Raw genomic sequence first — 55,632 nt, forward strand, 5'->3', positions numbered from 1 at the left:
CGCGTAAGCGGACCATTGGCCTGATCGCGGGTAGTTCGGTCGCCCTCGCGTCGGCGGTGACCTTCGTTGGGCAGTGGGAGGGGCTTCGTACGGAAGCTTACCGCGACATCGTGGGTGTCTGGACGGTCTGCTACGGCGAGACCAAGGGCGTGCGGCCCGGAGACAGCTACAGCCTGGCCGATTGCGATGCGATACTGGCCCGCGAGATCGTCGCCTATGAGGCGCACCTCGACCGCTGCCTCTCCGCTGACATGCCGGTGGGCATGAAGATCGCGCTGGTCAGCTGGACCTACAATGTCGGGCCCGGAGCGGCCTGCCGGTCGACGCTGGTGCGCAAGGCAAACGCTGGAGATCTGCGCGGCGCCTGCAATGAGCTGCCGCGCTGGAACCGGGCAGGGGGGCGCGTGATCCGCGGCCTGACCAACCGGCGACTGTCAGAGCGATTGATGTGCCTGCAAGCACTGGATGCAGAGGTGTGAGAGGGGCGGTCGTTCTGCTCGCCCTCGCGGCTTTGGCGGCTGCTGTCGGCGTTGGCTACCGCCAAGGCGCCGCGGACTGCCGGGTCGATCACCAGGCGCGCGAACTGGCGCGGATCGAGGCATTCCAAAAGCTGGAGGCTGCCCGTATCGAGGCGCTGCGCGCTCGCGATGAATTCTCACGCCAATTGGAGGAGAAGGCCCATGCGGATCCTGTTGCTGTGCCTCGCTGTATCGGCCCTGGCCGGGTGCGCCGGCTCAATGCGCTACGCTGAGGCTGTGGACCCGTGCGCGGCGCCGGTGCGTATCCCCGAGGGCTGGGTCAGTGATCAGCAGGTGGAGCTCCTGTGGTCCCGGGACCGGCGCGCGTTGCTGGATTGCGGCGATAGGGTCGAGGCGCTGTCGGGACGAAAGCCCGGCCCGTGAACAGGGAGCCTTATTCTATTGCCGGATTCGTGGATGTCAGCGGGCGATGGTCATTGGAATCTCGCCTGTTCCACTCAACCGAGTTGATCTCCCTATAGTAGCGTTTTCAGCGCGTCCTCACAAGACATGTCTGCGGATACTGCCTTCAAAGTAGGGGATCGATCTCTGACCGTTCAGAATGGAAACTCTATTTGTCTAGGTCACAATTTGGTGCATTTTTAAACGGTTAGCTCTCAGATCGGAAAGTTTGGATATATTTCTTTCCCGTCAATCTGCTCTTAACGGCTGCCGGAATAGGAAGTGTGCAAACCACTTGCGCCTTTCCGGCAAATCTCAATTAGAAAGAGCAAAACATGGCCACATCCCCCTCCCTTACCGACATCGTGTCCGAATTCCGGGTCAACACCGAAACGAATTCCGCTCAGTACGAGCCAAGCGTGGCTCCACTCTCCGGCGGTGGTTTTGTCGTAACCTGGACGTCATATGGACAGGATGGGGGCTACCACGGCGTCTATGCCCAGATGTACGACAGCGATGGCGTCAAACAGGGGGGCGAATTCAGGGTCAATACGGAAACATCCGACACGCAGGATGAGCCGGTTGTCAGCCCTCTTGCGGATGGCGGTTTTGTCATTTCCTGGACAAGCAACTGGCAGGACGGCTCTAGTGCCGGGGTTTTCGGACAGCGCTATGACAGCGATGGAACACCCGCGGGTGATGAGTTTCGAGTGAATACAACAACCACTGGCACGCAGGACGAACCTCAAATCACAGTTTTGGTCGGCGGCGATTTCGTTGTGACTTGGACCTCCTACGACCAAGATGGTAGCGATGCTGGCATCTATGGTCAGATGTTTGCAGCCGATGGTTCGACCATCAACGGCGAGTTCCAGATCAATACTGAAACAGATGGCACCCAAGACGCTTCCGATGTTACACTTCTACTTGATGGTGGCTTCGTCGTTACGTGGCAGTCCTATCAACAGGATGGGAGTGGCTGGGGCATTTTCGCGCAGCGCTATGCCAGTGATGGTACGGAAGTTGGAAGTGAATTCCAGGTCAACGCCACTTCGACCGACTCTCAAAAATCCCCAACGGTCGCGCCGCTTGTCGATGGCGGTTTTGTTGTCGCCTGGGCATCGTACGGTCAAGATGGCTCCGACTTTGGTATCGTAGCGCAGCGCTATAACAGCGACGGGACAACAGCCGGGAGCGAAATCCTGGTGAATACGACCACAACCGGCGACCAAAATACCCCGCATGTTACCGGGCTCAATGATGGTGGATTTGTCGTTACCTGGGTTGACGAATCGGGGGCGGATGGCGGTGGCGACGGCACATTTGCCCAGCGATATGCCAGTGACGGCACCGCGGTGGGCGGAGAAGAGCAGATCAACAGCCACACGAGTGATGATCAGAAATCTCTCAAGGTCGCGCAATTGGCGGATGGATCCCTGGTCTTTACCTGGCAATCCTCCTATCAGGACGGTCACGGTGACGGGATCTATAGCAGGATTGCCGACTATAACGTGGCGCCGACAGGTGGTGTCACAATTGCTGGAACCGCGACCGAGGACCAGACCCTGACTGCCAGCAATACGCTGGCAGATGAGGACGATCTTGGCACCATCACCTACCAGTGGCATCGCGCCGGTGACGACATTGATGGCGCCACCGGCGACAGCTACACGCTGACGCAGGACGATGTCGGGGCCGAGATCACGGTCACTGCCAGCTACACTGATGGCGGTGGCATTGACGAAAGCGTTGTCAGCGCCGCAACGTCCGCTGTGGCCAACGTCAACGATGATCCCACCGGCAGCGTCACGATCTCTGGTACCGTGGCCGAGGATCAGACCCTGACCGCAAGCCACACGCTTGCCGATGAGGACGATCTTGGCACGATCAGCTACCAGTGGCATCGAGACGGTGACGACATCGATGGCGCCACCGGCGACAGCTACACGCTGACGCAGGGCGATGTCGGGGCCGAGATCACGGTCACTGCCAGCTACACTGATGGCGGTGGCATTGACGAAAGCGTTGTCAGCGCCGCAACGTCCGCTGTGGCCAACGTCAACGATGATCCCACCGGCAGCGTCACCATCTCTGGTACCGTGGCCGAGGATCAGACCCTGACTGCAAGCCACACGCTTGCCGATGAGGACGATCTTGGCACGATCAGCTACCAGTGGCATCGAGACGGTAATGACATTGATGGCGCCACCGGCGACAGCTACACGCTGACGCAGGGCGATGTCGGGGCCGAGATCACGGTCACTGCCAGCTACACCGATGGCGGTGGCTTTGACGAAAGTGTTGTCAGCGCCGCAACGTCCGCTGTGGCCAACGTCAACGATGATCCCACCGGCAGCGTCACCATCTCTGGTACCGTGGCCGAGGACCAGACCCTGACCGCAAGCCACACGCTTGCCGATGAGGACGATCTTAGCACGATCACCTACCAGTGGCATCGCGCCGGTGACGACATTGATGGCGCCACCGCCGACAGCTACACGCTGACGCAGGACGATGTCGGGGCCGAGATCACGGTCACTGCCAGCTACACTGATGGCGGTGGCATTGACGAAAGCGTTGTCAGCGCCGCAACGTCCGCTGTGGCCAACGTCAACGATGATCCCACCGGCAGCGTCACCATTTCCGGCACGGCGGCCGAGGACCAGACCCTGACCGCAAACCACACGCTTGCCGATGAAGACGGCCTGGGCTCGGTCACTTATCAGTGGCAGCGCGGCGGCGTCGATATCGCTGACGCCACCGGCAGCAGCTACACGCTGACGCAGGATGATGTTGGCGCAGCGATCACGGTGACCGCCAGCTACACCGATGACGAAGGCACCGCCGAAAGCGTTGTCAGCACCGCGACCACAGCCGTGGCCAACATCAATGACGATCCCACCGGCAGCGTCACCATCTCTGGTACCGCAAAACAGGGTCACTCTCTGACTGCTTCACACACGCTTTCGGATGAAGACGGGCTCGGAACAGTCGTCTATCAGTGGCAGCGGGACGGTATGGATATTGCCGGGGCCACCGGCGATACCTTCACGTTGACCTTGGATGATGTGGGTGCGGCAATCACCGCGGTCGCTAATTATGTTGATGAAGAGGGCATTGCTGAGAATGTTTCTAGTTTAGCTACCTCTGCAGTTCGCTACGGCGACCTTCACCAAATCGATACGACCAATAGCGACGAAATGCGCGGGCGCAATGGCGATGACGTCCTTGCTGGCCGCGACGGAGACGACAGCATCATCGGAGGTTTGGGGCACGACTCCCTTAAGGGCAACACCGGCTCGGACAGCCTACACGGTGGGCGAGGTAACGACCTTCTTTTCGGTGGGAGAGAGGATGACCATCTCCTAGGAGGGAAAGGCAATGACACTCTCAAGGGCGGACATGGCGAAGATCGGCTCTTCGGGCGTCGCGACCACGATGAAATCTCCGGTGGTCGCGGGCACGACACACTCAAGGGGGGCAAGGGAGATGACTTACTCACTGGTGGATTTGGTGCGGACACCTTCGTCTTCGGCCGCAGTCATGGTAATGACACGATCACAGACTTCGGTCGAGGGAACGATCTGATCGAAATCACCCTGGGTGCAAGCTCCTTGGAGGAAATCACGTTCTCGCAATCCGGTGATGATGTTCTGCTAACTTTCTCCTCTACTACAGTGCTGGTCGAGAACACGACTAACGCTGAATTGAATGACGCGGATAATTTCCTTTTCACCTAAGCGAAACCAATTTGCACGGACATAGTGGTTGACCCTGAAGCTGTTTTGTCTCCAAAACACCGCCCGTTGGAAATTTTGTCCTGCGGGCGGTGACAGGCCGATGGCGGCTATGCGCAGGAAGCGCCCTTTGCAGAATCCTGCAAAGCACACCTGGTTGTCGCCCTAAGCCTGGTCGAACGCTGCGGCGCAGCTTTCGCATTGCCGCCGTTCGTGCATCGCGCAGCATTTTCCGAAGTCGAACGACGGCACCGCGGACACAGCCGACGTTCTTCTAAAGGTTCCCAACGACCGCTCTTAACATTTCCAGGCACTCCCCTCCTAATATCCTAAGGGTTTTTCTGACTCCCAAACAGGTTCTGACATGTGGTGGTGAAGCGATCAGCGAGCAGGTTCTCTGGAGCTTTCAGATGTGAAGCGATGACAATTTGCATCGGCGGCGTTGCATCGGTGAGCTTGATCGGTACAGTCCGACCACCATCGTATGTCTTGTTGTCCGCAGGTTTCATTGACAAAAGCGAAACACCAAGCCCGTTCGCTACGTAACATCGCACCGTTTCAATCGACGATGACCGGAACGCAATCCGAGGTTTGATATCGAATTTACTGAACAGGTTGAAAAAATAGTCCCGGCTTTGTGGGGCGTCAAAAAGTACGAATTCCTCATCGTCTATTTCAGAGATAGAAACGGACACTGTTGTTGCCAGTCGGTGATCAGGGGGGACGATCAGATAGAGGTGTGCCGCGGCAAGGGGGCGTAATTTAAACCGGGTTTCATCAAGACCAAGATCATAAAGGATCGCCAAGTCGATTTCATTTCGGCCTAGAGCAAAGATCAATTCTTCTTGTAAAAGTTCGCGCACATCCAAAACGACACCCGGCATATGTTTTGAAAAGCCGCTGACGATCTTTGCCAGGTAAAACGGGGCAATCGACTGAAAGCACCCAATACGCAATCGGCCAACTCTATGCGCCGCAATGTCTGCTGCAGCTACGCCCATTTGCTCTGCATAGACCAACATCTGCTCCGCGTAGCGAAGGAATTCAACACCTTGTGCGGTTAATTCCATTCCGCGCGCGTGCAGGCGTCTAAACAGCACAAGGCCTGTTTGATCTTCTAACTTCGCAACGGCTTGGGCAACAGCGGGCTGCGAGATACCAACGACTTGCGCCGCCGATGCGATTCCGCCTGTCTGTGCCACTGCCCGGAAGTAGCGGCATTGTTTAAGTGTTATATCTGCCATAGCACTTGATAAAGTTTTTCCACCCTAAAAGCAACAAAAAACAGCTTTATTTGTTCTTTCCGCCCCTGTACCAAACTCGCAATAGCAATCTAGTCGCGGGAGATACTCATGGATCTGAGTGAAATTATCGACTTAAAAGCCTTTCCAATTGACGATGCGGAATTCCGTGCAGCCTGCAAGAAAGAATTCGAGGAAGCGGGTGTCTTCGTGATGCCAGGATTTGTCCAAAAGAACGCGATAGACACGGTTCGTGACGAGGGCATCGCCAACAAAGACAAGGTCTTCAAGTCGACAAAGCAACATAACGTCTATTTGACCCCAAAAGATGACAGGTTCGCCGATGACCATGCGCGCAACCGCCTTGTGACCTCATCCAAGGGATGCATCACCGATGATCTGATGCCGCAGTCATCGCCCTTGCGCCAACTTTATGACTCCCCGATTTTCCGGAGCTTCCTGTGTGATGTTCTTGGCGAAAATGAGATGCACGGATACGCAGACCCGCTATCTTCCATCAATCTGCATTTTGCCGAAAAGGGGGAGGAGCTTGGCTGGCACTTTGATAACTCGTCATTTGCCATTACCTTGATGGTGCAAGCCCCTGAAAAGGGAGGTGAATTTGAATATGTAAACGCCGTTCGCGATGCCGATTCAGGCGAAATGGGTTTCACACAGGTTGATGAAATTTTGGACGGAAAAGCACCTGTTGAAGTTGTCGAGGCTGACGCCGGTACACTGGTTTTCTTTCGGGGCCGCAACTCTATTCACCGTGTGTCACCGAATGAAGGCGACCTGACGCGTATTCTGGCTGTTCTTGCGTACAATGCCGAACCCGGCGTCGAGCTTTCGGAAGCCGCCAGGATGACTTTTTATGGGCGGCTGAATTAAAGAAACGCGAACGCTATCACTTGGCAATGAAATAGCTGTTCGCGACCCTAAAGCCGACATTCGTGTGGCGCGCAGCATCATGCTGTATGGGCTCACTGCAGCCATACGGCGCCGCGGCGGCAAAGGCACAGCGACGCAGAACCTAGCCAGGCCGCCAGATGACGCCAGCCAGCCCAAAGCGGACGCGCCCGCTACCGCCGTTCACCCTCTACAGCTCCCGCAGGTTGGGCGGGAAGAAGTCATTCGCTGCAGTTGCGAGCATGGATTGCCCCTCCGGGGTGAGCCGACATTCAGACAAACGTATACACGGGGTTTCTTTCCGCGGCACGGAAGGCGGCTGTGAGCCCGAAGCTGGCAATAATGCGGAGTGGATATCCCAGATAGTTGGCAACATTAAATCCGATTCAATATCGGCCTCATGCCGATCAGCCCGGTGATTGGGCCCGCGGCAAGAATTGCCAGCAAAAAGGGCCAACCCAAGGCCTGCGCGACAACGGGAGCATATTGCACGGTGAAAATGGTGAGAAAGAGAAGAGTTTTGATTGCGCGATGCTCGATCGGAACTTGAGCGGAGAGTATTCGGATGAGTTTGCCCTTGGGTTGGTGCAGCAGGGTGTGACTGTGATCCTTGCTACCGGGTATGGCTCGCCAGGTTCTGCGGCTGAGATTACCGCCGTATCAAAGCCATACGATCAACAGATGATCGAAGAAGCATTCCGAAAAAGCGGTCACTTAGCTTAGGCGCGCAGTGAGCGCCACCCCAGGTGTCACTAAGCTCAAGTTTTTCTGAAGCCTGATCCGGCTTATCGACTCTTTAGACACCAGTGTGGCGGGCGTCTGCATGACTGGGCGTCAGATTAGGTAGCCGTGGGTTTTGCTCTACCCGCCGCATCGTGTAAGATGCCTAAGAAGAGGTCTGGAGTGAGCAGCAAATGGATACCCCGGAAAGCATGCAGCAGCACCTCGCTGCGATCGTCGAGGGATCTGATGACGCAATCATCACGAAAGGCCTCGATAGCGTTATCCAGAGCTGGAACCCAGGTGCAGAACGGCTTTTTGGCTATACTTCTGAAGAGGCGATTGGACAGCCGATCACGATGCTGTTTCCAACCGGTCGCGAAGACGAAGAAGCAGACTTCATTGCACGTTTGCGCAAAGGCGAGAAGATCGCTCATTTCGAAACGATCCGAAAACGGAAAGATGGTACCCTTGTTCCGGTTTCGCTGACCGTTTCGCCTGTCCGTGACGCAGATGGCAACGTGGTCGCTGCTTCAAAGATTGCTCGCGACATCACACTTCGTCGCGCAGCCGAAGAGCGGCAAAAACAGCGGGCTCAAGAGGGCGAAGCTCTTCTTGCAGTGTCGCAGAAGCTTCTCGAAGACGTTTCCTTAGAGAACTTCATTCAGTTCTGTCTTGATACCGTGTGCGACGTAGCGCGTATGGATGCCGGGCATCTTCAAATGGTGCAGGGACATGGTGAGACTGCCCATTTGCGTCCTACTGGGATATGGCATTTGTCCAGCGCCCATTTCGAACCAATCACGGAAGAGACAGATCGAATTCAATTTACTCTTGGGAAAGGGTTGCCGGGTTTGGCCTGGGAGACCGAACGCCTTCAGTTTATTGAAGATGTCAGTTGTTCAGAGCGGTTTCTTCGGCGGCAGATCTTTGATCAGGTAGGATTGTTAAGAGCTGTTGCATTGCCTGTGTCACAAGGCGGAAAAGTCTCAGCAGTCATGGAATTCTTCGGTGCGTCCACTGCGAAGCTGGATGCAGATACACTTCGGATGCTGCAAACAGTCGGCAGCCAAATCGGTATCGCGATCCAGCGCAAACAGGAAGCGGAACATCGCGAAACACTGCGCCGTGAAATGAGCCACCGCGTAGGCAACAGCCTGTCCGTCCTTGCCTCTATTTACCGCAGCTGCTCTCGTGCGGCTCAGAGCAAAAGTGAACTCGATGAGGCTTTCCTTGGTCGTCTGATTGCGATCGGCCAAGCAAACCGACTTGCGATTGAAGATGCCACTCAAGGTTCCAGATTGCCTTCTTTAATACGCGAGTCGATCGATATCTTTCCCACGAAGGATCACGTAGAAATCAATGCGATAGATCTCCAAGTCGGCTGTGAAAGCGTCATGCCACTGGCGCTTATCTTGAATGAACTGGCTACGAATTCTCTAAAGCACAATGATCTGTCGACCGGCGGTCGGCTGTCTATAGACGCATGCTACAACGATGAGGCAGACCAGGTGCTTCTTAACTGGGCAGAGCTGCACGCTGTCCCATTGACGACTACTCCGCCAGAACCGACACGCGTCGGTTTTGGAACTCAACTTATGCGGTATATGATCGAAGGTAAGCTTGGAGGCAATTTTGAGAGACAGTTAGACCAAGCGGGCCTCCGGGTGGCCATTCGCGTTCCACGAGATCGAATAGAGGCGTAGACCGCTTCGTCCGCATCTTCCCAGTTCGTTGACGGCGCGGCGAATGACCGGAAGAAATCCGGGGGTCTTGTCAGCGACTCGACGACCGGTTTGGCGAAATTTGCCGCGACGCCGCAATCGCCACGCTGCATGTGCAGGAGTTGGGTGGGGCTCCAAGCTATCAGATTTGCTGCGCCCGCATCAGGCCGGTTGGTCCTGTGTGAATTCGCCTTCGGCTTCACCTTGCACCCGAAGCGAACGACCGGTTCGGTGAAGCTGCGCTGCGGCGCTGGGCTACTTTGGCAAGGTCTGGTCTGGGCCGGTCATGCCTGCTGCCGAATCTGAGAAAGCTCGACTTTGCAAAGGTCACTAACTGCGCTCCTCCGACATCCGTACCAAGCGCAGCATCGCCGTGGTCTTCTGAGCGATCCGGAGGTCCGCTCCTGGGAAAGCTTTGCATTTGCAGCATGACCTGTGCTGCGCCTGGCGCGAATGTCTAGTTTGGGCTGCGAACGGCCTTATGCACCTGCTGCTGGTAAGGGCTCCCGCCGCTGGATGGTCAATTACCGGCTGGCAAATCGATTGAGTGCCGCCTGAATGGCGAGCGGACGCATGACCGGCACGTGGGTGTTTGCTATGCCGATGGGGTTGATATTGGCGCAGCCTTCATTGACGCCGGTAACGCTCTGGATTGCCGTCGATACTCAGGTGGCCGATATCGCCGACTTGAGACGCCCGCCGCAAAATGTCGGATCCGGCGGGCGAGGTCCCGCCGGTAAATTCAGAAAAGGAGGCTGGGCAGGCTATCTCTTCTGCCTTCCGGCGCCCCACCAGTCTTGAGCATAGAATGGCCGACAGTTCCCGCGCATGTTGTCCGGTGAGACGCGATCTTCTGGGCAGTCTGCCGCTATGAATCCCAATGTTTTGGGTAACTCAGTGTCGGCTCCGGCCATCTCTACGAACCGCTCCCTTAAATAGCGCCCGTGGCGGCCGCAGTGGTTGCAGCAGATCTCTACTGTGGGGAGGGGGTAGTCTCGGGCTTTCACGGTCAGGGAAACTTCGAAATCGTGGGGTAATCGAGCTTCTAACCCATTGATTTATTTAGTGGTGAATTTTCTGCCCACGGGGTTGTTGTATGGTTTAAAATCAACAACTTAGCGGTTTTTCTGGTAGACCTAGCAGGAGAAAGTTCGAACCTGCTATGGAAGGAACTGTCGACGTGGCAGTACACCCTGAGTTTGGAGGACTTCCCTGCCGATAGAGCATAACTTAATGGCAATCTGGCCAGCTACGAAAACGCCTCCATCATGTCCCGTTCGAGGTCTGCGATCTCACGGCTGACACACTTGCGGAACAGTTGGTCCAGCTCTTCGGGTTTCATCAGGTCAAGTGTCGCGCGAGTCATTCTAGGCATCAACACGCCGATTTGCTGCTTCTTTTGCTCGTCATCAAAATTATCGAAGTCGGGGAAATAACCGGTGTGATCAGCATTGTAACGAATTTCGTGATATGCCTTTACGAACCGCTTCAATCTGTCCATGTCTCCGGCGGTCAAGTGTTTTTTTGCATTTGATTTTACAAAGGCATCCAACTGCTTCAGTTGTCCGGTGTTTTTTGATTGGGAAAAGAAAAACAGCCAGCCAATTTTCCTGCCTTGAAAATGGCAGCCTGAAATTCGCAAGTTGAGCTTCCAAATCAGTGGGCCTTTGTTCATGGCGTACTTCATGGCCGAAATGAGCTTCATAATGTTTAGAAACATTTTTTTAAATGAGGCTTCTCGTACTTCAATGTTTGAAAGGCAGAAGTGGTATCCAAGGTAATCGATGCCATCACCCAATGGGACGATGATGCTTTTACTTCCTTTCCCAACCTTATGGCACACGATCTTGCGTTTCGACTTCATTGTCGATGGAACCGACTGTCCGAGGTTTTGTACATCGAGTGTCGGGCCGATCATTAGAATGTCATCTACAAATCTAAAGTACTCAACGTTGGGCAACGCTCGCAATTGGGCATCGATGTCTGCCAAGTACAGAGATGACAGGAGGTTCGAGATGCTCAAGCCTTGCGGCACACCTACAGTATTCAGATTCCCGGCACTTTTCCTCTTGCCTGTTGGTGTTGTAATTGCATTCTCGATCAAATGCAGAATTTGCTTTTTCCTAATTCTGCGGCGCAGAACTCTCATAAGAATTTTATGGTTAATCGACGGGAAGTAGCTTTGAATATCTAGTCTTAGGTAAGAATGGTCTGCAGGGCTTAGAGAGGATACTTGGTGTACTTGTTTTATCGTCGAGTGCGGAACTCGGGAGACATGATCTGGATAAATTTGTGTGAGCAGCTCAGAAAGAAACTTTAGTACGAGTTTGTCTCTGACAGTTGGTATTGAGAGCTGCCTCGGGGGCTTGGAAGCTCCTTTGGATATAAGTTTTTCTTTGTATGCCGTGAACTCGTAAGTGCATGTGTTCACCTTTCTAAGTATCACGTCAATTTCGTCATCCAGTCGACTAGAGAATGTGTCAACGGATACGCCGTCGCGGCCGATTGCAGATCCTTCGGAAATAAATTCGTCAAAAATACCGCGGAGTTGAGCGCGGCCAAAATGGGAGTTAAATAGATCGGCGGGCGATGGCAGTTTTGTCATGGAAGCTGACATGCAATTAGGATGTATGTACCAAGACCGAGTCCAAAAACAGCCGCGGTGGCAGCCCAAAAGCACGCCGTTCCGATGACGTGTTTGGCGAGCATCGGGCCGGTCCAAGTAATCTCTTGTCTGTCTCTCCCCCAAAGCTTGCGATTTCCGAAGCAAGTTCTGGCCAGTACGAGAGATTCATAGTCCCAATCACTATGGTTCTCGTAACCTCCGAGAATCTCGTGGTATTGGCGGCTCAACTCTTTTTCATCAGAGTAATCGCTGTCATGCAGCCTTTGTAGCCGAAGGTAACACTCGCGATGCAGCACGGCCGTTTCGCCAAATCGAAAACCAAAGACAATTACTGAAAACGCAAAGACAAAGACCGACACGACAGCGGTGAAGATGTCGAGTGTAGCAGTGTGCTGTATTGACCCACGAACCACCGCCCAAGCGATGACACTAAGTGAGAGCCAACTTAGCAAGATGTGTGAAACACGGTCGTAGCGACGAAGCCGCTGCTCCGCATGCATACGACTTTTCGCAGTTATCCAGATGACAGTCTTGGTTTCGTTATGCGTGTCAGTGGTCATACAATGTCACTTAATTAGAGGTGGTGTGTGCGAGGCAAAAATCTGGTTCTCATTTCCTCCGAAGAAGATAGCCGTAGCTCCAGCTAAGCTGCACTTCCCAAGTTTAACCCGTTACCGAGCTGGCGGCAGAGCCGCGCCCCTCGCACACACGCTGAAGATGAAGGTTGGCTTGGGCATTGTCCAGAACCTTTCGTCCAGAACCATTCGCATTTCGACAAAGCACGAATGCTTCAACCTGCCTTGGCAACAACTTTGCGTACCATTGATTGTACTTGCCTCTGATTCGCCTCATGGAGCATCCACTTCGACCATGGGGGGGGGGTGCGGTGTGCGGCTTGTCACTCAACGTGACAAGGGTGGATTTTCTTCATTTTTTTGTCGGTTTGGCAACCAGCACAGTGTGATCTCACGTGACATGGTTTGCTCATAAAGAGTAATAAAAACAATTCATTGACCGGATTTCGTTGCGGCGTCATCATACTAAGTGGGAGTTTGAACCACCTCTCTTCTCTGAGCCAGTATCGAGGGAGACGTGTCGTGACCGGTGACAGCAAGCTACGCACAAACGCTCTGCATTTAACTGTCTGTGGCACGGCGACAGGCAAAATGGAGACGTTACCTTCCGAGCAAAAACTCAAGCTGGATACAAATGTCCAAGAAGATACAGGAGCTTTGGAAGCTGAGCTACGGGAGGCGATACGTCTCATTTGTCTGAACTTCGTGGACTTCGGCTTCGGAGTGCACCCACATCAACAGGCACTCGAGAAGGCAGCACGCGACAACAACGCGGGTAACAGTAACAAGCATAACAATTAGCGCTGTAACCTTTGTCGGGTTCAAACTCGATCAAAACGGAGTTTGGAGCGATGTCCACAATTGCAAATTTGCGTTCAACTACTTCTCATGCGGTTATCTACTGCAGGGTTTCATCAATTAAACAAACCGTCCAAGGGACTGGCTTGGAAGGTCAAGAAACGAGCTGTAGGGCCTATGCACGGAGCAAAGGGTACACGGTTCTAGCTGTTTTTACTGACGACATGTCGGGGAAAATTGAAGATCGGCCTGGGATGGGCAAGCTGCTGAGCTTCTTAAGAAAACGCAAGGGTAGCACGATGGTGGTCGTGGATAGCTCCAGTCGATTAGCACGGAAGGTGCATGTTCATCACAACCTGAGTCTAAAGATCGCGTTGTCTGGAGGCTTACTTGATAGCCCAACAGGTGAGTTTGGCGATGACCCTGCCTCACACTTTCTGGAAAACATTGTTGCTGCTACAAATCAGCATCATCAGGAAATAAACGCGGCGCAGGCAGTTAGCCGGATGCGATCAAGGATAGAGAATGGTTATTGGCCATTCAGACCTGCGACCGGTTACAAGCACGTTCGGCAAAAGTTCAAAGGTAAAATTCTAGCGCGCAACGAACCTCTGGCGACTATCGTGCAGGAGGCTCTCGTTGGTTTTGCAAATGGGCGGTTCAAGTCGATAGCGGAAGTCAAACGTTTTCTGGATTCTTATCCAGAATTTCCCAAAGACTATGGCGGGAGAGAAGTTCGATTTCAACGAGTGAAAGACCTGCTTACTCGACGCATCTATGCGGGATATGTTGAATACGAACCTTGGGGTGTTTCACTGCGAGAAGGGCAGCATGAAGGCCTTATTGACTTAGCGACGTATGAGCAAATTCAAACCAAACTGGCAAGTAGGCAGTTTGCTCCTGTGAGAAAGGACATTAGTGCTGACTTCCCGGTACGAGGGTTCGTGGTTTGTGACCATTGTGGTGTTCCATTGACTGGAGGTTGGTCAACCAGCCAAACGAAGCGGAAGTACCCCTACTATTTGTGCCGCAATAAAGGCTGTTTTGCCTATGGCAAATCTATCAGGCGAGACGATCTTGAAGGAGAGGTGGAGGCGACGCTTCAGGCGATACAGCCCTCAAGAGAGTTGCTGGGGATCGCGAGGGAGGTCTTTCAGCATGCTTGGAGCCAAAAGGCCGCGGCAAGGGGAAAGAGACAGCGCTCCTTGCAGGCGGAACGAAGTAAACTCAGCGCGGGAATAGAAAGGGTTCTGAGTGTGATTGTAGACGTGCAGACACCTACGGTTCTCAAAGCACTTGAGGCTAAGGTTGCTGAACTTCAGTACAAATTGGCACTGATCGATGATGCGTTGGATAAAGAACAGCAACCCGTGCACTCGTTTGAAAGTTCTTTTGAACTCGCGATGAAGTTCTTGGCAAGGCCTTGGGAAATTTGGAAAAATGGAGATATTGCGATGAAGAAGGTCGTTCTGAGGCTGACATTCCGACGGCCAATTGCCTACTGTCGCGAACACGGTCTTAGAACCCCGCAATTCACCAGCCCATTCAGGGTTTTACAAGGCATCAAGAACGGGAATGGCGTTTTGGTAGGCCCGGCAGGATTCGAACCTGCAACCAAAGCGTTATGAGCGCTCTGCTCTAACCGTTGAGCTACAGGCCCGCCATGCCTGCTGGTTAGGCAAAGGCGGGCAGGAGGTCAAGCGGTGATTGTGGCCGGATCCGGCGCTGGTGGGCGGCGGTGCATCTGGCTCAGGCGCTCCACCGCGCCTTCGATCACCAGCTCACGCCGTTGGTCGATGCAGTGGCGCGAAGGAAAGATGGCAAAGGCATCCTTGTCGGGCGCCCCGTGGCTGGGCAGGACCTGTTCGTAACTGCCCTCCCGCAGCTGTTGCGCGACGAAGAACCGAGGCGCGCGGGTGTAGCCTGTGCCGTCGTTCACCGCCTGCATGATAAGTTGCGGATCATCCGCAGTGAAGCCGACCCGGATCGGGGCTCGATCTCTTGGCCGCGATAGATTAGCGGGAAGAAGCCGCGGGTCTGATCCTCGTGCAGCTGGATGAATTTCAGCCGTATCAGGTCTTCGGGGCGGTGTGGTCGGCCAACCGCGTCCAGATAGGCGGGTGTGGCAAACAACACCGTTTCCAGTGCCGCGATCTTGGGAGCTACACCGTCGGTGTTCCCCAGCTTGCCGGTCCGAATCGCAAGGTCATAGTGTTCGCGCACCACGGCGACCAGCCGGTCTTCCAGCCGCATCACGATGTTCAAATCTGGTTGCTGCTGGTTCAGTTCCAACAGCATCGGGCCGATTACCCCGCGGCCCAGAAAACTGTTCACACTGATCCGAAACGTCCCGGAAACGCTGGTCGACAACGTGGCTAATTCGGCCGTCAGCCGGTCAAAGCCGCTCAGCAACCCCTGCGCATGGGTGAACACCAGGTCCCCGGCACGGGTTGCGCGCACGCCTTGGGCTGTGCGGTGCAGCAGCCTTTGGCCCAGCAGCGCCTCCAACTGCTTGATCTGCTGGCTCACGGCGGATTGAGTCATGCCGCGACGCTGGGCTTCCCTCGTCCAGGGCCACTGCCAATGTCTCCAGAAGGGAAAGCCGATCCATGTCGCACCTATTAGCGTCACTTATACCTGTTATCTTCGGTTTTGGACTGATCCAGGCCTTGCCTGCCTCTTATGTGATTGAGGCAAGGGTATTTCCCCGCTCAGATATTGGCGTTTCTTATGAGTATCACCCGGAGATCCCTGTTGAAAGCCGCCGCCGTCGCCCCGGCCGGTGCGGTGCCCACATTGGCTGGCACTGCCGCCGAAGCGGCGCCACAGGGGCCCGCACCGGTTTTGAATCAGTTCACCCTGGGCAATGCGCCGGTCACAGCGTTGCTGGATGGGCATTTGCCAGTGAAACCTGAATTCTTCACCGGCTATGATGCTGCGAAGGCGGAAGCGGCGTTGGCTGGAACGCTGCACAGGGAAGGTGACAAGGGGCTGGAAATTCCGGTCAACGGCTATCTGATAGAGCAGGGCAGAGAGGTCACGCTGATCGATACCGGTACCGAACAGCTGATGGGGCCGGATCTGGGTGGGCTGCCTGCGGCACTGGCGGCGGCGGGAGTTGCGCCGGAGCGGGTCTCAACCGTGCTGCTGACCCATATCCATCCGGACCACAGCGGCGGGTTGCTGGCGGCGGACGGCAGCGCCGCCTACCTGAACGCTGAGTTGGTGCTTGCCGAGGCGGAATGGGACTATTGGCACGACGAGGCGGTGTGGGCTGGGGTGCCGGGCGCAAGCCCCGGGTTCTTCCAGACGGCGCGGAGCAGTGTGGCGCCTTATGCTGACCGGTTGAAGCTGCTCCAGCGGGAGGGCACCGCCACCCGAGGGCTGAGCGCGGTGCCGTTGCCGGGGCATACGCCGGGCCATACTGGTATCGTGTTGGACACCGGAGACGCGGCGCTGCTGTTCTGGGGGGACGTGGTGCATGCGGCGGCGCTGCAGTTTGCGGAGCCGGATTGGACCATTCCATTTGATGTCGATCAGCCACTGGCGGCGCGGACCCAGCGGCAGATGTTCGACCGTGCCGCGGCCGATGATTTGCTGGTTTGCGGTATGCATCTGGACTTCCCGGGGCTGGGCAAGGTGCAGTGCTCTGTCACGCGTTACTGCTTTCTTCAGGCACCTTGGCAATTTGGCCTGTCGGTGGGCAAAAAAAACCTGCCGAACCGCCTGTGACGGTGCGGCAGAATCCATTGTTCCCTTCTGCGGCGCCTTGCGTTAAAGGCTGCGCAACCCAGTTGAAGGAGCCAGATGATGACCAGCGGCAAGAACGGTCTGACCTATGCAGACGCAGGTGTGGACATTGATGCGGGCAACGCCCTGGTGGACCGGATCAAACCGGCCGCGAAACGCACCAACCGCTCTGGCGTGATGAGCGGGCTGGGCGGTTTCGGCGCGCTGTTTGATCTGAAGGATGCAGGCTACAGCGACCCGATCCTGGTTGGCGCCACCGATGGTGTCGGCACCAAGCTGCGCATCGCGATCGACACGGGCGTGGTCGACGGCGTCGGCATCGATCTGGTCGCCATGTGCGTCAATGATCTGGTCTGTCAGGGCGCGGAGCCGCTGTTCTTCTTGGACTATTTTGCCACCGGCAAGCTGGAAACCGAAACCGCCGCCCGCATCATCGAAGGCATCGCCGAGGGCTGCGTACGCTCTGGCTGCGCGCTGATTGGCGGCGAGACGGCTGAGATGCCGGGTATGTACCCCGAGGGAGATTTCGACCTTGCGGGTTTTGCCGTCGGTGCGATGGAGCGCGGCACTGCGCTGCCGTCCAATGTGCAGGAGGGCGATGTCTTGCTCGGGCTGGCCTCGGACGGGGTGCATTCCAACGGCTATTCGCTGGTGCGCAAGCTGGTGGAGGTCTCGGGCCTGAGCTGGGATGCCGACTGTCCGTTCGGGACAGGCACCCTGGGCGAGGCGCTGCTGACGCCGACACGCCTGTATGTCAAGCAGTGCCTGGCGGCGGTGCGGACCGGCGGCGTGCATGCGCTGGCGCATATCACCGGCGGCGGGCTGACCGAAAACCTGCCGCGCGTGCTGCCCGAGGATCTGGGCGCCGACATCGACCTGAACGCCTGGGAATTGCCGCCCGTGTTCAAATGGATGGCCGAAACCGGCGATATTGCCGAGGCGGAGATGCTGAAGACCTTCAACTGCGGCATCGGCATGATCCTGTCGGTCTCGGCCGAGCGCGCCGATGAACTGGTCAAGGTGCTGGAAGACGAGGGCGAAAGCGTTGCGCGTCTTGGCACCGTGACCAAGGGCGCGGGCATGCGCTACGCGGGCAAGCTGCTGTGAGCCACAAGCGGGTTGCCATCCTGATTTCCGGCGGCGGCTCCAACATGGTGTCGCTGCTGGACAGCATGACCGGGGACCATGCCGCGCGCCCCTGTCTGGTATTGGCCAACAATGCCGATGCGGGCGGGTTGGCCAAGGCCGCCGCGGCAGGCGTCGAGACCGCGGTGGTCGATCACCGGCCCTACCAGGGCGACCGGGAAGCTTTCGAGGCTGAGCTGGTCAAGCCGATCCTGGCGGCGGGCGCCGACATCGTCTGCCTTGCAGGTTTCATGCGGGTTCTGACCGCTGGTTTCGTGGCGCAGTTCGAGGGGCGGATGCTGAACATCCACCCGTCACTGCTGCCCAAATACAAGGGCTTGCACACCCATGCCCGCGCGCTGGAGGCCGGTGACGCCGAACATGGCTGCACCGTGCATGAGGTCACACCGCGTCTGGACGATGGCCCGATCCTTGGTCAGGCGCGGGTGCCGGTGCATCCGGGTGATACCCCGGAGGATCTGGCGGGTCGGGTTCTGGTGCAGGAACATTTGCTGTACCCGGCGGTTCTGCAGCGCTACGCGGCGGGCGACAGGACACCGGTTTTTCTGGGCTGAGCGCGTCGTTTGGCCCGGTTGATTGCATTGCCGCGGCCAAGCGCGTATCACAAGCCGACCCAGATGAGATTGAAAAGCCGTTATTGATGAAAACCCTGACCACCACCGAAGACTTGCAGGCATTCTGCGAGGCCGCCGCCCAGCATTCCTATGTTACCGTGGATACCGAGTTTCTGCGTGAACGCACCTATTACTCCAAGTTGTGCCTGATCCAGCTGGCCTATGCCGGCGATGGCGAAAACGATGCGGTGCTGGTGGACCCCTTGGCCGAGGGAATCTCTCTTGGGCCGCTGTATGATCTGTTCCGCAATGAAAATGTGGTCAAGGTATTCCATGCCGCGCGGCAGGATCTGGAGATCTTCTGGGTTGACGCCGAGGTGTTCCCCAAACCGCTGTTTGACACTCAGGTTGCGGCGATGGTCTGCGGGTTTGGTGAGCAGGCGGGCTATGAGACCCTGGTGCGCAAGATCGTCAAGCAGGGGTTGGACAAGACCTCGCGTTTTACTGACTGGTCGCGTCGCCCGCTGAGCGAAGCGCAGAAGACCTATGCACTGGCCGATGTGACCCATCTGCGCAAGATTTATGAGTTTCTGGCAGCAGAGCTGGAAAAAAGCGGCCGCTCTCATTGGGTGGCCGAGGAGTTGCAGGTGCTGACCGATCCGGCCACCTATGACATCCAACCGCGTGAGGCCTGGAAACGGGTCAAAACCCGGACCTCGTCGGGCAAGTTCTTGGCGGTTGTGCGCGAGCTGGCGGCCTTTCGTGAGACCTACGCGCAGAGCAACAACGTGCCGCGCAACCGGGTGTTCAAGGATGACGCTCTGGTCGAGCTGGCCTCGACCAAGCCGCGCACACCCAGCGATCTGAGCGGCTCGCGCCTGTTGCTGCGTGAGGCCCGCAAAGGGGCCATTGCCGAAGGGATCCTGGCGGCTGTGGCCAAGGGCGTGGACTGCCCGCCGGAAGATCACCCGAAGCCGGACCGCAGCAAGGAAAAGATGCAGGTGAACCCGGCACTGGCGGATCTGCTGCGCGTTCTGCTGAAGGCCAAGACCGAAGCGGAGGGCGTGGCGGCCAAGCTGATTGCGCCCAGTTCGGATCTGGACGCGATTGCGGCGGGCCTGCGCGATGTCCGCGCTCTCAGCGGCTGGCGGCGCGAGGTGTTCGGCGAGGATGCGCTGCGGCTGTGCGAGGGCCGGATTGCCCTGGCGGCCAAGGGGCAGGCTGTGCAGGTGGTGGAGCTTTAATGCGCTTGCGCAGCGAGAGCCATGGTGGCGTCCGGTGCGCGCGTACACATGACTAGAGGGCCGCGTCTCCTGGGAGAGCGGCCCTATGTTATGCGTGCAGGACAGAACGAAGAGTCAGCGACGGCGGCTTTCGCGGGCGTTTTGTGCACCGTTGACCCGAACCACCCGGATCGCAGCCAGCTCCTGTGAGGAGAGGCTTCTGGCCGCATGAACCGTGCGCGTTGTCTCCGGGCCGACGCGGGTCGGCTCCTGCGGATAGGTGACACGGAAGTCGAGCGTCAGCACACCGTCTGTCACCTCACTCGCGGGGCGCAACGACACATCATAGGCGCCCTGGCGGCTGCTCAGCGCCGTGGCGTGAATGATGGCACCTGTTGTGGTGCGCTCGATCCGCAGGTCGCTGATCTGGGCTGCCAAAACGCTGAGATCCTCCGCTTCGGGCCGGGCAAAGACACCACGTCTGCGGCTGTCCTCGGGGATCAGCGGGTTGGCGCCTGCGGCCACCGCTGCTGGCGCCGGTTCGGAGTTGCCGAACCAATTGACCGGATTGATCCGCGACTCCTTCCAGCCACAGCCCGCCAGCACCAGCGCACCGGCCAGGGTCAAAGCCAATGGTTTTTGCATCTGTCCCGCCCTACTCAAAATGTCTTTGTTAGGGAGTACCCGATTGGGTGCGGCTTGAAAAGCGGTTGAAAAGCTGTGGGCAGGGGCTTAGGTGCTGATCAGCCCCGAAAATTACCGAAACTGAGGATGGACCGACGATGGCCGCAGCCGCCTTTGAAGAGATCGTGGAAGACTTCGAGTTCATAGAGGACTGGGAAGACCGCTACCGCCATGTGATCGATTTGGGCAAGGCGATGGAGCCGCTGGATGACGCGCTAAAGGTGCCCGCCACCAAGGTCGATGGCTGTGCCAGCCAGGTGTGGCTGCATGCCATCATCGAGGACGAACAGTTCCGGTTCGACGGCGACAGCGATGCGATGATCGTGCGCGGTCTGATTGCGGTGCTGCGCTGTCTTTACAACGGGTTGCCGCTGTCCGAGGTGCCAAACGTGGATGCCAGAGCAGAGCTGGGGCGGCTGGGGCTGAATGAGCATCTGTCCTCGCAGCGTTCGAACGGGCTGCGCGCGATGATCGAGCGTATTCGCGAAACCGCCATGGCGAAGGCCTGATCGGCGCACCGCGATGGCGGCGCCGAGGGCGGCAGTGGCGAAGGCCGCAACGGCGAGGGGCGAGCCCCTCGTGCTCCCCGGAGTATTTTCAGAAAGACGAATGGGTCAGCGGGCCCAGTTGGCTATAGCGGTTTCGAGATCCCCGTAGCCGGTGTGGCGGTGTTCAAAAGCTAGCCCCATACGGACCGCACAGTCGCGGGCTTTTTCGACCAGCCTGGGGTCATTGACCTGGGACTGGTATATCAGTTTGGTGTAGTTGCCGAACACCATGTCGCGCAGCTCCGGGTGTTTGTCGAGCCCCATAGGGCGCCAGACAAAGGCGTCGAACTGTTTGACGAGGAAATCGGTTAGGTAGAAGGCGGTGATTTCACCCCCCTCGCTGCGATTGGCAAAGGCGTCATTGCCCTCAAAAAAGGAATAGCAGTGCGGGCCTGCCACCATCTCGACGCCCAGGTCCGCGCATTTGCGTTCCAGCGCGCCGCCGGTGCCGCAGTCGGCATAGACCACATAGATCTGGTCATAGACCGCCGAATGCTTGGCCACGGCGCCGTCAACGGCGTCGGTGATCTGCTCTGGATAGAGGTGCAGCTTGGCGGGCAGGCAGGTAAGGTCGATGTGATCCAGCCCGTTCTTCTCCTTGATATCAAGGATTTCGCGCGCGAGCGCGCCGCAGGCGATCAGCAGGATGCGGCCGGTCTTTTTCTCGGGGGCGGCCAGGCCCTGTTCGGTGAGGGAGCTTTCCTCAAGCGTGCGCCCGGTCGGGGGGCGGAAGGCAGCCCGCTCGGTCAAGCGGGCTGCGCGTCCTTTGCGTTTCACGTCAGGCGCTCATCGCGTTGTGCTTGCGGGCGACAAATTCTTTGGCGGTTTCCACCGCCACCGCAGCATCGCGACAATAGGCATCTGCACCGATTGCCTTGCCGAACTCTTCGTTCAGCGGCGCACCACCAACCAGCACGATGTAATCGTCGCGCAGACCCTGCTCGACCATCGTATCGATCACCACCTTCATGTAGGGCATGGTGGTGGTCAGCAGCGCCGACATGCCCAGGATGTCGGGTTTGTGCTCGGCCATGGCTTCCAGGTAGTTTTCGACCGGGTTGTTGATGCCGAGATCAACCACCTCAAAGCCTGCGCCCTCCATCATCATCGACACTAGGTTCTTGCCGATGTCGTGGATGTCGCCCTTGACGGTGCCGATCACCATAGAGCCCATGCGCGGCGCGCCGGTTTCGGCCAGCAGTGGCTTCAGGATCGACATGCCGCCCTTCATCGCGTTGGCCGCCAGCAGCACCTCGGGCACAAACAGGATGCCATCGCGGAAATCGGCGCCGACGATTGTCATGCCGCCGACCAGCGCCTTGGTCAGAATGTCATAGGGAACCCAGCCGCGTTCCAGCAGGATGTTGACGCCTTCTTCGATTTCCTCCTTGAGACCATCATAGAGGTCGTCAAACATCTGCTGAACAAGCTCCTCGTCATCGAGTTCCGAGAGGATGATGTCTTCTTCGTCTGACATGCGCCTAATCCTTGCTGACGGGTGGTTCCCCGTGTTGGCCTAGTTTTGGAACTTTTGTGACAGAATGCCGCTATACGACTGCATTATTTGCGACATTGCTGAAGTCCGAACCGACGTATAGGGGGAAAACCGCGGATTTCATAATTCGGATTTTGCATGGAAATCTTCGTTTTCGCTCATTTGTTCTTTATTTGTTCTCAGCCTTCGCGCATATTGGCGCCATGACGACCATGGACCCTGCCGCCCCGATGCGCCGTAAAGCGCGCGCCAGCCTCAGCAATGCGGCGGGGCGGTTCGACATGGGGCGGGAAGCCGTGGACGATGGCTGGGCGCAGGCGCAGGAGCCGGAGTTGATTCCCACCGAGCTGCGGTTTGAAACCGCGCGCAGTCTGATCTCCTACAACCGTTCGCCTGACCTGCCGTTTGACCGCTCCATCAACCCTTATCGCGGCTGCGAACATGGCTGCATCTATTGCTTTGCCCGGCCCAGCCACGCCTATTTGGGGCTGTCGCCGGGACTGAATTTCGAAACCCGGCTGGTGGCGCGCACCAATGCCGCAGAGGTGCTGCGCCGCGAGCTGTCGGCGCCGCGCTACAAGGTTGCGACGCTGGCGGTCGGCACCAACACGGACCCCTATCAGCCCTGCGAGCGTGATCAAGGCCTCATGCGCGCTTGCCTGGAGGTGCTGCGCGATTTCAACCATCCGGTGGCCATCGTGACCAAAGGCGCGCTGGTGGAGCGTGATATTGACATCCTGGCGCCGATGGCAGCGCGCGGGTTGGTGCGTGTTGGGGTGTCGGTGACGACGCTGGATGCGGATCTGTCCCGCCGGATGGAGCCGCGCGCACCGCTGCCCGCGCGGCGTTTGGCGGTGGTGCGGCGGCTGTCGCAGGCGGGCATACCGGTGCGGATCATGACCTCTCCGGTGGTGCCGGGGCTGACCGACCATGAACTGGAAGCACTGCTGGCAGCGGGAGCGGAGGCTGGCGCGGATGCGGCCAGCTGGATCATGCTGCGGCTGCCGCGCGAGGTATCAGAGCTGTGGCAGGACTGGCTGGCGGAGCATTTTCCGAACCGGGCCGCCAAGGTGATGGCCCGGCTGCGCGAGATGCATGGCGGGCGGGATTACGATCCGCGTTGGGGCCATCGAATGCGCGGCGAGGGGCGCTATGCCGAGATGATCGCGCAGCGATTCAAGGCAGCCTGCAAGCGCCTGGGCCTCGCCGAGCGGACGGCACCGCTGCGGTGCGATCTGTTTGCCCGGCCGCCGCAGCCGGGCGACCAGCTGGCGCTGTTCTGACGCTTTGAGGACAGACGCGCGATGCTTTCGTGGTATCCTGCAGCACCAACCACGGAAAGGAAGGTGTGCAATGACTGCCGTAGCAGTGAAAGCACGGGTGACCGGACGCGTGCAGGGCGTGGCGTTTCGTGCCTGGGCCCGGGCCGAGGCGCTGCGCCACGGGCTGACCGGCTGGGTGCGCAATGAGCCGGATGGCTCTGTGCGGGCCCTGCTGATCGGACCGGCCGCCAGCGTTGCCGATATGGTCCGCCGCATGGGGCGCGGACCGGGTGCGGCTTCGGTCAAGGACGTGCTGACGGAAAAAGCCGCGCCGGACCCGGAGGTGCGGGGCTTTGAAATTCGGCGCTAGCGCGCAGAAAGCGCCCTGACAAGGGGCTGCAACCCACGGGTGGCTGATCGCGCAGCCAAGCAGAGTGCCGGAACCGGGCTTGGCCAGCGTGGATGCGGACCGGAAAAAGAAAAACCGGCACCGCGGGACATGTGCGGTGCCGGTTCAGACGTGTTTCACCTGCGTTTCGGCCAAGGTCTCTGGGCGCAGGTGTTTAGGCGATGCGGCGGCGCGCCAAACCGGCTGGCCTCCGCGCAGCCGACCGGTTCAGGCGCGGCGGCGGCGACGCGAGCGGCGCTCGCTGCCAGATTTGTCATCGTCGCCGGTGCCATCGCCTTCGGAGGTGAAGGGGCCCAGCACTTCGACGATCTTTTCCAGCGCCGGGCGTTCGCCACGGGGGCGGCTGTCGAGTGCCGCGCGCATGGCGCGCAGGTGCTCGGGCATCGTGCCGCAGCAGCCACCGATGATCTTGGCGCCGGAATCCCGGGCCATCACGGCGTATTCGCCCATCAGCTCGGGTGTGCCGTCGTAGTGGATGTGGCCGTCGACATATTTGGGAATGCCGGCGTTGCCCTTGGAGATAATGGCGCGTTCGGTGCCCTGGGCGGCAAAGCCCAGCACCGTGCGCAGGATATCTGACGCACCGGTGCCGCAGTTGGCGCCAAATGCGATCGGCGCGTTGTCGAATTCCTCGACCAGCTTGGCCAGATCGGCGGAGGTGACGCCCATCATGGTGCGCCCGGCAGTGTCAAAGCTCATGGTGCCACACCACGGCATATCCGCCAGCTTGAAAGCTTCGGCGGCGGCGCGGAATTCCTCGGGGGCGGAAATGGTTTCCAGCCAAAGCACATCGACGCCGCCTTCCTTCAGCGCATCGGCCTGCTCGTGGAACATCTCCACCGCCACGGCGTGGGACATGTCGCCGACCGGCTCGAAGATCTCGCCGGTGGGTCCAACGGAGCCGGCCACGGCGATCTGGCGACCTGCCTTGTCGGCGACCTCGCGGCCCAGTTCGGCGGCGGCGCGGTTCAGCTCGCGAACGCGGTTCTGCGCGTCATGCAATTTCAGCCGGGCGGCGGTGCCGCCGAAGCTGTTGGTCAGGAACAGATCGCTGCCAGCATCGACGGAGCCTTGGTAAAGCGCCGTGATCTTCTTGGGTTCCTCCACGTTCCACAGCTCGGGTGCGTCCCCCGACTGCAGACCCATGGCAAACAGGTTGGTGCCGGTTGCGCCATCCGCCAGCAGCACGTCGCGAGTGTCCAGAAGCTTGGTGAAAGTATTGGTCATTGGCCTAGTCCCGTGTCAGCAAACCGCCACGGCGGGCCGGGCGGCGATTGGGTATCCCGCCCGTCTGTCACGGCCAGTCGGCAAGGGCAATTCCATTTTCTTCATCTTCATTATGAATGGACCGCCAGACCTGTGGTCCGTCGCATCAGCCCGATCAGGCACGCGCACGGCCGGTGCTGGTCTGCACCGGCGTATCATCGCGGTTCTTCACTCACCTTCTTGCATCATTTCCTGCTGCGCCTTCAGCTGCAACGCCAGCAGCTTCGCGCGGATCTGATCTTCGCTCACGCGGCTGCCGAGGTCGGCGGACAGCTTGCGCACAACGTCTTCGTGGCCTGCTTGTTCCAGATCCGCCGATACCACCGATTGCGCATATGCACCGGCTTCGCTGCCGGTTTTTCCCAAGAGATCCGCGGCCCAGAGGCCGAGCAGTTTGTCGCGCCGCGCACGAACCCGAAACTGGATATCCGCGTCATGTACAAATTTGGCCTCAAAAGCCTGTTCGCGTTCGTCAAATAGCGTCATGGCCGATCCTCATTTACCAGGGTACTCCTGTAACAGATTGGAGCCTGATTTCGGCGCAGGGCAAGAAGAATATGGAGGCACGTCATTCACGGGGTGCCGCGACAGGATGGGTGTGCGCTCCGTTTGTCTGTCGGAGGGCCCAAGGCGGCGCGGTGGGGGCGCTGCGCGCTTGCGGCTGAAGCGCCCTTGGCTTATGAGGGCGGCATATATCAGGGCCGGATTCCCGGCATTGACCCCGAAAGGTTTGCAATGGCGCGTCGCAAGAAAATCTACGAAGGCAAGGCCAAGACACTGTATGAAGGTCCGGAGCCGGGAACCATCGTGCAGTACTTCAAGGATGATGCCACGGCCTTCAACGCCGAAAAGCACGACGTGATCGAAGGCAAGGGTGTGCTGAACAACATCCTGAGCGAGTTTTTTATGTTGGGCCTCGGCCAAATCGGCGTGCCGACCCATTTCCTGAAGCGTCTGAACATGCGTGAGCAGCTGGTGCGCAGCTGCGAGATCATTCCGCTGGAAGTGATCGTGCGCAACTATGCCGCGGGCAGCATGTCCAAGCGTCTCGGCATTGACGAGGGCACCCAGTTGCCGCGCCCGATCGTGGAATACTGTTATAAGGACGACGCCCTGGGTGACCCGCTGGTCACCGAAGAGCATATCGCCGCATTTGGTTGGGCGAGCCAACAGGACATGGATGACATCCTCAGCCTGGCGCTGCGCGTGAATGATTTCCTGTCCGGCGTGTTCCTCGCCGTGGGCATCCGCCTGGTCGACTTCAAGATCGAGATCGGTCGCGTTTATGACGGCGACTTCCAGCGCCTGGTTGTGGCCGACGAAATCAGCCCCGACAGCTGCCGCCTGTGGGACATCAACACCGGCCAGAAGCTGGACAAGGACGTGTTCCGCCGCGACCTGGGCAGCCTGACGGATGCCTACTCCGAGGTTGCGCGGCGGCTGGGTGTGATGCCCAACAACCCGCCGGCGCCGGGCAAGCCGACGCTGGTGAACTGAACAGACATGCCCGCTGCGCCTGACCGCAAGCGGGCATTTTGAGTATTATTGGAAAGATGAAGCCCGCATCGGGCTTCGCCATCGAAAACCTGAGGGATAATGCGATGAAGGCACGGGTGCATGTGATGCTGAAGAACGGGGTTCTGGATCCGCAGGGCGAGGCGGTGCGCCATGCGCTGGGGGCCTTGGGCTTTGACAAGGTCGAAGGCGTGCGTCAGGGCAAGGTGATCGACCTGGACCTGGCTGATGACGCTACCGAGGCAGACGTGACCGCGATGTGCGAAAAGCTGCTGGCCAACACGGTAATCGAATCCTACAGCATCGAGATGCAGTGATGAAGGCGGCGGTAGTAGTCTTTCCCGGCTCCAACTGTGACCGCGATCTGGCGGTGGCGTTTGAGCAGGCCGGCTTCGATGTGTCGATGGTCTGGCACAAGGACAGCGCGTTGCCCGAGGGCGTTGACATCGTCGGTGTGCCGGGGGGATTTTCCTATGGCGATTACCTGCGCTGTGGTGCCATCGCCGCGCAGTCGCCGATCTGCAAGGCTGTGGTCAATCACGCAGAGCGCGGCGGCTATGCGCTTGGTATCTGCAATGGGTTCCAGATTTTGACTGAAACCGGCGTGCTGCCGGGGGCGCTGCTGCGCAATGCCGGACTGAAGTACATCTGCCGCACGGTAGACCTGAAAGTGACAGCCGCTGACAGCGTCTTTACCGAAGGCTACAGCGCCGGGGATGTCATTGGGGTTCCGATTGCGCATCACGACGGCAATTATTTTGCCGATGAGGCCACCGTCAAAGCGTTGCAGGACCAGGATCGGGTTGCCTTTACCTATGACGACAATCCCAATGGCTCGGTTGCGGACATTGCCGGCATCCTGTCGGAAAACCGACGTGTCCTGGGCATGATGCCGCACCCTGAGCGCGCCGCGGACGAAGGTCATGGCGGCACTGACGGGACAGCAATGTTCCGCGCATTGGCTGGCATGGTCACCGCTGCGTGACTTGAGAAGCCGGGGCGGTCGCAATAGGTATGTGTTATGTCCGCCCCGCGCAAAGATCTGAAGAAAACCAGTTCCAAGGCCCGTTCGCACACGATCTCGTGGCGCGCACGGCTGGCTTTGCTTTTGTTCATGGCGGCGGCGGCAGTTACCGTCTGGACCACCAATCGCGCCCTGACGCATCGGTTCACCGAAAGCACGCGCAACCGCGCTGAGCTGCGGCTGGCGCTGTACTCCGGCAATTTGCTGAGCGAGCTACGCCAGCATGCCATCGTACCGCAGCTGCTGGCGCGTGATCAGACGCTGATTTCGGCGCTGCAATCCAATGACTTCTCGTTGTCGACGCAGCGGCTGATCTCGTTTGTCGATGAGATCGGCGCGGCGTCTATCATGCTGTTGGCGCAGGACGGGCGCACTGTGGCGGCCACGGACCGTAATCGGCTGGGCGAAAATCACCGCAATGCGGCCTATTTTGTCGATGCGGTGCGGGCCAAGTCGACGGTGTTCTCGGTGATCCCCCGTGAGGTGGGCGGCTATCGCTTCACCTATTCGCGGCGGATCATCGATGCCACCGGAGTGCTGGGCGCCATCGTGGTGGAAGTGGATCTGCAAAAGTTCGAACGCGCCTGGGCGGGGATCTCCGACGCGGTGCTGGTCACGGACAGCACTGGCGCGATCATTCTTGCCACCGAAGCGCGCTGGCGCGGCCTGAAGGAGGCCGAGGCGCTGACCCTCCAGACGCCGGAGGGCGCGATCCAGCGTGCGATCCGGGCCACCACAGATTGGACGGCGCTGCCGCCGGATGCCTATCTGCAAGGCGAGGCCGTGATGAGGCTGGAAACGCGGGTGCCGTTCCAGGGATGGCGGATGGCGTCTTTTACCACCTATTCCTCGGTGCGTGAGCGAGTGAGTGCGGTTCTGGCGCTGGAAATCATGGGATTCGCCATTCTGTTGGCGCTGGCGTTTTACGCGCTCAGTCGCAAGACGGCGCTTCGGATGGCGCTGTTCCAGCGCGAGTCGGCAGAGCTTCGCGTATTGAACTCCCGCCTCCAGCGGGAAATTGCCGAACGCGAGCGCATGCAAAAGACCCTCGCGGTGGCGGAGCAGAGCCTTGCGCAAAGCTCCAAACTGGCGGCTCTGGGCGAGATGTCCGCCGCCGTCAGCCACGAGCTGAACCAGCCGCTGGCGGCGATGAAAACCTATCTGGCGGGGGCGCGGCTGCTGCTCAATCGCAACCGCCCCGATGAGGCGCTGGCCTCCTTTGGGCGCATCGATGATCTGATCGAGCGCATGGGGGCGATTACCCGCCAGCTGAAATCCTACGCCCGCAAGGGGGGCGATGCGTTTAGCCCTGTGAATCTTGGCGATGCGCTGGCCTCCAGCCTGTCGATGATGGAGCCACAGCTGCGCCAGCGACATGTGAAAATCACCCGGATTCTGCCTGAGGAACCTGTTATGGTGATGGGAGACCGGATGCGGTTGGAGCAGGTGATGGTCAACCTCTTGCGCAATGCGTTGGACGCCACCAAGTCTGTGGACGACCCGGAGGTGGAAATCCTGCTGGCCGCCGGCGAAACGGCGACCCTGTCGGTGCGTGACAACGGGATGGGTATCAAGGACTTCGACAACCTGTTCGAGCCTTTTTACACCACCAAGCAGCCCGGCGACGGGGTGGGTTTGGGGCTTGCCATCTCCTCTGGGATCGTCAACGACCTCGGGGGACGGTTGACCGCCCGCAACGGCCAGAACGGCGGCGCGGTCTTTGAGATGCAATTGCCGGTCCTGGTGGACGGCATAGAGGCGGCGGAATGACCGCGCCGGAAAAGATTGGGAGAGGACGCGCATGGCACAGGCTATGAAAATCGCGATCGTCGATGATGAACAGGATATGCGGCAGTCGATCAGCCAGTGGCTGGCGTTGTCGGGCTACGACACCGAGACCTTCTCCAGCGCGGAGGACGCGCTGAAGGTTCTGGGGCCGGATTATCCGGGGATCGTGATTTCGGACATCAAGATGCCGGGCATGGATGGCATGCAGTTCCTGAAGAAGCTGATGGGCAGTGATTCCGCGCTGCCTGTCATCATGATCACCGGCCATGGCGATGTGCCGATGGCGGTTGAGGCGATGCGGGTGGGGGCGTTCGATTTTCTCGAAAAACCATTCAACCCGGACCGCATGTCAGAGCTGGCCAAGCGGGCGACAGGTGCGCGCCGTTTGACGCTGGACAACCGGGCGCTGCGGCGCGAACTGTCGGATGGCGGCCAGATCATGAAAAAGCTGATTGGTCAGAGCCCGGTGATGGAGCGCCTGCGCGAGGACATTCTGGACCTGGGGCAGGCCGACGGCCATGTGCTGATCGACGGGGAAACCGGCACGGGCAAGACACTGGTGGCTCATGCGCTGCACGCGGTTGGCAGCCGCGCAGGCAAGAAATTCGTGCTGATCTCCTGTGCTGCGCTGGAAGAAGAGGCATTGGCCAAGCGCCTGTTCGGCCCGATGCAGCCGGAAGACAGCATGCTGCCCGCGATCGAGGAAGCCCGCGGTGGCACCCTGGTTCTGGAGGACATCGATGCGCTCTCGGAAACCTTGCAGGCGCGGCTGCTGAGCGTCATCAACGAACAGGGCACGCCGGCGGAAACACGGATCATCGCGATTTCCAACCTGCAAGAGGCTGGCAAGACCTGCGAGGACGCGCTGCGCCCGGACCTGTTCTATCGCCTGGCGGCGTTGCGCATCACGGTGCCGCCGCTGCGCCAGCGCGGCGAGGACATCCTGACGCTGTTCACCCGCCTGTCCGAGCAGTTCTCTGATGAATACGGCTGTGACGCGCCCCAGGTCAGCGCCCAGGAGGCGGCGCAGCTCCTGCAAGCGCCGTGGCCGGGCAACGTGCGCCAGCTGATCAACATTGCCGAACGCGCGGTGCTGCAGTCGCGGCGCGGCTCGGGCACCATCGCCTCGTTGCTGATGTCCGATCACGAGGAAATGCAGCCGGTGATGACCACCGAAGGCAAACCGCTGAAGGAATATGTCGAGGCGTTCGAGCGGATGCTGATCGACAACACCATGCGCCGCCACAAGGGCTCCATCGCCAGCGTGATGGACGAGCTATGTCTGCCGCGCCGCACTCTGAATGAGAAGATGGCCAAATACGGCCTGCAACGTTCCGACTACTTGGCCTGAGCCGTCGGGCGATTGACGTTGCGACGGCTTTTCGGCTCAGGTTGCCTCGCGTAATTCGACGGGGACGCGAAAATACACGTAAAATTAACAGCCTGCCTGGTAGGGGCGGGCTGTTGTCATTTTCAGGCCCAGGGTGTCGAATGACCATTGTCATTACCTATCCACAGGCCTTATGCTGACCAAACGGGCTGCGAACCGCGTATTGGGTCGCCCCGTTCTGATGAGTTTCGCTGACTTTGGTAGTCCTCCGGCATAATCCGCGATCGCCATTGTCAGACCGATTGGTCCCCTGCAACAGGGGACAGTTTAGCGCCCGAGCCGGGTACGTCCGGCAGTGGGATAATGTGGCAGGGCCGGGCACGACCCACCTGCCGGAGAAGAACCGCGATGACGCGCGCGAGAGCGAAGAGCACTGAGGCAGGAAGGCCGGGCATTGTTTCCGGGACCACCTGCTGCACCGCGCCGTCCGAGATCGCCCTGACAAGACATCACCCGAAACGTGCGCGGCCGCCTGGAAGCAGGGGCTTGCGGGCGCACAGGGCAGATGCACCAAGGACCAATGGCCAAGAAAATGCTGATCGACGCCACCCACGCGGAAGAAACCCGCGTTGTGGTGGTGGATGGAAACAAGGTTGAGGAATTCGACTTTGAGTCCGAAAACAAGCGCCAGCTTGCTGGCAACATCTACCTCGCCAAGGTAACCCGCGTCGAGCCTTCGCTGCAGGCGGCCTTTGTGGACTATGGCGGGAACCGCCATGGCTTCCTGGCGTTTTCGGAAATTCACCCCGATTACTACCAGATCCCCGTCGCCGACCGCGAAGCGTTGATGGAAGAAGAGCGTGCCTATGCCGAGGCCCTGCGCGCCCGCGATGAGGACGAAGAGGACAAACCGGCCAAGCCCAAGCGCAGCCGCCGTTCCAAACCGGCCGCCAAGGCGGCCAAGGCCACCTCTGATGACGCGGTGGAAACCAAGGATGTGGACACTCCGGACGACAACAGCGCCGAAATTGCCGGGATGGAAACCATCGACCTGACCGACAGCGCCGAAGCCGCCGAAGCCCCCGTTGCGGAGTTGGCCGAGGTGCCTGAGGACACCGCCGCAGAGGCACCTGCTGCTGACACCGACGAAGCGACCGCCGATGGCGATGTCGTGCAAGACGTGACCGAGGCCGACGAGGCGGACGCGGGCGAACCTGACGCCGATGACGCGGCTGCGGACAGTGCCGCCGAGGCAGCGAAGCCCCGAGGCCGGTCGCGCACGCGCTCACGGTCCCGCAGCAAGGCTTCAGAGGACGCCGACGCCGTGGCCGAGGATGAAGACGGCGCAGGCGTCGACACCACGGACCGCCGCGCTGATGCAGCGACCAAGGATGACAGCATCGAATCCGTGGCCGAAGAAGACGACAGCGAAGACATCCGGCCGCCGCGCAAACCGCGTCCGCGCCGCTACAAGATCCAGGAAGTCATCAAGGTCCGACAGGTCCTGCTGGTGCAGGTCGTCAAGGAAGAGCGCGGCAACAAGGGCGCGGCGCTGACCACCTATCTGTCGCTGGCCGGGCGCTACTGCGTGCTGATGCCCAACACCGCGCGTGGCGGTGGCATCTCGCGTAAGATCACCAATGCTGCCGACCGCAAGAAGTTGAAGGACATCGCCACCGAACTGGACGTGCCGACCGGCGCGGGGCTGATCGTGCGCACCGCCGGCGCCAAGCGCACCAAGGCGGAGATCAAGCGCGACTACGAATACCTGCAACGCCTGTGGGAGCAGATCCGCGAGCTGACGCTGAAATCCATCGCGCCCGCCAAGATCTATGAGGAAGGCGACCTGATCAAACGCTCGATCCGTGATCTTTATAACCGCGAGATCGACGAGGTGCTGGTCGAGGGCGAGCGCGGCTACCGCATCGCCAAGGACTTCATGAAAATGATCATGCCGTCCCACGCCAAGAACGTGCAGCACTACCAGGAATCGCTGCCGCTGTTTGCGCGCTATCAGGTCGAAAGCTACCTGGCCGGCATGTTCAACCCGACCGTGCAGCTGAAATCCGGTGGTTACATCGTGATTGGCGTGACTGAGGCGTTGGTGGCCATCGACGTGAACTCTGGTCGTGCCACCAAGGAAGGCTCGATCGAGGAAACCGCCCTCAAGACCAACCTGGAGGCGGCCGAGGAGGTCGCCCGCCAGCTGCGTCTGCGCGACCTTGCGGGCCTCATCGTGATCGACTTCATCGACATGGACGAGCGCAAGAACAACGCCGCCGTCGAAAAACGCATGAAGGATAAGCTCAAGACCGACCGTGCCCGCATCCAGGTGGGCCGGATCTCGGGCTTTGGTCTGATGGAAATGTCGCGTCAGCGTCTGCGTCCTGGCATGATCGAGGCGACCACCGCGCCGTGCCCGCATTGCCACGGCACCGGGTTGATCCGCTCCGACGATTCCATGGCGCTGTCGATCCTGCGCCAGATCGAGGAAGAGGGCACCCGCCGCCGCTCCCGCGAGGTTCTGGTGCGCTGCCCGGTGTCCATTGCCAACTTCCTGATGAACCAGAAGCGCGAGCACATCGCCCAGATCGAGGCGCGCTATGGCCTGTCCGTGCGCGTCGAGGGTGATCCGCACCTGGTCAGCCCGGACTTTGTGCTGGAGAAGTTCAAGACCGCGTCGCGCAGCGTGCCTGCGGCCCCGGCGCCAGTGGTGTCGGTCGATACCTCCATCATGGATCAGGTGGATGCTGAGGGCGTCACCGAGGTCGAGGAAGAGGAGGCCCCCGCCGCCGTCGAAGAGGCGCCTGCGGAAGCCACCGAAGACACCACGCAGGACGAAAAGCCCAAGCGCAAGCGGCGTCGGCGTCGTCGGCGCAAGTCCGGCAATGGGGACCAGACCCAGACAGAGGACAACGGCGAGAACGGCGCAGGCGATCAGGATCAGCCGCAAAAGGCTGATGCGGACGCCGACGCTGGGGCAGATGGCGAAGCTGCTGCGGATGTTGCGGATGAGCTGACGGAAAAGAAAAAGCCGACCCGCACCCGGACCCGGTCGCGCAAAGCGAAGCCACAACAGGCCGAGCCGGAGGTTGCGGAAAAACCCTCCGCGGCTGCGGACGTCGAGCCAGTTGCCGCCAATGACGCCGATGCCGCCCCCGAAGGTGCTGCGGCTGCCGCGGACATCAGCGAGACGCCGGCTGACGAGCCGGTGCAGGCGCCGGAAAAGGCACGCGAAGCGGATGCAGATCCGGCACCGGTTGCGGACACCGTTGCGCAGGCATCTGTTGACGGCAATGCCGATGCGGCATCTGAGGCCGAACCCGAGGCCACCGCTGAAGCTGAGGTGGAGCCGACGGCGGACGCCGAGGCCGCACCGCAAACTGAGACGGCACAGGGGGCTGAGGCCGAAACCTCCGTCCCAGCGGCGGACAGCAGCGCGCCGGAACAGCCTGAGACCGGAACTCTGCCGGATGAACCGACAACGGAGGCAGAACCTGCCGCTGCCGAGGAACGTCAGCCCGAACCGGCAATGGCAGGTGCGGATGCGGAGCCAGAGCCCGCAAGCGCGTCCAAGCCCAAGCGCCGCGGCTGGTGGTCGATGGGCGGCTGATCGCTGACAAGACTTGACGAAAGGCAGGCTCTCGGGCCTGCCTTTTTCGTTTTGCCCGCCTGCGCAGCACCGACGGTGGAACGACTGCCGCGGAATGCTGTGGGAAATTGTCCGGGGAAGGGGGGGCTAGGGCCGTGGGCGCGATGAGGGGCAGACGCCCAAGGCGACCCTAGCCGCCCTTGCGGATCAGGTAGATCTGATGGCCGTCGCCATCGCTTTGTCCCAGGTATTCGTGACCGGCCTCCGAGCAGAAATGCGGCACGTCGATTACCGCCGCCGGGTCATCCGCCAACAAATGCAGGACCGCGCCGACCTCCAGAGATTTCAGTCGCTTGCGGGCCTTAAGAACGGGCAGGGGGCACAGCAGCCCGATCGCATCCAAGGTCTCATTGATCTCGCTCATGGCCCTTGGATAAGGGGGATGTTTCATGCTGTCCACAAGGATGTGACCACCGGTCGCGTGACCTTGGCGAAAGGCTCGCATAAGAGTTGAACCATGTTTGGAATCGAGATCATCGACGCAGGGCTGCTCCCTGCCATGCTGGTGGCGCTGCTGGGCGGTGTCATCAGTTTTCTGTCGCCCTGCGTGCTGCCGATCGTGCCGCCGTATCTGGCCTATATGAGTGGCGTCACCATCGGTGAGATGCAGGGCACCACAGCGGCGCGGCGCAAGGCCATCATCGCGGCGCTGTTCTTTGTGCTGGGTCTTTCCACGGTGTTTTTGCTGCTGGGCTTCACCGCCTCTGCCTTCGGCGCGTTTGTGCTGCAAAATCAGGAGCTTTTCGCCCAGGTCTCTGGCGTGGTCGTCATCGTCTTCGGGCTGCATTTCCTGTCGGTGTTTCGCATCCCGCTGCTGGACCGAGAGGCGCGGATGGAGGCAGGCGAATCCGGGGGGTCGGCGCTTGGCGCTTATGTCCTGGGGCTTGCCTTTGCCTTTGGCTGGACCCCTTGCATTGGCCCGCAGTTGGGGGCGATCCTGTCGCTGGCCGCGTCCGAGGCCTCGGTCAGCCGCGGCACCATTCTGCTGGGGGTCTATGCCGCCGGCCTGGGTGTGCCGTTCCTGTTGGCGGCGATATTCCTCAACCGTTCGATGGTGCTGATGAACAGGATGAAGCGCCACATGGGCGTGATCGAGAAAGCGATGGGGGGTCTGTTGCTGTTGGTCGGCATCATGCTGGTCACCGGTCTGTTCACCACTTTCTCCTGGTGGTTGCTGGAGACCTTTCCGGCCCTGGCGGTCCTGGGCTGAAAACCGAGAACCGTTGCACGGCAAGACTGGGGGCTGCGGCCCCCTTTTTCTTTGCTGAGGCTGGCCTTACTCTTGCCGGAAAGCCCTGCTAGGCTTGGCGATACAGCGTCGGAGAGGCGGATCGGAACAGGGCAGTACGTGGATCAGGGCAGTTCCATTCATAGGCAGGTGCGCAGGCGGCGGGTGTTTTACATCCCCGGCTTTGATCCCATGCATCCGCGCCGGTACCGGGAACTCTACCGCAAGGAAGGCGCGGCGCAGGCCGCCCTTTGCGGTTACAGCCTGGCGTTGAAGCCGAAACGCGGTGCGGGCAGCTATGGCTGGCAGGTTCTGGCGGAGTTTGACGGCGAGCTGATCGAGACCGATGTGGAGGTGCTGGTCTGGTCGGACATTGTCCGCGACAGCATGACGGCGACCATTCCCGGCACCTATTTGCAACTGTTTCGCACTGCTTGGATCTACATCTCCACCGGCACGCTGCAGCGATTGATGCGGCTGCGCAAGGGACCGGTCATCGCAGCGCTCTACCCGGTTGGGATGCTGCTGCTGCAAGCGCTGTTGGCGCTGCTGCTGGCTTGGGGCGTGGCGCATGCAGTTGGGAATGTGGCCGGTTTTGTCGGTCTTGCGGGCCGGTTCAGCACGTTGTTTGGCTGGGGGCTGGGCGCGGGCGCGGGCTACGCGTTGCTGCGCTGGTTCAAGGGCAAGGATGGCAAGGTCTTTGCCTACTATCTGATGCATGATTACGCTCATTCCGCTGCGTCACGCGGCGCAATTGCACCGCAGCTGGAAGCCCGGTTGGCTGCGTTTCGGAACCAGATTGCGGCCGCGGTGCAGGATCCTGCGCTGGACGAGGTCCTGGTGGTCGGCCATTCTTCCGGCGCGCACCTGGGCGTGTCGGTGCTGGCGGACCTGATCCGAGCGGGGCTGCCGCAGGACCGCCCCGCCTTGGGGTTTCTGAGCCTTGGACAAGTGGTGCCAATGGTCTCCTTCCTGCCGCGCGCCGACCGGCTGCGCGCCGATCTGCACTATCTGTCCCAGCGCGCCGAGCTGGCTTGGGTTGACGTGACAGCGCCCGGCGATGGCTGCGCGTTTGCGCTTTGCGATCCGGTCGCCGTGAGCGGAGTGGCCCCGGCAACCAAGCGCTGGCCGCTGGTGATCTCCGCCGCCTTTACCCAGACCCTCAGCCCGGCGCGCTGGAAGCAGTTGCGGTGGCGGTTCTTCCGGCTGCATTTTCAGTATCTGTGCGCCTTCGACCAGCCGGGAGACTACGATTATTTCCGCATCACGGCCGGTCCGTTAACCTTGGCGAAGCGGTTTCGCGACCGCAAGCCCTCGCGCTCGCGGATCGACGTGCCGGTTTCGAAATTCACCTCGGTGGCGGCCGGATGAGCCCGCCGCAGCCGCCAAAGCCCGCCGCCCGGCCGGATCGGGTGTCGCTGTGGCGCTATGCGCAGCTGTTTCGACAGGACATACTGTCAGCCCAGCCGGCGCGGTTGTATCGCGCCTGGATGGCAGAGTTTCGCACACCGTTTTTCCGCAGCTTTCTGGTCAACCAGCCGGCGTTGGTGCAGCAGGTGTTGAAGGATCGCCCGCAAGACTTCCCTAAATCGAACCGCATCGCCGAAGGGCTGAAACCTTTGCTGGGCGACTCTGTCTTCCTGACCAATGGAGAGGTCTGGGAGCGCCAGCGCCGGATTATCGATCCGGCGTTTGAGGGGGGGCGGCTGAAGGATACTTACCCGGCGATGCGCGCCGCCGCAGAGGCCGCGGTGGCGCGTTTGCGCCAACGACAAGGGGAGGTCGAGATAGAGGAGGAAACCTCGCATGTGGCGGCGGATGTGATTTTTCGCACGTTGTTCTCGATCCCAATCGAACATGCCGTCGCGGCCGAGGTGTTTCGCCGTTTTCGCGACTATCAACGCAGCCAGCCGATCCTGAATCTCGCCGCTTTCGTGCCACTGCCGCGCTGGATGCCGCGGTTCTTCCGCCGCGGCACCCGTCGAAATGCCGCCATCATCCGCGGCCTGATTGCGCGGCTGACGGCAGAGCGGATGCAGGCGATCGAGGCCGGGGTGGCCCCGGACGATCTGGCAACCAAGATCATGACCACGCGCGATCCCGTAACGGGCAGCACCTTTGACGAGGCCGAGATGATCGATCAGGTTGCGATTTTCTTTCTGGCGGGGCATGAAACCAGCGCCTCGGCCCTGGCCTGGGCTTTGTACCTGATGGCGCTCTATCCCGAGTGGCAGGACAAGTTGGCGGCGGAGGCCGCCGCGGTTTTGGAGGATGACAGCTTCGCGGCGGTTTCCAAACTGCGCCTCAGCCGGGATGTGTTTCGCGAAACGCTGCGGCTGTACCCGCCGGTGCCGATGATGGTGCGCGAGGCGGCCTGCCCGGTGCGCTTTCGCGACCGGGACGTGCCGCAGGGGGCGCAAATGGTGCTCAGCCCTTGGCATCTGCACCGCCATGAACGGCTGTGGGACAACCCGGATGGGTTTGACCCAACTCGGTGGGCCACGGAAAACGGCAAGCAATGCCAGCGAGAGGCTTATGTTCCCTTCTCCGCTGGTCCTCGGGTCTGCACCGGCGCGGGGTTCGCAATGGTGGAAGGGGTGCTGATCTTGTCGATGATCCTGCGCCACTTCCGTGTGTCGCCAATGGCGGGACGGGAGCCGGTGCCGGCCGCGCATCTGACGGTGCGGTCCAAGACGGGCATATGGCTACAGCTGTCGGAACGCTGAGCCAAAGTTTTCAGAAAACTTTGGCGTCAGCACAGCAGCCGAACGGGCAGGTTGTTGCAGAACATCACAACCTGTTCGCCATTCAGCACAGCGTCGCAGCCGCGCCGAAGAACCTTTTGCTGCAAGCGCCCAGACCGACATTCCGCTTCACATCGCGCAGCTTTCGGCGCACGACCCCGCCGTGACGGGCAGATTTCACGTCGAAAATTTGCTGAAACCATAGGTCCGGTGAGACGCTGCGAAACACCTGTACCATGGGCGCGGTCTGCCGAAGCTTGGTTACCGGGATCTTAACCGTCGCAGGACGAACAGCCTGATGGCCGAGGCCAGGCCACAGGTGTCGCCGCGTTTTTCGTCGATCTCGGCGGCCAGCTCATTGATCGCACGGCCGTCCTGCGCCGCTATCTCGCGGAAGGTGTCCCAGAAATCGTCCTCCAGCGACACCGACGTGCGGTGCCCGCGCAGGGTCAGCGAATGCTTCTTGGGGCGGTCATTCATGTGTCGCGCTTGTGGTCGTCCAGACGGCGGATGTTCTGGGAATTACGCGCCTTGTCCAGGTCTTTTTCCGCCTTGGTGCGCCCGTGCGCCACGGCATTCTGGTCAGCGCGGGCCTTTTTTTCGGCCCGCACCTTTTGTTTCCGATACCGGTTCAGATTGACCGGCTTCGCCATCAGTCCTTGGGACCGATCATCTGTTCCGGACGCACAACCGCATCAAACGTCGCCTCATCCACAAAGCCAAGGGCGATCGCCTCTTCTTTCAGGGTGGTGCCGTTCTTATGCGCGGTCTTGGCCACTTTGGTGGCGTTGTCATAGCCGATGGTCGGCGCCAGTGCTGTGACAAGCATCAGCGACTCCGTCATCAGCTTTTCAATGCGCGGCTCATTGGCCTGAATGCCGTTCAGCATCCGCTCGGTAAAGCTGTCGGCCGCATCGCCCAGCAGCTGGATCGACTGCAACAGGTTGTAGGACATCATCGGGTTGTAGACGTTCAGCTCGAAATGACCTTGCGAGCCTGCAAACTTGATCGCCGCGTCGTTGCCCATGACATGAGCCGCCACCTGGGTCAGTGCCTCGGCCTGCGTCGGGTTCACCTTGCCCGGCATGATCGAGGAGCCCGGCTCGTTTTCCGGCAGGATCAGCTCTCCCAGACCGGAGCGCGGGCCAGAGCCGAGGAAGCGGATGTCATTGGCGATCTTGTAGCAGCTGCCTGCGATGGTCGCCAAAGCGCCGGACAGGAACACCATGGCGTCATGCGCCGCCAGGGCCTCGAACTTGTTCGGTGCGGTGACAAAGGGCAGGCCGGTGATCTCTGCCATGTTGGCCGCGACCTCTTCACCCCAGCCTTTTTGGGTGTTGAGACCGGTGCCCACGGCGGTGCCGCCCTGCGCCAGCTCATAGATGCCGGGCATTGCGGCCTCGACCCGCGCCAGGCCCTGGCGGATCTGATGCGCGTAGCCGCCAAATTCTTGGCCCAGTGTCAGCGGGGTCGCGTCCTGGGTATGGGTGCGGCCGATCTTGATGATGTCCTTGAACTCATCCGCCTTGGCTTCCAGCCCTTCGGCCAGCTTGGTCAGGCCGGGCACCAGCACGTCCCGCACGCTCATGGCGGTGGCGATGTGCATGGCGGTGGGGAAAGTGTCGTTGGACGACTGGCCCATGTTGCAGTGATCGTTCGGGTGCACCGGATCCTTGGAGCCGATTTCGCCGCCGAGGATTTCGATGGCGCGGTTGGCGATCACCTCGTTGGAGTTCATGTTGGACTGGGTGCCGGAGCCGGTTTGCCACACTACCAACGGGAAGTTGTCATCGAACTTGCCCGCGACCACTTCGCTGGCAGCCTGGATGATGGCGTCAGCAATCTTGGCATCCAGCTTGCCCGAGCCCTTGTTGGCCATGGCGCAGGCCTGCTTGATCACGCCTAGGGCGCGCACGATGGCAACGGGCTGTTTTTCCCAGCCAATCGGGAAATTCATGATCGAGCGCTGCGTCTGCGCGCCCCAGTATTTGTCTGCGGGGACCTCAAGCGGGCCAAAGCTGTCGGTTTCGGTACGGGTGGCGGTCATCCGTCATTTCTCCGTTGTATGCGTCTGTATGCCGTTTAGCCTGCGCGCTGCACGGGCGCAATTGGCCAGTCGCGCGCAGCATAGTGAAATGGTCTGCGAGGTATAGGGTGCAATTGTCGCAATCTAGACCCTCAGGTATGCTGGACCTGCGGGCAATTGCGCACTGTTCTCCGCGCGGTTCACGGGGCAATATGCACAGACCAGTTCGCTGGAGCTTGAGAAAGGATGTGACCGTGCAACGTTCCATGTCGGTGTCGATCTGGCACTATCAGGGCCTGCAAATGCTGTTGCGACAATTGCGCCGTGGCCCTGGGGCCATCAGCATCCATATTGCGGCAGCTGTGATGGCCCTGGCGATGATGCTGGGCCCGATCAGTGCGGCGGCTGCGGATATCGGCGCGTTTGCGGGGGTGTACGCGGGTAGTGTCGACGTGGAAACACAGGAGGGCAACCTTGTGCCCCGCGACATCAGCGTTTCGATCCGCGAAACCCGCAAAGGTTTCGTGCTGAAATGGGTGTCGACCACGGAAAAAAGCGATGGGCGCAGAAAGACCAAAAGCTATGAGATCGAGTTCTTGCCCAGCAACCGGGCCGACGTGTTCTCGGCGGCGATGCGGCTGAACGTCTTCGGCCATGCGGTGCCGCTGGATCCGATGGCGGGCGAACCCTTTGTCTGGGGCCGGATCAACGACGACACGCTGACCGTGTTTTCGATGTTCATTCACCCCAACGGCGACTACGAGATCCAGCAATATGACAGGACCCTCGCCGAGGGTGGCTTGGATCTGGTCTATGTATCTCGCCTGAATGGCACGGCCCGGCGCAGGATCGAGGCGTTCCTGACGCGGCAGTAATCCGGCAGCAATAGGTCTCGGACCGCGATACCAAACCCTGTCCGTCCAAGCCGCAGCAACGGGCCGCAGACGATCAGGCGAGGCATAGTTGGCGGTGTCTCATTGCAGCCGTTCCGTTGCGACGCATCACACCGTCAGTCGGCGGGCCAACGAGCGGGGAACGCTCGGCGGAGAACGCCATTGCTGCGGTGCGTCCCGCTCCTGCGTTATTTGCGGAAGCTGTCCAGCGAAACGACGTCTGCGTCTTTCTTCTTTGCCGCCGGGGCAGGGGCGCTCGCCTCAGGTTCGGGGGGGGTATCGGACTCCGGCAGCGTGGCAGAAATCTCGTTGTCCTCCTCTGCACTTTCAAAGCGCAGACCGAACTCCACCGAAGGGTCCACGAAGGTGCGGATCGCGTCGTAGGGAATATACAGCGGCTCAGGCGAGTCGCCGAAATTCAGGGTGACGGCAAAGCCTTCCTCATCCACGGTCAGATTGTCGAACCAGTGCTGCATGACAACCGTCATCTCGCCGGGATAGCGGTCCGAGAGCCAGTCGGCCAGCTCCACGTCCGGATGATCGGTGTCGAAGGTGATGAAGAAATGGTGGTTGCCGGGCAGGCCGTTATCGGAAATGTCCTGCAACACGGTCCGGATCAGGCCGCGCATGGCAGAATGCATCAGGTTACCATAGTCGATTTCACGGGACATGCAGTCACCCTCTGTTCATTTGTCGTCAAGCATAAGAGATTTTGGCGGAAACAAAAGGGCAGCCTGCGGAACCTTCAGATATTTTTTGCCCTGCTCCAAGCCTCAACCTGCCTGCGCAGTCAGCTGATTGCAAACGGGAATTGGGCCACCATGAGCCCGGCGCCCGCCATCGCGGCCAGCAGCGCCAGCAGGTTGCCCCGCAGCATCCAGGCGACAGCGGGCGCCAGCAGCACCAACGCCGCCGCCGCCGGGTCAAGGCTGCTCCAGACGGGGATCGGAACGTGCAGAATACCCTGCTCCAGCAGCTCGGTGCGGGCAAAGATCACATGGATCAGGAACCAGACCGACAGGTTCAGGATCACCCCTGCCACCGTGGCAGTGACCGCTTTCAGCGCGTGACCAAGGCGCGGATGGGCCGCGATGCGCTCCACATAGGGTGCGGCGGCAAAGATCCACAGAAAACACGGAACAAAGGTCGCCCAGAGCGCCACTGCGCCTGCTGCGAGGAACAGACCGGTGCCCTGCTGGGTCAGACCCGACAGCATGGCGACAAACTGGGTCACCAGGATGAGCGGCCCGGGGGTGGTTTCGGCCAGGCCCAGCGCGTCAATCATCTGGCCGGCGGAAATCCAGCCGAACTGGCTGACCACAGTCTGGCTGATATAGGCCAGCACCGCATAGGCACCGCCAAATGTGACCACCGCAAGCTTTGAGAAGAACCAGCCCATATCGCTCAGAAATCCCGCGCCCGCCAGCTCCAACGCCAGCAGCGGCAGCAGCCAAAGCGACCCCCACAGGGAAATCGTGCGCAAAGTCGCCGCCGCCTGGAACGGGGCCGGGGCGGCGGCTTGGGTATCGGCGGCGGGACGGCGCAGCAGGCCGACTGCCGCGGCGGCCAGAACAACGACCGGGAACGGCAGGTTCAGCAAAAACAGCGCCACAAAGCCGAAGCCCGCCAGAAACCAGTCCAGCCGATGATGCAGCGCCTTGGCTGTCAGCCGTCGCAGCGCCTGTAGAATGATGACCACCACCGCCGCCTTGATGCCCAGAAAGGCGGACTGCACCGCAAGCAGGGTGCCGAACTGGGCATAGAGCCAGACCAGAAGGGCGATCACCGCCGCTCCGGGCAGGACAAAGAGCAGACCCGCCAGCAGGCCGCCAGCCGTGCCCCGCATCCGCCATCCGGTATAGGTGGCCAGCTGCATCGCCTCCGGTCCCGGCAGCAGCATGCAGAACGACAGCCCGCGCAAAAAGCTTTCCTCGCTCAGCCAGGGGCGCGCCTCGACCAGTTCCTTGTGCATCAACGCGATCTGCGCCGCAGGTCCGCCAAAACTCAAGACCCCGATGCGGCCAAAGACCCGCAGCATTTCGCCCCAGCCGGGCGCCTCAGCGGCCGCCAGTTTGCTGCTTGGCGCCGTCTCTGCCTGTGTGCCTGATGCCATCGCCCGCCTGCCTTCTTTTGTCCCGGCGCGCCTGCCGCAGCTGCCGCCTTGCGGGGGCGTCTCATAGCGGGAAGGCAGCTGTCAAGAGGTCAGCAGCGGGAGAGCGGCGCAGGCTATTTCAGCCGCTCACCCGTCATGCAGATCGCCATGGCGTCTGATGGCAATTGGCCCAGCATCTCAAACATGTGGAAGTAGTCCATGTTGGAATGCATTTCGGCGATTGTACCACGTTCCACTCGCGCCATGATCTGCCCAGAGATTTCAAATGGTGTGCCATCCGCGGGGTTGCTGGTCGCCGCCACCAGACGAACGGAGACCCAATCCTCGGCCTCCATCGCGTGGGTGATGGTGATGGTCATCGGACCCAGCAGGTTGCGCACGGCGGCGACTACTTCTGCGTAGTCCGTTTCCGGTTCCGCCAGCGCCGAGACCGCGCCGGAGATCACGGTCCGGGCGGACATGATTTCGGACACGGCGTCTAGGTTGCCCTTGCACCAGACCTCATCGAACCAACGGTGGATCAGCGCGGTCATCGGCATGTCAGAGGTCGCCGACGGATCGAAAGGCACCGCCAGGGCAGGCGCGCTGTTCGGCGCAGGCGCGGACTTGCGCGCAGATGTAGCAGAAGTCTCTATCGCCATGTCAGACCCTGACCCGCCAGGCAGGCGGTATCGGTGTCTTGCGGCAGATGCCCAAGTTGCTCGAACAGGGCGATATCGTCGACTTGGCCATGAGACCCCGCCACCTTACTCTCCGCGAACCGGATCAACACCTGATCCTTGGTCTCGACCTGGCCTGCGGTGGCAACACAGCACCCACTGAAGGTGGTGCGAGCGGCCAGCCAACCGCTCTGTTCCACGGCCTGGGTGACCTTGATGGCGATCTGTCTGACCCGGCTTCGAAGCACGGTCAAGAATGCGTGTAATTCATTGATGTTCAGGCTCAGCGAAGGAACGACCCCGGGACCTGTGACGTCCGCGGTGTAAAACCGCTCCACCGCGTTCAGGTCGCCACGGGACCAGGCCTGGTCGTACCAGGCTTGCAGTATTTCGGTTTTCGTCATGGATGCGGTCACGGTTCAAACAGCTTTCTGCCGGTTCGAGGCCGGGTTTACAGCGACCGGGCGGGATTGGAAACATCCAATGATGCCTGCGCGCCGGTGTCAGGCATGCCCCGGCTGGTCGATAGGGCCGCCAAGGGGAAGGTGCAGGTTTCTGTTGCCAGGTACCTGCGAACCCCGCCTTACGCGGCTAGGCGCAAGGGCTTAGATTTCGATTACTCGAACTGCTTACGCAGCCAGAGCAACCGGAGCACGATTGTCATTTGCAATTGTACTTTTTTCGCCGATAACGGTGGCAGACAGCCGAGACAAAGCTAACCCCTTTAGACGTCCGTCGATCCTGTTTCGACCCCATGATGCCCAAATGAAGCATGTTTGGTGGAGTCGCCGGGTACCGCCCCCGGGTCCGATCCGTTTATTACGAGCGCGTTTATGTCCATAGTTCCACAAGGGAACAGCAGCTATATAGTGCGGTTTTCTCCGGATGCAAAGGGGGGGGAGCCGAAATCCAATGCGGATTTCGATCCGTTTTTGGACGTGGAAGTCTGCCAGCCTCGATACCCATTGCGCCCCGGCGACCTGGACAGCAAAGGCCCGCGCGCGGGAGGGGGATCATCTGTGCGCCGGAAGGATCGTTGTCAGATCAGCATGCGGATCGCTGCACGGTTGCAGAACACAATGATATGGCCACAGTTTTCCAACGCCTGAAAGCCTCGCGCCTCAACCTCGCTCAGAAACGCCTCGATCCCGGCGTGGCGTTCGATGTCGCGGATGTGGCAGCGCAGGATCTCCCCTTGCTGCGCCGCGTTGCAGGCAAAGACCTCGCGTATCCAGGCGTCCGAGGAGAGGGGGGCGTTGAACGTGACCATGGGGAACCTTGCCGTATCATGGTTAAAATATGCTTTATGCACCCCGTGCTGCCCGCGCGGCAAACACTGCGGCCGCCAGTTTGCGCGTCTCATCCTCCAGATCCTGCAACCCGGCCACGGCCGCCGCGCCGTCGGCCGCCTCGATCGCGTCGGCAATCCGCGCGTGCAGGGTGGTGATCCTCGCGCGGTCGCGGGCCGTGAAGGTAATCATGTTCATCAGAGGCTGCATCGCCTCTACCGCGCCAGCCAGTTGGTAAGACAGCACCGGGTTGGCGGCCCCATCGACCAGCGCGCGGTGGAAGGCCACGTCCGAAGCGCAGAAGGCGACATCGGTCAGCCCCGGCTGCTGCTGGCGAAAGATCTCCGCCCGCATCGTCGCCAGCTGGTCCGCACTGCGCCGCGCCGCCGACAGCGGTGCGCAGGCGCGCTCCAGCGCGTAGCGGGCCTCGCAGGCGGTGTCGAAGCTGACCGCGTTCATGCTGAGCAGCAGCGTCGAAGTGGTGATCTGCTGGGCATAGGCATCTTCAAAGCTGAGGCGGTTCACGAAGGCGCCGCCAGAGGCACCCCGTTGGGTGCGGATCAGCGACTGCGCCGCCAGCCGTTTCAGCGCCTCGCGCACGGTTGGGCGTGAGACCCGAAAATGCTCCGACAGCTCTGCCTCCGACGGCAGGCGTTCGTCCACGTTCAACTCACCGGAGATGATGGCATCCTTGATGGCCTGGGCAATCTGCACCGAGAGATCGGCGGAGCTGTTTGGGTCAATCCGCATGAAAATAGCCCTGACGCTGCGTTGCGCCGGATTGCGCCCGGCGAGAAATCATTTGTCTGACATTTAAAAGTCTGACATTTAAAACTCAAGACGTGAGTCGCAGACCCTCATACCCGGAGCGCGCCATGAAAGCCATTCTGGCACAGCGGATCAGAACCATGGCAGGCTGGCACTGGCTGGCGCTGTTCGGACTGATCCTGGGCGCCTGGGGGCTGCTGTACGCAATGTCGGCGCCTGCCGACCTGCGTGCGGCGGGGGCCGTATATGGCCCGGATTTCTGGCGTGATTTCTGCACGTTGACACCCGACGCGGCCGGGTTTGGCAAGATGCTGGCGATGTGGGCGCTGATGTCGGCGGCGATGATGGCGCCCACCGCGCTGCCTGCATTTGCCACCTATGAGGATCTGTCGCACACGGCGCCGGGCACAAGTTTTGCCCGACTGGTGGGGGGCTATCTGGCTGTATGGCTGGGGTTCTCCGCCCTTGCGGCGGCGTTGCAGCTGTTGCTGTTCCGGGCCGGGCTGCTGACCGCTTTTGGCGACAGCACCTCGCGTTGGGTGTCGGCGGGCCTGCTGCTGCTGGCAGGCGGCTATCAGTTCTCGGCCGCAAAAGACGCGTGCCTCAGCAAGTGCCGACGCCCGCTGGTGTTTTTCATGCAGTATTGGGCCGAAGGCCCGCTGCGCAACGGGCTGCGCTTGGGGTTGGTGTGCCTTGGCTGTTGCTGGGCCTTGATGTTGCTGGCTTTTGTCGGCGGCACCATGAACATTGCTTTCATGGGATTGGCGACTGTCATTATGGTGCTGGAGAAACTGCCGGACTTGGGGCGGCATATCACCCGGCCCTTGGGCGCGGTGCTGCTGCTTTGGGCGCTGTGTTTGGCTGGAAATATTATCTGACATATAAGGGAGAAGAAGTATGGCGTTGGACGGCGATTTGGGCACCGTGCCCTGGACCTTGAAGGGGGAGCTGATCCTCAACTGCAATTGCACCGTCTTTTGTCCTTGCGTGGTGTCCTTGGGCCAGCACCCGCCGACCGAAGGGCACTGCCAGGCTTGGGCCGGGGTGCGTATCGACACGGGCGAGTATGGCGATGTGGACCTGTCGGGGCTGAACGTCGGCCTGTTCCTGGAAATCCCTGGCAACATGGGTCGCGGCAACTGGAAGGCCGCTGCCTTCATCGACGACCGCGCCTCCGAGGCGGCTTATGACGCGCTGGTCGCGATCTTCTCGGGCGCGGCGCGGGGCACCACCGGGCTGTTCTCGCTGCTGGTCAGCGAGTTTCTGGGCGCAGAGCGCGCGCCGGTCAGCTTTGAGACCGAGGGCAAGGAACGCCGCCTGATGGTTGGTAAGAAAATTCAGGGTGCGGTGGTCCCGGTCGAGGGCAAAGACGGCAAGGACATCGTCGTCACCAACACCGAATACTGGATGGGGCCCGACATCACCGTGGCCAAGGCGACAAAGGGCCGGGTGCGCGCCTTTGGCCGGGTTTGGGACTTTGAGGGACGATCGGCCGAGATCTGCCAGATCGACTGGCACGGGCCGCGGTGACACTGGGCCAGGGCTTGCGGCAGGACGGGACGCCACCCCCGCCGCGGCAGGCCACAGTTCGCTCGGGGAATTTTGGGCAAGAGGAAAGCCCTTCAGAAAAAGGAGTGACGGAATGTTCAATGCATTGGTCGTGAACAAGGATGAAGACAGCGGCAAGACCTCCGCTGCGGTCGAGCAGATCGGCCTGGATCAGCTGCCTGACGGCGAGGTAACGGTGGCGGTGGACTACTCCACCGTCAATTACAAGGACGGGCTGTGCATCGGGCCGGGCGGCGGTCTGGTGCGCAAGTACCCGCATGTGCCGGGCATTGATTTTGCCGGCACGGTCGAGGCCTCCTCCGATGATCGCTACAAGGCTGGCGACAAGGTGGTGCTGACCGGCTGGCGCGTGGGCGAAGCCCATTGGGGCGGCTACGCACAGAAGGCCCGTGTGCGGGCTGATTGGCTGGTGCCGCTGCCCGAGGGGCTGGACACGCGCCAGGCGATGGCGGTCGGCACTGCGGGCTTTACCGCGATGCTGGCGGTGATGGCGCTGGAAGATCACGGGCTGAAACCCGGCAACGGCCCGGTGCTGGTGACCGGCGCTGCGGGGGGTGTCGGGTCGGTCGCCACCGCCATTCTCGCCCATCTCGGCCATGAGGTGGCCGGCGTCACGGGGCGGCCGGAGACCGCCGATTACCTGACCTCGCTGGGGGCGTCGCAGATTGTTGCCCGCGATGACCTCAACGAGACCGTCAAACGCGCTCTGGAAAGCGAGAACTGGGCAGGCTGCGTTGACGCCGTGGGCGGCGCAATGCTGGCACGGGTGCTGGGGCAGATGAAGTACGGCGCGTCAGTTGCCGCGGTGGGCCTTGCCGGCGGCGCCGCGCTGCCCGCTACGGTCATTCCGTTCCTGTTGCGGGGCGTGAACCTGCTGGGCATCGATTCCGTGATGCAGCCCTATGACAACCGAGTGCGCGCCTGGCAGCGGATCGCCAGCGACCTGCCGATGGACAAGCTGGATGCGATGGTGCAGCCGGCCACCCTGTCCGATCTGCCGCAGCTGGGTGCTGACATCCTGAAAGGGCAGGTCAAGGGCCGCGTGGTGGTGGATGTAAACGGCTGACGGCTGCGCCGGGTTTCGCAAATTGGCAAAGGGGCGGTTGTGCAAACCGCCCCTTTTGCAATTGCCTTATTGGCGGCCTCCAGCCCGATCAACCCCGGGCCATGCGACTGAGAGAGTTCTGCGCACTTGCTTGGGTCTACCTGTTTTACCATCCGAACCGGTGCTGTTAGGCACCGCCTTTGCGGGGTGCCGTTGCCGCCTTGCCGACCCTGTTTCGGGCCGGTTCTTGGCGCGAAAATCAAACACTGGCTATGTCTTGCTGCGCGTGGGCAAGGCACTCGGGTCGACAGTTTGCGGCATTTGTGCCTGCGTTTGCGCAGCCACCCTCGGGCGGCCCTGTCACAAAACTGCGGCCATGTCGCTTTTTTGCTGATTGGAGTCTTTATTTCGGCCCCGTCGGCAACGGTTCCTGCGGATGACAGAAGGACTGACTAAACGGGGAGACAAGTCATGACGACAGAATCTACTGAGTCCGACGCCGACTATGAGGTCGGACAGGACAATATCCAGGTTATGGGCCTGGACGTTCACAATCCGGTATTTGCCATTTCAGCGGTGACCATTGTTGCATTTGTGTTTTTCTCGCTGGTGTTCAAGGAGCAGGCGACGGAGTTCTTTGGTTGGCTGCGCCCGGCACTGACCAGCAAATTCGACTGGGTCTTCATGATCTCGACCAACATCTTCGTGTTGTTCTCGCTGTTTCTGGTGGTGTCGCCTTACGGCAAGATCCGCCTCGGCGGCGATGACGCCCGTCCGGATTATTCCTATGCGGGCTGGTTTGCCATGCTGTTCGCCGCGGGGATGGGCATCGGTCTGGTGTTCTGGGGCGTGGCAGAGCCGATCGCGCACTTCGACGCGTCGCTGGGCGGCACAGCCCTTGGCGAGGACGGGCTGCGCACCGACTGGGCCCCGCTGGGCGCCGCGGCACAGAGCCCGGAGCAGGCGCGCTCGCTGGCAATGGCATCGACCATCTTTCACTGGGGGCTGCACCCCTGGGCGGTCTACGCGATTGTTGCATTGGCGCTTGCTTTCTTCTCCTTCAACCGCGGGTTGCCGCTGACCATGCGTTCGGTGTTCTATCCGCTCTTTGGTGAAGCAACCTGGGGTGTGATGGGGCATATCGTCGACGTTCTGGCGGTGTTCGCGACCATCTTCGGTCTTGCAACATCGCTTGGCCTGGGGGCCTCACAGGCGCTGGCCGGTCTGAACTATCTGTTCGGCGTACCGTTGACCGATGGCATGAAGGTGGCCCTGATCGTGGTAATCACCCTGTTTGCGCTGGTGTCGGTTGTGGCCGGTCTGGAAAAGGGTGTCAAACGGCTGTCGGAGGCGAACATGATCCTCGCATCCGCCCTTTTGGTGCTGGTCCTGCTGGTGGGTCCGACCGTGGCGATCCTGTCCGGATTCTTCACCAACCTGGTGGATTACGTGGTCTACCTGCCGGAGCTGTCTAACTGGGTTGGTCGCGAAGACACCAACTTCATGCAGGGCTGGACCACCTTCTACTGGGCGTGGTGGATCTCCTGGTCGCCGTTTGTCGGCATGTTCATCGCCCGCATCTCGCGCGGGCGCACCGTGCGCGAATTCGTCACCTGCGTGCTGCTGATCCCGACCGTGGTCGGCGCCTTGTGGATGAGCGTCTTTGGTGGCGCCGCGCTGGATCTGGTGGCGGGCGAAACTGGCCAGGCCCTGCAGGATGCAGCGCTTGAGCTGAAGATGTTCAAGCTGTTCGAGACCTTCCCGCTGACCGGCATCCTGTCCTTTGTCGGCATCATCCTCGTGGTGGTCTTCTTCGTCACCTCCTCGGACTCCGGGTCGCTGGTGATCGATACCATCACCGCCGGCGGCAAGACCGATGCCCCGACCGCACAGCGCGTGTTTTGGTGCATCCTCGAAGGCGCCATCGCGATCGTGCTGCTGCTGGGCGGCGGGTTGGGGGCGTTGCAGGCGGCGGCCATTGCCACCGGCTTCCCCTTCGCCATCGTTCTCGTGCTGATGTGCGTGTCGGTGTTCATCGGCCTGGCCCGGGAACGGCGACAAGAACAGGCGGCCTGAGCCGCGCAACGAAAAAAGGCCCCGGAACGCTCCGGGGCCTTTTTTCGTCAGCTTTTGTACTTGAAGAAACCGAGCGAATTGCCGTCGGGATCCGTGGCGTAGAAGAACTGCCCCGGGGGAATGTCGATCGTGTCCGAGACCACCTTGCCGCCCGCATTCTTGACCCGTGTCTTGACATCTTCCAGTGCGCCTTCTGCGCTCAGATGCAGGGTCGGCCCGCGCCCGTCACCCGCAGGGGTGCCGGGGTACAAATGCAGCGCGATACCGGTCGCCTCATCCGCAGGTTTGAACATCGCGATCGGGTTCGGGCCACTGTCATCAATTCGCAGATCTGCGCCGGTCACCGTACTGTAAAAGGTAACCGCTGCGTCCAGGTCGCTGACAGGCAGCTCGCCCCAGACCAGATAATCCTTTGGGGTATAGGCCATCTCATTTCCTCCATGATGTGATGTCCCCAGCGTGCCACGGACTGCTGACAGTTTCCGTCATGAGCCTCACCAGTTTGACTGCTCTGTCGGCAGCAGGCTGCGCCCCTTGTGTTCTGCTTTGGTGTTTCCGCCTTGCAGGATGGTCAACGATCCCTCAATCCTTGGGCGGGAGTGCGGCTCGGTTGGAGGAGCTGCCATGCCGGGGGTGACCTTTGTCATGGCCGGTTGCCCCCGAACCGCAGCGATTGAGGAGACACGCGATGAGCGTTTTGGATATTGATTTCGTCCGGGCACAGTTTCCCGCCTTGTCCGAGCCGAGCCTGCAAGGGCAAGCGTTTTTCGAGAATGCAGGCGGCTCCTACACATGCCGTCAGGTGATTGACCGGCTGACCCGGTTCTACACCCAACGCAAGGTGCAGCCCTATGCGCCCTATGAGGCCTCGCGTCTGGCGGGGGCAGAGATGGACGAGGCCCGCAAACGGCTGGCAGCGCTGATGGGGGTGGCCGCGCATGAACTGAGCTTTGGCCCTTCGACCACGCAGAACACCTATGTGCTGGCACAGGCGTTTCGTCAGTTTCTGAAACCGGGTGAGGCGATCATTGTCACTAACCAGGATCACGAGGCCAACAGCGGCCCCTGGCGACGTCTGGCCGATGAGGGAATCGAGGTGCGGGAATGGCAAATCCACCCGCTGAGCGGTGGCCTGGACCTGGCGCAGTTGGAGAACCTGTTGGACGATAACGTTCGCCTGGTCTGTTTTCCCCATTGTTCCAACGTGGTGGGGGAGATCAACCCGGTGGCCGAAATCACCGCACTGGCCCATGCCGCGGGTGCTTTTGTCTGCGTCGACGGGGTGTCCTACGCGCCGCACGGGTTGCCAAATGTCGATGACCTCGGGGCCGACATCTATTTGTTTTCCGCCTACAAGACCTATGGCCCGCATCAGGGGGTGATGGTGATCCGCCGCGCGCTGGGCGAACTGCTGCCCAACCAGGGTCATCACTTCAATGGCGACACTCTTTACAAACGCTTCACCCCGGCTGGCCCGGACCACGCCCAGGTCGCTGCCTGTGCCGGTATGGCGGATTACTTCGAAGCGCTGGCGGCCCACCACGGACATCGCGGCGATGCCGCAGGAACGGGCGTCTTTGTGCATGATCTGATGCGCGCTCATGAGGTGGCGCTGCTGCAACCGTTGCTGGACGCGGTTAAGGATCGCAACGACCTGCGCCTGTTGGGACCGACGGACGCCAGCGGGCGCGCGCCCACCGTGGCCTTGGCGCTGAACCGCCCGGCCGAGCCGGTGGCGGCCCAGCTGGCAGAATTTGGCATCATGGCCGGGGGCGGGGACTTCTATGCCCAGCGGCCGCTGGAGGCGATGGGGGTTGATCCAGCCGAGGGGGTGCTGCGTATCAGCTTTACCCATTACACATCCGCCGCCGAGGTCACCAAGCTGACCGAGGCGCTGGACCGGGTTCTGTAACGCGACCAAGGCAAGGAACACAGCATGAGCAGCCGCCCTCTCGTCATCTGGTGGATCAGGCGCGACCTGCGGCTGGCCGACAACCCGGCGCTGACGGCGGCGCTGGAGCAGGGTGGCGCGGTGCTGCCCGTCTACATTCTGGACCCGCAGGACGAGGCGCTGGGCGCGGCTGCGAAGTTCCGGCTGGGCCTTGGGCTGGAGCATTTCCAGACGGTGCTTGACCGGCTCGGCTCGCGCCTCATCCTGTGTCGCGGGCAAGCGGCGACCGTCCTGCAACAGCTTTGTGCGCAAACCGGGGCAGGGGCGGTGGTCTGGTCCCGGCTTTATGATCCTGGCGCCATTGCCCGCGACAGCGAGGTAAAGCAGCAGCTTCAAGTGCAGGGCATCGACGCGCGCTCCTTTGGCGGACGCCTGTTGTTTGAACCCTGGACGGTTGAGACCAAGGCGGGCGGTATGTTCAAGGTCTACACCCCGTTCTGGAAATCGGTGCGCACCCGTGATGTTGCCGATCTGCGGCCTGCGCCCGACAGCCTGCCGACCCCGGATCGATGGCCCGCCAGCGAAACATTGGCGGATTGGGCCATGGGTGCCGCCATGAACCGCGGCGCCGACGTGGCCCTGCGCCACTGCCATGTGGGCGAGGCCGCGGCGCAGGACAGGTTGTCCGAGTTCCTGGAGGACCGCGTCGACGCCTACAAAACGCGCCGTGATTTCCCGGCAGACGATGCAACGTCCGGCCTGTCGGAAAACCTGGCCTGGGGCGAAATCAGCCCGCATCGCATGTGGCACCAGGGGCGCGCCGCAATGCAGCGCGGCGGGCAGGGTGCGGAGACCTTTCTCAAGGAACTGGTGTGGCGCGAGTTTGCCTATCACCTGCTCTATCACTCGCCGCATATCCAGACCCGCAGCTGGCGCGAGGAGTGGGCAAATTTTCCCTGGCGGCAGCAGGATAGCGCCCGCCTGGCTGCCTGGCAGCGGGGCCAGACCGGTTACGGGTTTGTCGATGCCGCCATGCGTGAACTGTATGTCACCGGTCGGATGCACAATCGGGCCCGCATGATCGTGGCAAGTTTTCTAACCAAGCATCTGATGATTCACTGGAAATGCGGCATGAACTGGTTCGAGCAGACGCTGGTGGACTGGGATCCGGCCAGCAATGCGATGGGCTGGCAGTGGGTGGCGGGCTGCGGCCCGGATGCCTCGCCGTTTTTCCGCATCTTCAACCCCGAAAGCCAGTTGCAGAAATTCGACCCGAAGGGCACCTATACCCGGCGCTGGATCGCCGAAGGCCAGGACGCGCCGCCACAGGAGGCGCTGGCGTTTTTCGAGGCCGCCCCGCGCAGCTGGGATCTGAGCCCCGACATGGCCCGCGCGGCGCCGCTGATTGAATTGCCAGCGGGCCGGGAACGGGCGCTGGAGGCCTACCATACGATGCGCCAGCAGGGGCGCGAGGCAGCGGGCGAGGACGGCTAACGCACAGTTTTCTTGCCACAATGCGACCTGCGCCCTAGCATTTTCCTTAGCGGAGGAGATGCGGAAATGATGTTCACGGATACCGACGGCCACACCGACCTGCCGCGCTATTTTGCGCCAGTATTTGCGCAGGTCCTGCGGATGGAGGTGGGCCAGCTGGATATTCACCTGCCCGACGGGCGCATCTTTCGCGCCACGGGCAAGAGCCCCGGCCCGGTCGCGGATCTGCGCATACACAACCCCGAATGTTTCACCCGGCTGATCCGCGAAGGCGAGTTGGGCTTTTGCGACTCCTACCTCGAGGGCTGGTGGAGCAGCTCCGATCTTCAAGCCTTCATGGACCTTGTTCACATGGGGGCCAACACGGTTTACGACGGGTTTCAAGGCCGCGCCCTGCTGCGCGCCTATGAACGGATTCGTTTCTGGCTGCACCGCAACCACCGCCGCCAGGCGCGCAAGAACATCTCGCACCACTATGACCTTGGCAATCAGTTCTACCGGCTGTGGCTGGATGACACGATGACCTATTCCAGCGCGCTGTTTACCAGCGGGCAGGACAGCCTGGAGGCGGCACAGACCGCGAAATATGCCTCCCTGGTGGACCAGATGGGGGTCCAGCCCGGCGACCACGTGCTGGAGATCGGCTGCGGCTGGGGCGGTTTTGCCGAATATGCCGCGCGCGAACGCGGACTGCGGGTGACCGGGCTGACGATCAGTAAAGAACAGCTTAACTTTGCGCGGCAGCGTATTGAAAAAGCGGGCCTTTCAGATCGGGTGGAGCTGCGGATGCAGGATTACCGCGACTGCCGCGGCCAGTTCGACGGCCTCGCCTCAATCGAGATGTTCGAGGCGGTCGGGCAGAAATACTGGCCCGCCTATTTCGCTACCGTCCGTGACCGGCTGAAACCGGGCGGGCAGGCGACGTTGCAGATCATCACCGT

General features: G+C 60.7%; 54 protein-coding genes, 1 tRNA gene and 1 other RNA gene (1 of these 56 only partly in view). 33 read left to right on the forward strand and 23 right to left on the reverse strand.

Features of this window, described 5'->3' with window-relative positions; genetic code table 11:
• From AC0IPL_RS19435 to AC0IPL_RS19445, 3 genes are all read left to right on the forward strand, one after another.
• Positions 1–479, forward strand: a 479-nt coding sequence (locus AC0IPL_RS19435) for a lysozyme (protein WP_474276757.1), incomplete at its 5' end; no start/stop codon positions are given.
• Complete coding sequence (locus AC0IPL_RS19440; protein WP_474276758.1) at positions 476–751, forward strand: hypothetical protein; 276 nt, start codon at positions 476–478, stop codon at positions 749–751. The genes AC0IPL_RS19435 and AC0IPL_RS19440, both read left to right, overlap by 4 nt.
• 504 nt (positions 752–1,255) lie before the next feature.
• Entirely contained in the window at positions 1,256–4,660 is a 3,405-nt protein-coding gene (locus AC0IPL_RS19445; RefSeq protein ID WP_474276759.1) for a calcium-binding protein, read from the forward strand.
• A gap of 326 nt (positions 4,661–4,986) precedes the next feature.
• On the opposite strand, the gene AC0IPL_RS19450 is transcribed toward AC0IPL_RS19445, so the two are convergent.
• Entirely contained in the window at positions 4,987–5,901 is a 915-nt protein-coding gene (locus tag AC0IPL_RS19450; RefSeq protein ID WP_474276760.1) for a LysR family transcriptional regulator, read from the reverse strand.
• Positions 5,902–6,009: 108 nt separating this feature from the next.
• Between AC0IPL_RS19450 and AC0IPL_RS19455 the strand changes: the two genes are divergently transcribed.
• The 4 genes from AC0IPL_RS19455 (at position 6,010) to AC0IPL_RS19470 (ending at position 10,052) form a co-directional block, all read left to right on the forward strand.
• Positions 6,010–6,789, forward strand: coding sequence for a HalD/BesD family halogenase (locus tag AC0IPL_RS19455; RefSeq protein ID WP_474276761.1), 780 nt, complete (start codon positions 6,010–6,012; stop codon positions 6,787–6,789).
• A 384-nt stretch (positions 6,790–7,173) separates the two neighbouring features.
• The gene (locus AC0IPL_RS19460) at positions 7,174–7,530 is read left to right on the forward strand and encodes a response regulator (protein WP_474276762.1); all 357 of its coding nucleotides are present in this window, start codon (positions 7,174–7,176) and stop codon (positions 7,528–7,530) included.
• Positions 7,531–7,739: 209 nt separating this feature from the next.
• A complete protein-coding gene (locus tag AC0IPL_RS19465) occupies positions 7,740–9,233 on the forward strand; it encodes a PAS domain S-box protein (RefSeq protein ID WP_474276763.1) in 1,494 nt (497 codons plus the stop codon).
• A gap of 591 nt (positions 9,234–9,824) precedes the next feature.
• Positions 9,825–10,052, forward strand: coding sequence for a hypothetical protein (locus AC0IPL_RS19470; RefSeq protein ID WP_474276764.1), 228 nt, complete (start codon positions 9,825–9,827; stop codon positions 10,050–10,052).
• A 448-nt stretch (positions 10,053–10,500) separates the two neighbouring features.
• Here AC0IPL_RS19470 and AC0IPL_RS19475 read toward each other — a convergent pair whose 3' ends face one another.
• Positions 10,501–11,856 (reverse strand): reverse transcriptase domain-containing protein, encoded by a 1,356-nt coding sequence (locus tag AC0IPL_RS19475; RefSeq protein ID WP_474276765.1) that lies wholly within the window; start codon positions 11,854–11,856, stop codon positions 10,501–10,503.
• Positions 11,853–12,437, reverse strand: coding sequence for an SLATT domain-containing protein (locus tag AC0IPL_RS19480; RefSeq protein WP_474276766.1), 585 nt, complete (start codon positions 12,435–12,437; stop codon positions 11,853–11,855). Before AC0IPL_RS19480 ends, AC0IPL_RS19475 begins: the two co-directional genes overlap by 4 nt.
• A 537-nt stretch (positions 12,438–12,974) precedes the next feature.
• On the opposite strand from AC0IPL_RS19480, the gene AC0IPL_RS19485 reads away from it, so the two are divergent.
• Both AC0IPL_RS19485 and AC0IPL_RS19490 read left to right on the forward strand, forming a co-directional pair.
• Positions 12,975–13,253, forward strand: a complete 279-nt coding sequence (locus AC0IPL_RS19485; RefSeq protein WP_474276767.1) for a hypothetical protein — start codon at positions 12,975–12,977, stop codon at positions 13,251–13,253.
• A gap of 50 nt (positions 13,254–13,303) precedes the next feature.
• Positions 13,304–14,878: a recombinase family protein gene (locus tag AC0IPL_RS19490; RefSeq protein WP_474276845.1), complete on the forward strand. Its 1,575-nt coding sequence runs from the start codon at positions 13,304–13,306 to the stop codon at positions 14,876–14,878.
• On the opposite strand, the gene AC0IPL_RS19495 is transcribed toward AC0IPL_RS19490, so the two are convergent.
• The 3 genes from AC0IPL_RS19495 to AC0IPL_RS19505 form a co-directional block, all read right to left on the reverse strand.
• Positions 14,835–14,910, reverse strand: a tRNA-Ile gene (locus tag AC0IPL_RS19495). The genes AC0IPL_RS19490 and AC0IPL_RS19495 overlap by 44 nt on opposite strands.
• Before the next feature lie 36 nt (positions 14,911–14,946).
• On the reverse strand, positions 14,947–15,198 hold the full coding sequence (locus AC0IPL_RS19500; protein WP_474276768.1) for a hypothetical protein: 252 nt from the start codon (positions 15,196–15,198) through the stop codon (positions 14,947–14,949).
• Positions 15,186–15,794 (reverse strand): LysR family transcriptional regulator, encoded by a 609-nt coding sequence (locus AC0IPL_RS19505; RefSeq protein ID WP_474276769.1) that lies wholly within the window; start codon positions 15,792–15,794, stop codon positions 15,186–15,188. The genes AC0IPL_RS19500 and AC0IPL_RS19505 overlap by 13 nt, the downstream gene beginning before the upstream one ends.
• A gap of 210 nt (positions 15,795–16,004) precedes the next feature.
• Between AC0IPL_RS19505 and AC0IPL_RS19510 the strand changes: the two genes are divergently transcribed.
• The 4 genes from AC0IPL_RS19510 (at position 16,005) to rnd (ending at position 19,944) form a co-directional block, all read left to right on the forward strand.
• Positions 16,005–16,982, forward strand: a complete 978-nt coding sequence (locus AC0IPL_RS19510; RefSeq protein WP_474276770.1) for an MBL fold metallo-hydrolase — start codon at positions 16,005–16,007, stop codon at positions 16,980–16,982.
• Positions 16,983–17,060: 78 nt separating this feature from the next.
• The gene (gene purM / locus AC0IPL_RS19515) at positions 17,061–18,107 is read left to right on the forward strand and encodes a phosphoribosylformylglycinamidine cyclo-ligase (RefSeq protein ID WP_474276771.1); all 1,047 of its coding nucleotides are present in this window, start codon (positions 17,061–17,063) and stop codon (positions 18,105–18,107) included.
• Complete coding sequence (gene purN, locus AC0IPL_RS19520) at positions 18,104–18,700, forward strand: phosphoribosylglycinamide formyltransferase (protein WP_474276772.1); 597 nt, start codon at positions 18,104–18,106, stop codon at positions 18,698–18,700. Before purM ends, purN begins: the two co-directional genes overlap by 4 nt.
• 86 nt (positions 18,701–18,786) lie before the next feature.
• Positions 18,787–19,944 (forward strand): ribonuclease D, encoded by a 1,158-nt coding sequence (gene rnd / locus AC0IPL_RS19525; RefSeq protein ID WP_474276773.1) that lies wholly within the window; start codon positions 18,787–18,789, stop codon positions 19,942–19,944.
• A 114-nt stretch (positions 19,945–20,058) separates the two neighbouring features.
• On the opposite strand, the gene AC0IPL_RS19530 is transcribed toward rnd, so the two are convergent.
• Entirely contained in the window at positions 20,059–20,568 is a 510-nt protein-coding gene (locus AC0IPL_RS19530) for a hypothetical protein (protein ID WP_474276774.1), read from the reverse strand.
• A gap of 137 nt (positions 20,569–20,705) precedes the next feature.
• On the opposite strand from AC0IPL_RS19530, the gene AC0IPL_RS19535 reads away from it, so the two are divergent.
• A complete protein-coding gene (locus tag AC0IPL_RS19535) occupies positions 20,706–21,116 on the forward strand; it encodes a SufE family protein (protein ID WP_474276775.1) in 411 nt (136 codons plus the stop codon).
• Between the two features lie 105 nt (positions 21,117–21,221).
• Here AC0IPL_RS19535 and AC0IPL_RS19540 read toward each other — a convergent pair whose 3' ends face one another.
• Both AC0IPL_RS19540 and AC0IPL_RS19545 read right to left on the reverse strand, forming a co-directional pair.
• The gene (locus AC0IPL_RS19540; RefSeq protein WP_474276776.1) at positions 21,222–21,932 is read right to left on the reverse strand and encodes a DUF1638 domain-containing protein; all 711 of its coding nucleotides are present in this window, start codon (positions 21,930–21,932) and stop codon (positions 21,222–21,224) included.
• A 1-nt stretch (position 21,933) separates the two neighbouring features.
• On the reverse strand, positions 21,934–22,632 hold the full coding sequence (locus AC0IPL_RS19545) for a corrinoid protein (RefSeq protein ID WP_474276777.1): 699 nt from the start codon (positions 22,630–22,632) through the stop codon (positions 21,934–21,936).
• Positions 22,633–22,853: 221 nt separating this feature from the next.
• Between AC0IPL_RS19545 and AC0IPL_RS19550 the strand changes: the two genes are divergently transcribed.
• Positions 22,854–23,933: a PA0069 family radical SAM protein gene (locus AC0IPL_RS19550; protein ID WP_474276778.1), complete on the forward strand. Its 1,080-nt coding sequence runs from the start codon at positions 22,854–22,856 to the stop codon at positions 23,931–23,933.
• A gap of 70 nt (positions 23,934–24,003) precedes the next feature.
• A complete protein-coding gene (locus AC0IPL_RS19555; protein ID WP_474276779.1) occupies positions 24,004–24,282 on the forward strand; it encodes an acylphosphatase in 279 nt (92 codons plus the stop codon).
• A 246-nt stretch (positions 24,283–24,528) separates the two neighbouring features.
• Here AC0IPL_RS19555 and bmt read toward each other — a convergent pair whose 3' ends face one another.
• Together bmt and AC0IPL_RS19565 are read right to left on the reverse strand one after the other, a co-directional pair.
• Complete coding sequence (gene bmt / locus AC0IPL_RS19560; RefSeq protein ID WP_474276780.1) at positions 24,529–25,548, reverse strand: betaine--homocysteine S-methyltransferase; 1,020 nt, start codon at positions 25,546–25,548, stop codon at positions 24,529–24,531.
• A 207-nt stretch (positions 25,549–25,755) separates the two neighbouring features.
• Positions 25,756–26,073, reverse strand: a complete 318-nt coding sequence (locus tag AC0IPL_RS19565) for a DUF1476 domain-containing protein (protein ID WP_474276781.1) — start codon at positions 26,071–26,073, stop codon at positions 25,756–25,758.
• Between the two features lie 249 nt (positions 26,074–26,322).
• Between AC0IPL_RS19565 and purC the strand changes: the two genes are divergently transcribed.
• The 6 genes from purC (at position 26,323) to AC0IPL_RS19595 (ending at position 34,857) form a co-directional block, all read left to right on the forward strand.
• The gene (gene purC / locus AC0IPL_RS19570; RefSeq protein WP_474276782.1) at positions 26,323–27,084 is read left to right on the forward strand and encodes a phosphoribosylaminoimidazolesuccinocarboxamide synthase; all 762 of its coding nucleotides are present in this window, start codon (positions 26,323–26,325) and stop codon (positions 27,082–27,084) included.
• A 104-nt stretch (positions 27,085–27,188) separates the two neighbouring features.
• Complete coding sequence (gene purS, locus AC0IPL_RS19575) at positions 27,189–27,419, forward strand: phosphoribosylformylglycinamidine synthase subunit PurS (protein WP_474276846.1); 231 nt, start codon at positions 27,189–27,191, stop codon at positions 27,417–27,419.
• Positions 27,419–28,087, forward strand: a complete 669-nt coding sequence (purQ, locus tag AC0IPL_RS19580) for a phosphoribosylformylglycinamidine synthase subunit PurQ (protein WP_474276783.1) — start codon at positions 27,419–27,421, stop codon at positions 28,085–28,087. The genes purS and purQ overlap by 1 nt, the downstream gene beginning before the upstream one ends.
• A 36-nt stretch (positions 28,088–28,123) precedes the next feature.
• Entirely contained in the window at positions 28,124–29,896 is a 1,773-nt protein-coding gene (locus tag AC0IPL_RS19585) for an ATP-binding protein (RefSeq protein ID WP_474276784.1), read from the forward strand.
• A 31-nt stretch (positions 29,897–29,927) separates the two neighbouring features.
• Positions 29,928–31,265, forward strand: a complete 1,338-nt coding sequence (locus AC0IPL_RS19590; protein ID WP_474276785.1) for a sigma-54-dependent transcriptional regulator — start codon at positions 29,928–29,930, stop codon at positions 31,263–31,265.
• Between the two features lie 559 nt (positions 31,266–31,824).
• Positions 31,825–34,857, forward strand: coding sequence for an Rne/Rng family ribonuclease (locus tag AC0IPL_RS19595; protein ID WP_474276786.1), 3,033 nt, complete (start codon positions 31,825–31,827; stop codon positions 34,855–34,857).
• 169 nt (positions 34,858–35,026) lie between these two features.
• Here the strand turns inward: AC0IPL_RS19595 and AC0IPL_RS19600 are convergent, their stop codons facing one another.
• Positions 35,027–35,260: a sulfurtransferase TusA family protein gene (locus AC0IPL_RS19600; protein ID WP_474276787.1), complete on the reverse strand. Its 234-nt coding sequence runs from the start codon at positions 35,258–35,260 to the stop codon at positions 35,027–35,029.
• A gap of 93 nt (positions 35,261–35,353) precedes the next feature.
• Here AC0IPL_RS19600 and AC0IPL_RS19605 point away from each other — a divergent pair, with 93 nt between their 5' ends.
• The 3 genes from AC0IPL_RS19605 (at position 35,354) to AC0IPL_RS19615 (ending at position 38,850) form a co-directional block, all read left to right on the forward strand.
• Positions 35,354–36,106: a cytochrome c biogenesis CcdA family protein gene (locus AC0IPL_RS19605; RefSeq protein ID WP_474276788.1), complete on the forward strand. Its 753-nt coding sequence runs from the start codon at positions 35,354–35,356 to the stop codon at positions 36,104–36,106.
• Between the two features lie 210 nt (positions 36,107–36,316).
• Positions 36,317–37,495, forward strand: a complete 1,179-nt coding sequence (locus tag AC0IPL_RS19610; RefSeq protein ID WP_474276847.1) for a hypothetical protein — start codon at positions 36,317–36,319, stop codon at positions 37,493–37,495.
• Positions 37,492–38,850 carry a cytochrome P450 gene (locus tag AC0IPL_RS19615; RefSeq protein WP_474276789.1) on the forward strand — a complete coding sequence of 453 codons (1,359 nt, stop codon included), beginning with the start codon at positions 37,492–37,494 and terminating at the stop codon, positions 38,848–38,850. The genes AC0IPL_RS19610 and AC0IPL_RS19615 overlap by 4 nt, the downstream gene beginning before the upstream one ends.
• A 279-nt stretch (positions 38,851–39,129) precedes the next feature.
• Here AC0IPL_RS19615 and AC0IPL_RS19620 read toward each other — a convergent pair whose 3' ends face one another.
• The 3 genes from AC0IPL_RS19620 to fumC are packed head-to-tail and all read right to left on the reverse strand — an operon-like array spanning position 39,130 to position 40,915.
• Positions 39,130–39,348: a ribbon-helix-helix domain-containing protein gene (locus tag AC0IPL_RS19620; protein ID WP_474276790.1), complete on the reverse strand. Its 219-nt coding sequence runs from the start codon at positions 39,346–39,348 to the stop codon at positions 39,130–39,132.
• Positions 39,345–39,521, reverse strand: coding sequence for a DUF4169 family protein (locus tag AC0IPL_RS19625; protein WP_474276791.1), 177 nt, complete (start codon positions 39,519–39,521; stop codon positions 39,345–39,347). Before AC0IPL_RS19625 ends, AC0IPL_RS19620 begins: the two co-directional genes overlap by 4 nt.
• Entirely contained in the window at positions 39,521–40,915 is a 1,395-nt protein-coding gene (fumC, locus tag AC0IPL_RS19630; protein ID WP_474276792.1) for a class II fumarate hydratase, read from the reverse strand. The genes AC0IPL_RS19625 and fumC overlap by 1 nt, the downstream gene beginning before the upstream one ends.
• A 233-nt stretch (positions 40,916–41,148) precedes the next feature.
• On the opposite strand from fumC, the gene AC0IPL_RS19635 reads away from it, so the two are divergent.
• Positions 41,149–41,769 carry a hypothetical protein gene (locus tag AC0IPL_RS19635; RefSeq protein ID WP_474276793.1) on the forward strand — a complete coding sequence of 207 codons (621 nt, stop codon included), beginning with the start codon at positions 41,149–41,151 and terminating at the stop codon, positions 41,767–41,769.
• Positions 41,770–41,975: 206 nt separating this feature from the next.
• Here the strand turns inward: AC0IPL_RS19635 and AC0IPL_RS19640 are convergent, their stop codons facing one another.
• From AC0IPL_RS19640 to AC0IPL_RS19670, 7 genes are all read right to left on the reverse strand, one after another.
• Entirely contained in the window at positions 41,976–42,458 is a 483-nt protein-coding gene (locus AC0IPL_RS19640) for an SspB family protein (RefSeq protein ID WP_474276794.1), read from the reverse strand.
• A gap of 119 nt (positions 42,459–42,577) precedes the next feature.
• The gene (gene chrA / locus AC0IPL_RS19645; protein ID WP_474276795.1) at positions 42,578–43,900 is read right to left on the reverse strand and encodes a chromate efflux transporter; all 1,323 of its coding nucleotides are present in this window, start codon (positions 43,898–43,900) and stop codon (positions 42,578–42,580) included.
• Between the two features lie 113 nt (positions 43,901–44,013).
• The gene (locus AC0IPL_RS19650; protein WP_474276796.1) at positions 44,014–44,541 is read right to left on the reverse strand and encodes a nuclear transport factor 2 family protein; all 528 of its coding nucleotides are present in this window, start codon (positions 44,539–44,541) and stop codon (positions 44,014–44,016) included.
• On the reverse strand, positions 44,532–44,963 hold the full coding sequence (locus AC0IPL_RS19655) for an ester cyclase (protein ID WP_474276797.1): 432 nt from the start codon (positions 44,961–44,963) through the stop codon (positions 44,532–44,534). Before AC0IPL_RS19655 ends, AC0IPL_RS19650 begins: the two co-directional genes overlap by 10 nt.
• A 140-nt stretch (positions 44,964–45,103) precedes the next feature.
• Positions 45,104–45,455: a transfer-messenger RNA gene (gene ssrA, locus AC0IPL_RS19660) on the reverse strand.
• Positions 45,456–45,598: 143 nt separating this feature from the next.
• Positions 45,599–45,829: an aspartate aminotransferase gene (locus AC0IPL_RS19665; RefSeq protein ID WP_474276798.1), complete on the reverse strand. Its 231-nt coding sequence runs from the start codon at positions 45,827–45,829 to the stop codon at positions 45,599–45,601.
• 34 nt (positions 45,830–45,863) lie between these two features.
• On the reverse strand, positions 45,864–46,598 hold the full coding sequence (locus tag AC0IPL_RS19670) for a FadR/GntR family transcriptional regulator (protein ID WP_474276799.1): 735 nt from the start codon (positions 46,596–46,598) through the stop codon (positions 45,864–45,866).
• 125 nt (positions 46,599–46,723) lie between these two features.
• Between AC0IPL_RS19670 and AC0IPL_RS19675 the strand changes: the two genes are divergently transcribed.
• The 4 genes from AC0IPL_RS19675 (at position 46,724) to AC0IPL_RS19690 (ending at position 51,306) form a co-directional block, all read left to right on the forward strand.
• Entirely contained in the window at positions 46,724–47,494 is a 771-nt protein-coding gene (locus AC0IPL_RS19675; protein WP_474276800.1) for a DUF2182 domain-containing protein, read from the forward strand.
• Between the two features lie 19 nt (positions 47,495–47,513).
• A complete protein-coding gene (locus tag AC0IPL_RS19680; protein ID WP_474276801.1) occupies positions 47,514–48,146 on the forward strand; it encodes a DUF1326 domain-containing protein in 633 nt (210 codons plus the stop codon).
• 112 nt (positions 48,147–48,258) lie between these two features.
• Positions 48,259–49,251, forward strand: a complete 993-nt coding sequence (acuI, locus tag AC0IPL_RS19685; RefSeq protein ID WP_474276802.1) for an acryloyl-CoA reductase — start codon at positions 48,259–48,261, stop codon at positions 49,249–49,251.
• Between the two features lie 450 nt (positions 49,252–49,701).
• Complete coding sequence (locus tag AC0IPL_RS19690) at positions 49,702–51,306, forward strand: BCCT family transporter (protein ID WP_474276803.1); 1,605 nt, start codon at positions 49,702–49,704, stop codon at positions 51,304–51,306.
• Positions 51,307–51,353: 47 nt separating this feature from the next.
• On the opposite strand, the gene AC0IPL_RS19695 is transcribed toward AC0IPL_RS19690, so the two are convergent.
• Complete coding sequence (locus tag AC0IPL_RS19695) at positions 51,354–51,734, reverse strand: VOC family protein (protein WP_474276804.1); 381 nt, start codon at positions 51,732–51,734, stop codon at positions 51,354–51,356.
• 260 nt (positions 51,735–51,994) lie between these two features.
• Here AC0IPL_RS19695 and AC0IPL_RS19700 point away from each other — a divergent pair, with 260 nt between their 5' ends.
• The 3 genes from AC0IPL_RS19700 to AC0IPL_RS19710 all read left to right on the forward strand — a co-directional run.
• Positions 51,995–53,218: an aminotransferase class V-fold PLP-dependent enzyme gene (locus AC0IPL_RS19700; RefSeq protein ID WP_474276805.1), complete on the forward strand. Its 1,224-nt coding sequence runs from the start codon at positions 51,995–51,997 to the stop codon at positions 53,216–53,218.
• Positions 53,219–53,242: 24 nt separating this feature from the next.
• Positions 53,243–54,691, forward strand: a complete 1,449-nt coding sequence (locus tag AC0IPL_RS19705; RefSeq protein WP_474276806.1) for a cryptochrome/photolyase family protein — start codon at positions 53,243–53,245, stop codon at positions 54,689–54,691.
• A gap of 66 nt (positions 54,692–54,757) precedes the next feature.
• Positions 54,758–55,632, forward strand: partial view of a class I SAM-dependent methyltransferase gene (locus AC0IPL_RS19710; RefSeq protein WP_474276807.1) — the 5' portion only. The gene runs 331 nt beyond the window's last position; only the first 875 of its 1,206 coding nucleotides appear in the window; its start codon is at positions 54,758–54,760; its stop codon lies beyond the right edge, outside the window.

It is taken from the genome of Leisingera sp. SA32, from assembly GCF_056033425.1.

Excerpts from the sequence above, each read along its gene's own strand:
- fumC (WP_474276792.1), bottom strand. The coding sequence starts at position 40,915 with ATGACCGCCACCCGTACCGAAACCGACAGCTTTGGCCCGCTTGAGGTC.
- AC0IPL_RS19675 (WP_474276800.1), top strand. The coding sequence starts at position 46,724 with ATGAAAGCCATTCTGGCACAGCGGATCAGAACCATGGCAGGCTGGCAC.
- AC0IPL_RS19610 (WP_474276847.1), top strand. The coding sequence starts at position 36,317 with ATGCATCCGCGCCGGTACCGGGAACTCTACCGCAAGGAAGGCGCGGCG.
- purC (WP_474276782.1), top strand. The coding sequence starts at position 26,323 with ATGGCGCGTCGCAAGAAAATCTACGAAGGCAAGGCCAAGACACTGTAT.
- AC0IPL_RS19530 (WP_474276774.1), bottom strand. The coding sequence starts at position 20,568 with ATGCAAAAACCATTGGCTTTGACCCTGGCCGGTGCGCTGGTGCTGGCG.
- purQ (WP_474276783.1), top strand. The coding sequence starts at position 27,419 with ATGAAGGCGGCGGTAGTAGTCTTTCCCGGCTCCAACTGTGACCGCGAT.
- AC0IPL_RS19550 (WP_474276778.1), top strand. The coding sequence starts at position 22,854 with ATGACGACCATGGACCCTGCCGCCCCGATGCGCCGTAAAGCGCGCGCC.
- AC0IPL_RS19470 (WP_474276764.1), top strand. The coding sequence starts at position 9,825 with ATGACCGGCACGTGGGTGTTTGCTATGCCGATGGGGTTGATATTGGCG.
- AC0IPL_RS19620 (WP_474276790.1), bottom strand. The coding sequence starts at position 39,348 with ATGAATGACCGCCCCAAGAAGCATTCGCTGACCCTGCGCGGGCACCGC.
- AC0IPL_RS19600 (WP_474276787.1), bottom strand. The coding sequence starts at position 35,260 with ATGAGCGAGATCAATGAGACCTTGGATGCGATCGGGCTGCTGTGCCCC.
- chrA (WP_474276795.1), bottom strand. The coding sequence starts at position 43,900 with ATGGCATCAGGCACACAGGCAGAGACGGCGCCAAGCAGCAAACTGGCG.
- rnd (WP_474276773.1), top strand. The coding sequence starts at position 18,787 with ATGAAAACCCTGACCACCACCGAAGACTTGCAGGCATTCTGCGAGGCC.
- AC0IPL_RS19445 (WP_474276759.1), top strand. The coding sequence starts at position 1,256 with ATGGCCACATCCCCCTCCCTTACCGACATCGTGTCCGAATTCCGGGTC.
- AC0IPL_RS19505 (WP_474276769.1), bottom strand. The coding sequence starts at position 15,794 with ATGACTCAATCCGCCGTGAGCCAGCAGATCAAGCAGTTGGAGGCGCTG.
- AC0IPL_RS19605 (WP_474276788.1), top strand. The coding sequence starts at position 35,354 with ATGTTTGGAATCGAGATCATCGACGCAGGGCTGCTCCCTGCCATGCTG.
- AC0IPL_RS19695 (WP_474276804.1), bottom strand. The coding sequence starts at position 51,734 with ATGGCCTATACCCCAAAGGATTATCTGGTCTGGGGCGAGCTGCCTGTC.
- AC0IPL_RS19535 (WP_474276775.1), top strand. The coding sequence starts at position 20,706 with ATGGCCGCAGCCGCCTTTGAAGAGATCGTGGAAGACTTCGAGTTCATA.
- AC0IPL_RS19680 (WP_474276801.1), top strand. The coding sequence starts at position 47,514 with ATGGCGTTGGACGGCGATTTGGGCACCGTGCCCTGGACCTTGAAGGGG.
- AC0IPL_RS19700 (WP_474276805.1), top strand. The coding sequence starts at position 51,995 with ATGAGCGTTTTGGATATTGATTTCGTCCGGGCACAGTTTCCCGCCTTG.
- AC0IPL_RS19455 (WP_474276761.1), top strand. The coding sequence starts at position 6,010 with ATGGATCTGAGTGAAATTATCGACTTAAAAGCCTTTCCAATTGACGAT.
- acuI (WP_474276802.1), top strand. The coding sequence starts at position 48,259 with ATGTTCAATGCATTGGTCGTGAACAAGGATGAAGACAGCGGCAAGACC.
- AC0IPL_RS19670 (WP_474276799.1), bottom strand. The coding sequence starts at position 46,598 with ATGCGGATTGACCCAAACAGCTCCGCCGATCTCTCGGTGCAGATTGCC.
- AC0IPL_RS19555 (WP_474276779.1), top strand. The coding sequence starts at position 24,004 with ATGACTGCCGTAGCAGTGAAAGCACGGGTGACCGGACGCGTGCAGGGC.
- purM (WP_474276771.1), top strand. The coding sequence starts at position 17,061 with ATGACCAGCGGCAAGAACGGTCTGACCTATGCAGACGCAGGTGTGGAC.
- AC0IPL_RS19625 (WP_474276791.1), bottom strand. The coding sequence starts at position 39,521 with ATGGCGAAGCCGGTCAATCTGAACCGGTATCGGAAACAAAAGGTGCGG.
- AC0IPL_RS19640 (WP_474276794.1), bottom strand. The coding sequence starts at position 42,458 with ATGTCCCGTGAAATCGACTATGGTAACCTGATGCATTCTGCCATGCGC.
- AC0IPL_RS19690 (WP_474276803.1), top strand. The coding sequence starts at position 49,702 with ATGACGACAGAATCTACTGAGTCCGACGCCGACTATGAGGTCGGACAG.
- AC0IPL_RS19475 (WP_474276765.1), bottom strand. The coding sequence starts at position 11,856 with ATGACAAAACTGCCATCGCCCGCCGATCTATTTAACTCCCATTTTGGC.
- bmt (WP_474276780.1), bottom strand. The coding sequence starts at position 25,548 with ATGACCAATACTTTCACCAAGCTTCTGGACACTCGCGACGTGCTGCTG.
- AC0IPL_RS19545 (WP_474276777.1), bottom strand. The coding sequence starts at position 22,632 with ATGTCAGACGAAGAAGACATCATCCTCTCGGAACTCGATGACGAGGAG.
- purS (WP_474276846.1), top strand. The coding sequence starts at position 27,189 with ATGAAGGCACGGGTGCATGTGATGCTGAAGAACGGGGTTCTGGATCCG.
- AC0IPL_RS19665 (WP_474276798.1), bottom strand. The coding sequence starts at position 45,829 with ATGGTCACGTTCAACGCCCCCCTCTCCTCGGACGCCTGGATACGCGAG.
- AC0IPL_RS19585 (WP_474276784.1), top strand. The coding sequence starts at position 28,124 with ATGTCCGCCCCGCGCAAAGATCTGAAGAAAACCAGTTCCAAGGCCCGT.
- AC0IPL_RS19595 (WP_474276786.1), top strand. The coding sequence starts at position 31,825 with ATGGCCAAGAAAATGCTGATCGACGCCACCCACGCGGAAGAAACCCGC.
- AC0IPL_RS19450 (WP_474276760.1), bottom strand. The coding sequence starts at position 5,901 with ATGGCAGATATAACACTTAAACAATGCCGCTACTTCCGGGCAGTGGCA.
- AC0IPL_RS19705 (WP_474276806.1), top strand. The coding sequence starts at position 53,243 with ATGAGCAGCCGCCCTCTCGTCATCTGGTGGATCAGGCGCGACCTGCGG.
- AC0IPL_RS19650 (WP_474276796.1), bottom strand. The coding sequence starts at position 44,541 with ATGGCGATAGAGACTTCTGCTACATCTGCGCGCAAGTCCGCGCCTGCG.
- AC0IPL_RS19480 (WP_474276766.1), bottom strand. The coding sequence starts at position 12,437 with ATGACCACTGACACGCATAACGAAACCAAGACTGTCATCTGGATAACT.
- AC0IPL_RS19490 (WP_474276845.1), top strand. The coding sequence starts at position 13,304 with ATGTCCACAATTGCAAATTTGCGTTCAACTACTTCTCATGCGGTTATC.
- AC0IPL_RS19465 (WP_474276763.1), top strand. The coding sequence starts at position 7,740 with ATGCAGCAGCACCTCGCTGCGATCGTCGAGGGATCTGATGACGCAATC.
- AC0IPL_RS19565 (WP_474276781.1), bottom strand. The coding sequence starts at position 26,073 with ATGACGCTATTTGACGAACGCGAACAGGCTTTTGAGGCCAAATTTGTA.
- AC0IPL_RS19500 (WP_474276768.1), bottom strand. The coding sequence starts at position 15,198 with ATGCAGGCGGTGAACGACGGCACAGGCTACACCCGCGCGCCTCGGTTC.
- AC0IPL_RS19615 (WP_474276789.1), top strand. The coding sequence starts at position 37,492 with ATGAGCCCGCCGCAGCCGCCAAAGCCCGCCGCCCGGCCGGATCGGGTG.
- AC0IPL_RS19655 (WP_474276797.1), bottom strand. The coding sequence starts at position 44,963 with ATGACGAAAACCGAAATACTGCAAGCCTGGTACGACCAGGCCTGGTCC.
- AC0IPL_RS19590 (WP_474276785.1), top strand. The coding sequence starts at position 29,928 with ATGGCACAGGCTATGAAAATCGCGATCGTCGATGATGAACAGGATATG.